Genomic DNA, 56,964 nt, shown 5'->3' with positions numbered 1-56,964 from the left:
TGGCGTCGCCGGTGCCGCCCGCGCTGTCGTTGTACTTGATCGCGATGACGTCGCCCGGCGCCAGGCCGGCGACCGCGGTCTTGGTGGTGAAGTGCGCCGCGCCCGCCTGGAGGCCGTCGTAGTACTGCGCCGCGGTGGGGCTGGGGCTGTCGAACTCGTCGTCCAGGTAGGTGTCGGTCGCCCAGGAGAACGTGTGCTTCAGGGCCTGGGTGAGCAGCGGCGCGCACTTGGACTTGTTCTCGTAGGTGGTGGGGCTGCCCGGCGTGCCCCACACGACGCTCGTGGCCACGTTCGGGTGGCCCTTGGCGCCGGGGTAGAAGTTGTAGGTGTCCTGGCCGGGCCACGCCAGGGAGTTGAGGTTGTCGGCCAGCTCGGCCAGCTCGGCGTGGAGCAGGGCCGACGTGGCCCGCGCGGGGGTGGCCGTCGCCAGGGTGGCGGCGACCACCGCGGCGCAGGCGGCCAGGGTGCGGCGGATGGGCATCGGGACGTCCTCTCGGCGGGGCTGCTGTCGCCTCTACTGAGGAGTGGATCGCGCCCGCCGGCTGCTGATACCCCGCCCGCGCGTGGCCGTCGTCACGGTAACGCCACCGCTCAGCCCTTGGTGGAGCCCAGGGTCAGGCCGCCGATGAACTGGCGCTGGAGGACGAAGAAGACGACCAGGGTCGGGAGGGCGACGAGCAGCGAGCCCGCGGCGATCAGGTTGTTGTCGACGAAGAAGGTCCCCCTCAGGTTCTGCAGGGCCGAGGTGATGGGCATCTTGTCGCCGGTCTGGATCAGCACCAGCGCCCACAGGAAGTCGTTGTAGATCCAGGTGAACTCCAGCGTCGCCAACGCCGCCAGCGCGGGCCGGCACAGCGGCAGGATCACCTGCCAGTACTGCCGGAACACGCCCGCGCCGTCCACCCGCGCCGCCTCGCCCAGCTCCACCGGGATCGTCTTCATGTAGTTGCTCAGCACGAACACGCAGAACCCGGACTGGAACGCCACGTGGATCAGCACCAGCCCGAGCTGCGAGTCCAGCAGCACGCCGCTGTCGCTCACCCACCCCGGCACCGGCGTGAGCAGGTACAGCCGCCACAGCGGCGTCACGATCACCTGCTGCGGCAGCAGGTTGCCCGCCGTGAACAGCATCAGCAGCACCAGGTTGAACCGGAACGAGAACCGCGACACCCCGAACGCCACCATGGAGCTGAGCAGCAGCACGAGCACCAGCGCGGGCACCGCGACGAGCAGCGTGTTCAGGTAGTAGTGCGGCAGGTCCGCCTGCGTCCACGCGGCGCCGAAGTTGTCCAGCGTCAGGCTCTCGGCGATCGAGAAGTACCCGTTGCGCGCCGTGTCGTCGTACGTGCGCAGCGACGCGTAGAGCGCCCACAACAGCGGCGCCAGCGTCACCAGGCACGTCAGGACCAGGAACACGTGCAGCGCGACGCGCGCCGGTCGGAAACCCGCGTTCACCGCTCCTCCTCGCGGAACACCTGGAACAGGTAGGTGACGATGAACCCGAGCGAGATCACCAGCAGCACGACGGCCAGCGCGGAGCCCCAGCCGATCCGGCTCGACTCGCCGATGATGTTGTCGGTCACCAGCACGGACAGCAGCTCCAGCCCGTTGCGCCCCTTGTTGATGACGTACACGATGTCGAACGCCCGCAGGCCCTCGATCACGGTGACCACGAGCACCACCACGTTCACCGGTTTGAGAACCGGGAACGTCACCCGGAAGAACGTCTGCCACGCGTTCGCGCCGTCCAGCGCCGCGGCTTCCTTCAACGCCGGGTCGACCGCCTTCAACCCGGCCAGGTACAGCAGCATGACGTACCCGGTGTGCCGCCACCCGGCCGCCACCAGCACCGCGTACAGGTTGATGTCCGGGTCGCCCAGCCAGTTCACCGGGTCGGTCGACGCGGTGCCGAGCACGTTGTTCAGCAGCCCCTGCTCCGGCTGGTAGATGAGCTGCCAGATGAACCCGACGAGGGCCAGCGACAGCACCATCGGCAGGTACAGCGCGCTCTGGTAGATCCGCCCGAACCGGAGTTGCCGGTCCAGCAGCACGGCCAGCAGCAACCCGGCGACGGTCGGCACGACGAGCAGGAACAGCAGCCAGATGAGGTTGTGCCGCAACGCGGGCCAGAACCGCGGGTAGCGGGTGAAGATGTCGACGTAGTTCTGCACGCCGACCCACTCGATGTCCTCGAACCCGCCGATGCCGTCCCACGAGCTGAACGACAGCGCGACCGACCCGAGCGCGGGCGCCCACACGAGCGCGAGGTGCACGAGCGACGGGATGCCGAGCATCAGGCCGAGCACGAGCTTGTCGCGCGGCGCGAGCGCGGTGGCGCGCCGCCGGGTCCGGGCGGGCGCCGGTGGGGACTCCGATGCGGTCACGCCGTCACTCCGTGAAGATCGTCTTCGCCTGGTCCGCCATGCCCTTGAGGATCGAGCCGATGTCGTCGGGGTTCTGGATGAACGCGTTCAGCCCGTTGGTGGCCGCGTCGCTGGCGAACCGCGGGTCGGTGTCGCGGTCCAGGAACTGGGTGATGTGCGCGGCTTCCTTGATGACCTGCGCGGCCTTCTTCTGCAACGAGTTGTAGCCGGACGTGTCGGCCTTGTTGGACGTGGCGATGACGCCGCTGTCGGCCTTCGTGTACAGCAGCTGCGCGGCGGGTGCGGCCAGGTACTCCAGCAGCTTCGCCGCGCCCTCGGCGTTGCCGGGCTTGGCGGACATCATGTAGCCGTCGATCGGCGCTTCCACGGTGTCCTGGCCGTGCTCCGGGTTGATCTCCGGGTACGGGAAGAAGTCCAGGTCCTCCTCCTCGCCCTTGAACTGCTGGGCGATGAACGAGCCGAGCAGCATCATGCCCGCCTTGCCCTGCTGGAGCGACTGGGCGGCCTCCTGCCAGTCCCGGCCGAGCGCGTTCTCCTGGTGCAGCGGCAGCAGGCGCTTCCAGGTGTCGAACACCTCGCGCACCTTCGTGCCCTGCCAGTCCTCCTTGCCGGCCATCAGGTCGACGTGGAACCGGTAGCCGTTGATCCGGAAGTTCAGCTGGTCGAAGGTGCCCATACCGGGCCAGCCCTGCTTCTGCGCGAACGCGATCGGGTCCAGGCCGTCGCCCCGCATCCTCGTGGACAGCGCGACCAGCTCGTCCAACGTCTTCGGCACCTCGTAGCCGCGCTGCTGCCACACGCTCTTGCGGTAGAACACGCCCCACGGGTACTGGGTGAACGGGATCAGGTACTGCTTGCCGTCCGACGCCGTGGACGCCTCCTTCAGCGCGGGCTCGTAGCCGCCGGAGACCTTCGACCACACGCCGCTCAGGTCGCCGGTCAGGCCCTTCTCGGCGAAGAACCGCATCCGGTAGCCCGCGAACCAGGCCAGCACGTCGTCCGGCCTGCCCTGGAGGTAGTTGTTGATCTGCTCCTGGTACTGCTCGTGCTGCTTGGTGTTGATCGTGACCTTGAGGCCGGACTCGCCCTCGAACGCCTTGAGCGCGGCGGTGATCGCGTCCTTGGGCACCTGGTCGGAGGCGTTGTTGCCGAACGTCACCGCGTCGGTGGCGGCGCCGCCGCCGTCGGAGCCGCACGCGGCCAGGCCGGGCACGGCCGCGACGCCCGCGCCCGCGATCATCGCCCTCAGGAGGGTTCGACGGCCCAATAACGGATGGCTGGCGGAGAACCTGGTCATCGTCGTTCCTCCGGGTGACACTCGGCCGGAACCAAGTGAACAAAGAGTCAACAAGAGGACTCACAATGTGGTGTGAGCCACAGGGAATGTCAAGGTACCCGAGTGTTCCTGTTGGACTGTGTTGACGTTCGGGTCCTGAATCGACCAGTCTGGCCGCCATGACGACTTGGCCAACCGGTGTGCCCGGCCTGGCGTGGGGCGCCGACTACAACCCGGAGCAGTGGCCGGAGGCCGTCTGGGCGGACGACGTCGAGCTGATGCGGCGCGCCGGGGTGAACCTGGTCAGCGTCGGCATCTTCTCCTGGGCGCTGCTGGAGGTCGAGGACGGCCGCCACGAGTTCGGCTGGCTGGACCGCGTGCTCGACCTGCTGCACGACGCCGGCATCCGGGTCGACCTGGCCACCGCGACCGCCGCGCCGCCGCCCTGGCTGACCTCGGCGCACCCCGAGGTGCTGCCGGAGACCGCCGACGGCGTGCGGCTCTCGCCGGGGTCGCGCCAGTCGTACTGCCCCAGTTCGCCGGTCTACCGGACCAGGGCCGTCGCGCTGGCCCGCGCGCTGGCCGAGCGGTACCGCGACCACCCGGCGCTGTCGGCGTGGCACGTCGGCAACGAGTACGGCTGCCACGTGTCGCGCTGCTACTGCGACCGCTGCGCGGTGGCGTTCCGGGACTGGCTCAAGGCCCGCCACGGAGCCCTGGACGAGCTGAACGAGGCGTGGGGCACGGCGTTCTGGAGCCAGCACTACACCTCGTGGGACCAGGTGCTGCCGCCGCGCGCGACGCCGTCGCTGGGCAACCCCGGCCACCTGCTGGACTTCGACCGGTTCTCCTCCGACGCGCTGCTGGAGCTGTACAAGGCCGAGCGCGACGTGCTGCGCGAGGTCACCCCGGGCGTGCCGGTGACCACGAACTTCATGGTGACGTGGGGCTTCCAGGCGCTGGACTACTGGAAGTGGGCGGCCGAGGTCGACTTCGTCGCCAACGACCACTACACCCGCGCCGAGGACCCCGAGCGGCACGTCGACCTGGCGTTCTCCGCCGACCTGGTGCGCGGGCTGGCGGGCGGCCGGCCGTGGCTGCTGATGGAGCACTCCACGTCGGCGGTGAACTGGCAGCCGCGCAACATCGCCAAGCAGCCGGGCGAGCTGCGGCGCAACTCGTACGCGCACCTGGCCCGCGGCGCGGACGGGACGCTGTTCTTCCAGTGGCGGCAGTCGCGCGCGGGCGCGGAGCGCTACCACTCGGCGATGGTGCCGCACGCCGGCCCGGACACGAAGGTGTTCCGCGAGGTCGAGCAGGTCGGCGCGGAGTACGGGCGGATCGCCGAGCTCGTCGGCTCGACCGTGCGGGCGTCGGTGGCGATCGTGCACGACTGGCAGTCGGGGTGGGCGCTCGGTCAGCCCGCGCACCCGACCGCCGACTTCTCCTACCACCGGCACGTCCTCGCGCACTACCGGGCGCTGTGGCGGGCCGGGGTGACGGTCGACTTCGTGCCGCCCGGCGCGGACCTGTCCGGCTACCGGCTGGTCGTGCTGCCCGCGCTCTACCTGGTGGACGACGCGTCGCCGTACGAGCGGCACGTGGAGGCGGGCGGCCACCTGCTGGTCACCTACCTGTCCGGCATCACCGACAGCCGCGGCCACGTGCACCTCGGCGGCTACCCCGGCGCGTTCCGCGACCTGCTCGGCGTGCGGACCGAGGAGTTCCACCCGCTGCGGGAGGGCGAGGAGGTGTCCCTGGACGACGGCTCGTCGGCCACGGTCTGGACCGAGCACCTGCACGCCACCGGTGCGGAGGTGGTCGCCTCCTACGTCGACGGCCCGCTGCCCGGCGTGCCCGCCATCACCCGCAACGGCCGCGGCGACGGCGTCGCCTGGTACGTGGCGTGCGGCCTGACCGGCGACGGGCTGGACCGGCTGACGCGGACCGCGCTGGCGGGCGCGGGGGTGACCGGGACGGGCCACGTGGACGTCGAGGTCGTGCGCCGAGGCGGTGAGGTGGACGGGTCCGCCGTATCGTGGCTGGTCGCGGTGAACCACGGGGACGGCGACGTCGAGCTGCCCGCGACGGGTGTCGAGCTGCTGTCCGGCGAGCGCGTGCCGGGCGGCGTGGTCGTGCCCGCCGGCGGCGTGGTCGTGGTCCGGGAAGAAGAAGAGGTGTGACGTGCTGGCACGCCAGCGACAAGCGGTGATCCTGGAAGAGGTCCGCCGGACCGGCGCGGTGCGGGTGAGCGACCTGGTCGTCCGGCTGGGCGTCTCGGACATGACCGTGCGCCGCGACCTGGACGTGCTGGCCGCCCGCGGCCTGGTCGAGAAGGTGTACGGCGGCGCCACGTCGGTGGTCGGCCGCAGCACCGACGAGCCCGGGTTCGAGGCCAAGTCGGTGCGCCAGCTGCCGGAGAAGGAGGCCATCGCCGCGTTCTCCGCCGGTTTGGTGCGCCCCGGCACCGCGATCGGCCTGTCGGCGGGCACCACCACGTGGACGCTGGCCCGGTTCCTCGACGACATCCCGGACCTGACCGTGGTGACCAACTCGATCCGGGTCGCCGACGTGCTCCAGCAGAGCGGGCGCACCGACCGCACGGTGGTGCTGACCGGCGGCGTGCGCACACCCTCGGACGCGCTGGTCGGGCCGGTGGCGGTGCAGGCGCTGCGGTCGCTGCACCTGGACGTGGTGTTCCTGGGCGTGCACGGCATGGCCGAGCGGTCCGGCTTCACCACCCCGAACCTGAACGAGAGCGAGACCGACCGGGCGCTGGTCGACGCGGCGGGGCGGGTCGTCGTGGTGGCCGACCACACCAAGTGGGGCACCGTCGGGATCTCCACCATCGCCGCGCTGGACGAGGCGGACGTGCTGGTCAGCGACGAGGGATTGGCCGAGCCCGCGCGGGCGGTGCTCGGCGAGCAGGTCGGCGAACTGGTCCTGGCGCACGTGCCGGGACGTGGAGAGGAACTGGCGTGAGGCGCACGGCGGGCGAGCTGGCCGACGGCCGGGAGATCATCTACTTCGACGACACGCCGGACGCGCCGCCGCGCGACGCGGTCGACACCCGCGACCTGCCGCGGACGCAGCCGCTGTCGGAGGTGCGCCGCGACCCGCTGACCGGCGAGTGGGTGGCGATGGCCGCGCACCGGCAGACCCGCACCTACAAGCCGCCGGCCGACCTGTGCCCGCTGTGCCCGTCCACGCCGGGCAAGCCGACCGAGGTCCCCGAGTCGAGCTACGACGTGGTGGTGTTCGAGAACCGGTTCCCGTCGTTCGCCCAGGGCGTGCCGGACCTGCCGTCCACTGTGGACGGGATGCCGATGGTGGCGCGGGCGGCCGGTCGGGGCCGGTGCGAGGTCGTGTGCTTCACCTCCGACCACGACACGTCGTTCGGCTCGCTGCCCCCGTCCCGGGTGCGCACGGTGGTGGACGCGTGGGCGGACCGCACGGCGGCGTTGAACGCGACGCCGGGCGTCGAGCAGGTGTTCCCGTTCGAGAACCGGGGCGAGGAGATCGGCGTCACGCTGTCGCACCCGCACGGGCAGGTCTACGGCTACCCCTTCGTGACCCCGAAGACGGAACGGATGCTGGCCGCCGCGGCGGACTACTGGGCGTCACACGGACGTCCACTGATGGGCGACATCCTGGCCGCCGAACGTGCGGCCGGCACCAGGGTCATCGCGGAGGGCGAGCACTGGACGGCGTTCGTGCCCGCCGCGGCCCGCTGGCCGGTCGAGGTGCACGTGGTGCCGCACCGCCAAGTGCCCGACCTACCTGCGCTGACCGACGCCGAGCGGGACGACTTCGCCTCGCTGTACCTGGCCGTGCTGCACCGCCTGGACGCCCTCTACGACCGCCCGCTGCCCTACATCGCCGCGTGGCACCAGGCGCCCGTCCGCACCGGCCGTGACCTGGCCTGGCTGCACCTAGAGGTGTTCTCGATCCTGCGCACGGCGGACAAGCTCAAGTACCTCGCGGGCTCGGAATCGGGCATGGGCGTCTGGGTGAACGACGCCACGCCGGAGCAGATCGCGGAGCGGCTGCGCGGGACTCACAACTGATGCCCAGTTTCGTTTAAGGCTGCTCTCAGGCGGGCACCGCAGAGTGGTGGACATGACCGAGAACGAGCAGCCGAAGCAGCCACCGCAGTCTCCGCCGCCTCAGCAGCAGAGCCCGTGGGCGCGTGGCGCCGGTCCCGGTCATGACGACACCGGTAGCGGGGGAGCCGTGCAGGGCGGCGCCGACGCACCGGAGTCCGCGGGTGCGCGGGGTGCCTGGCAGGGAGGCCCCGCGCGGTCGGAGGACGCCATCGACGGGTCGGCGGCAGGGGCCGACCGGTCGGACTCCGGGTCGGCCGGTGCTCTGCAGGGGAGCACCGGCCGACCCGCTGACAACGCCCTCTACCCGGACAGCGTCACCACTTCGGACTTCGGCTCGCCGGCCGCTCAGCACGTGAGCGGCCCCGGGCCCCTACCCGGGTCGCCGGCCGCTTGGCGCGCCGGCCACCCGGACGACTTCCGCCCGCCGGTCGCCTCGCAGGGTGCCGCCGGCCAGGTGGGGATCGGTCAGGCGGGCGCCGTGCAGGGCGGCGCCGGCGTGACCGGAGCAGGTGTGGCCGGCGCCGTGCAGGGCGGCGCGGGTCAGACCGGGACCGGTGGGTCCGGCGCCGTGCAGGGCGGCGCCGGACTGCCGGCGACCGGGTCGGAAGCCTGGCAGTCCGGCTTCCAGCGCCCGGAGCACACGGGTCCGCACGGCGTTCCGCAGACCGGCGCCGGACCGGACCACCCCGGCTCGCCGACCTCCACGCCCTCGGGGCAGCCGGGGATGCCCGGCCCCTACTACGCGCCACCCGGCTCGGTCGGCTCGCCGCCGCCGCGCCAGCGGGGTCGCGGAAAGGTCGTCGCGGGCGTGGCGGCGCTGGTGCTCGCCATCGGCGGTGTCGCGGGCGGTGTCGGCGGCTACGTCGGCTACCAGGCCGCGGAAGAGGCCGGGCCGGTCACCAACGCGCTCAACCAGGCCCCGCCCGCGCAGCGGACCGGCGACGCGCCGGCCGGCTCGATCGAGCAGGTGGCCCAGAAGGTGCTGCCGACCGTGGTCCAGGTGCAGGTGAGCGGCGGGGCCGGGTCCGGCTTCACGCTCAGCTCCGACGGGCTGGTGCTGACCAACAACCACGTCGTCGAGAGCGCCGCCAACGGCGGGCCGATCAAGGTCCAGCTGCAGGACGGCCGCTCGTTCGACGCGAAGATCGTCGGCCGCGACCCGACGTCCGACCTGGCCGTGGTGAAGGCCGAGGACGTCTCCGGCCTGCCCACCGCCGAGCTGGGCAACTCGGGCGACCTGCGGATCGGCCAGGAGGTCGTCGCGGTCGGCTCGCCGTTCGACCTGAACGGCACGGTCACGTCCGGCATCGTCAGCTCGTTGAACCGGCCGGTGCGCGCCGGCGGCGAGCAGGGCGGGGCGGACACCGTGCTGAACGCCATCCAGACCGACGCCGCGATCAACCCCGGCAACTCGGGCGGCCCGCTGGTGAACATGCGCGGCCAGGTCGTCGGCATCAACTCGGCCATCTACAGCCCGAACTCCAGCCAGTCCGCGCAGGGCGGCTCGGTCGGCATCGGCTTCGCCATCCCGATCGACCAGGCCCGCCGCACGGCCAAGGAGCTGTCGGAGACCGGCAAGGCCACCCAGACCGTGCTCGGCGTGCAGGTCGGCGACTCGCCCAGGGGCGGCGCCGAGGTCCGCGCGGTGACCGGTGGCGGCGCGGCCGAGGCGTCCGGCGTCAAGACCGGCGACGTGATCACGAAGTTCGGCGACCGGGTGGTGGACAGCTCCGACGCCCTGGTCGCGGCCGTCCGGTCCCGCGCGCCGGGCGAGAAGGTGCAGCTCACCATCGGCGAGGACCGCACGGTCGAGGTCACGCTGGGCAGCCAGCCCGTCGAGGTCCGCTAGCACCGCCACAAGGCCCCGGCTCACGTGCCCCGAGCCGGTTGGAGGCCGCACCCGGCAGGTTCCCCTCACCTGTCGGCGTGCGGCCTCTTGTCGTGCGGTCCCCTGCCGACCAGCAGCCGGGCCGCGAGGACGCCCAACCAGACGACGCCGATCGCGACGAGCAGCCCGGTCGGGTAGTCGCGGTCCACCAGGCCGGGGTTGCGCGGCCCGCCGAACGGCCGCCACAGCAGCGGGACGGCGAGCAGCACGAGCACGCCGGTCAACGTGCCCCCGACCAGCACCGGCGCCCGCCACCTCGGTGGCGCCCACCGCACGACCAGCAGGCCGACGCCGGCGAACAGCGGCGCGAGCAGCACGTCGTGCGCGACCGGTCCGCCGATGAACCACAGCGCGAGGTCGACGTCCAGCAGCGGCAGCAGGAGGTAGGCGCCCCAGCCGGCCATGACGACACCCAGCGCACCGATCAGCCACCTCATCGGACGACCTCCAACCGGGCGACCCACTTGGTCTGCGTCACGCCCGGTCGGCTCGGGGCGATCAGCCGGCACGGGTAGCCGTGGTCCAGCGACAGGGTCTCGCCGTCCACCTTGAGCGCCAGCAACGTCAACGGGTCGCGGGCGTGCGCGGCGGGCAGCGTGCTCGCGCGGTAGAGCCCGTCGCGCTCCGCCGACTCCACCCGGACGTCGCCCGGCTCCTCGCCCGCCAGCGCGAGCAGGTCGCGGACGGGCACGCCGGTCCACGTCGCCGACGCGCTCCAGCCCTCGACGCACGCGATCGGCAGCTCGGCCGTGGTCTGCGGCAGCGCTTCGAGCTCGGCCCGGGAGAACCGCCGCGCGCCGACGGTCAGCCGCCAGTCGTCACCCGCGGCGGGCACGCCGGCCGCGGCGGCGGTGCGGTTCACCGGGAGCGCGGTCGACCGGGCGCCCAGCACCGACACGGTCCGCAGCCACGGCACCGTGCCGCCCGCCGTGGCCAGCACCGCGACCGCCGCCGCGCCGCCCGTGGTGAGCAGGAACCCGCGTCGGCTGAGCGTGCCCCGGCGCACCTCCTCGGCGGGCGTGCGGGTGAGCGGCAGCTTGACCGCGACGTGCACGAGCAGCGCGCCGACCGCCACCCACGCCATCGCGTGGTGCGCGGACGGGAAGAAGAACCGCCACGGGTAGTTCTGGGCGGCGTTGAACAGGCCGGTGACCAGCTCGAAGAAGGACGCGCCGAGCAGCACCAGGACCGAACCGCGCTCCAGCGCGTGCGGCAGGGACCGCACCAGCGGCCGTTCGAACAGCTTCGGGTAGACCGTCCACAGCTTCGCCAGCAGCAGCGGGATCGCGGCCACGCCCGAGGTGACGTGCACGCCCTGCGTCACCCGGTAGAGGTTGACCGGGCGGGTGGGCCAGGTGAACCACCCCGGCGGGTGCTGCGCGTAGTGGCTGAGCAGGCCGGTGGCGAAGCAGAGGCCGAAGGCGACGCCCAGCCACGCGCCGACCCGGGTGGCGGTGTGCGGGCTGGACCCCCGCCGGGGCCTCACGGGCGCACCAGCTCGGCGAACCAGCGGCCGTCGCGCTCGACCGGCCGGCGTGCCGACAGCCCGGCCCGCGCGGCGATCGGCGCGACGGCCCGCGCGTCGACCCTGGCCCACTCGAACCACGCGCCACCGGCCACCCTGGCCCGGTCCCGGCGCAGCCCGCAGCCGGGCGGTTCGACCTCGACCAGCGCGCTCCCGCGCCGGCGCAGCAGCCCGCGGGCCCGGTGGAGCAGCGCGACCGGGTCGCCGCCGATGCCGATGTTGCCGTCGGCGAGCAGCACGTGCGCCCAGCGCCCCGCGCCGGGCAGCCGGCCGAACACGTCCCGGTGCAGCGCCGGGCCGCCCCTGGTGCGGGTGAGCGCGACGGCCAGCGGCGAGTTGTCCACGCCCAGCGCCACCACACCGCGCCGCACCAGCGCCGCCACCAGCCGACCCGGGCCGCAGCCGAGGTCGATGGTGGGGCCGTGGCAGGCGTCGAGGAGGACGCGGTCGGCGGCGTCCGCGTCCTGGTGCCACCGGTCGACCGGCAGCGGCAGCCGGCCGCCGCCGGCCAGCTCCAGCTCGCACTCCGCGCCGGTGAGGCCGACGTCGAAGGCGGTCACCGCAGCGCCCCGAGGCGGGCGAGGGCGGCGGCGAACCGGGTGTGCGGCGCGGTGGCGGCGACCTCGCGCGCGGTGGCCACGTCGTCCACGTCGGACAGCACGGGCAGCACGCCGGTGGCGCGGTCGCCCAGCGCCAGCAGGGTGCGCGCGCCGGTGTCCGGCCGGGACATCGGCACGGCGCGCAGGACGTCGGCCAGGAGCGGGTCGACCAGGCCGAGCGCCCACCACCCGCCGTCGGCCGCCGGGCCGAGCACGGTGTCGTGCCGGGTCAGCCGGTCGACCGACTCGCCCAGCAGGGCCGGGGTGACCTGCGGGGTGTCCATGCCGATCTGGAACACCGGCAGGCGGTGCGCGCGGTGCGCGTCGGCGTGCGCGTTGGCCAGCCGGTCGGCGAACGACGCGCCGCGCTGGGGCAGCACGGTGAAGTGCCGCAGGGCGTCGCGGACCTCCGCCGCGCGACAGGCCAGGTCGAGGTCGCCGGTCATCGCCACGACCGGCCGCACGCGCGGGGTGCGCAGCACGGCGTCGAGGGTGTCCAGGAGCGCGGCGGCGGCGACGTCGGCCGCCTCGTCGGGTGTCGCGGGCGGGCAGAGGCGGGTCTTCGCCAGGCCCGGCACGGGCGCCTTGGCCACCACCAGCAGGCTCGCGGCCGGCGTCACCGCAGCACCGCCGCCATGTCCCGCACCGCGCGGGCGGTGCCGCGCACCGAACCCGACACCTTCGACCTCGTGCCCGCCGCCCGCGGCCCGTAGCGGACGTCCCGCTCGACCACCCGCCACCCGGCCGCCGCCGCGCGCAGCAGCAGCTCCAACGGGTAGCCGAACGCCCGGTCCCGCACCGACAGGTCCAGCAGGTCCCGCCGCCGGAACGCCCGCACCGGCGCGATGTCCCGCACCGGCAGCCCCTTGCGCCGCAGCAACGCCGCCAGCACCGCGTTCCCGGCCCGCGCGTGCCACGGCCAGCTGCCCGCCTCCGGCACCCGCCGCCCCACGGCCAGCTCCGCGCGCGCCAGCAGCGCCACCAGGTCCGGCAGCTCGCGGGGGTCCAGCGAGCCGTCCGCGTCGAGCACGCAGACCACCTCGGAGCGCGCGCGCTCGATGCCCGTGTGCACCGCCGCGCCGTACCCGGGCCTCGGCTCGTGCACCACCTCGGCGCCCAACGACCGGGCGATCTCCGGCGAGCCGTCGCGCGACCCGTTGTCCACCACCAGCGGCCGGTAGCCGGCGGGCATGGCCCGCAGCACGCCCGGCAGCGCCGCCGCCTCGTCCAGGCAGGGGAGCACCACGTCGATTTCGTCCACGTGCCCAGCATCGGTCCGCCGTGGACGCCGGGAAACCGTTGCGCCGCTTACCGAATCATGACGTGCGCGCACTTCTTACGGACCGCTGACGGATGCCGCCGCGACCACGCGCGGAGGGCAGGACCGGGCCTACGGTGGGCTCGTGCTCCGTGTCCTGGCCGCCGCGGCCCTGGTCGCCTCGGCCGCCGCGGTCGGCGCGCTGCTGGGCGCCGAGCGCACGTTCGCGAGCGCGCCGCCGCTGTTCGCCGCCTGGCTGCCGCACGTCGGCGTCGGCACCCCGTTCGCCGTGCTGGTGGCGGTGCTGGTGGTCGTGCACGGCCCCGCGCTGGCCGGTCGGCTCGGGTGGCGCGCCGCGCTGGCCGCCGGGTACGCGACCGCCGTGGCGTGGACCTCCGCGCTGGCCCTGGTCGACGGCTGGCGCCGCGGCTTCGCCGACCGGCTGACCACCGCCGACGAGTACCTGCACGAGGTGCCGGGCGTCACCGACGTGGCCGCGGCGCTGCGCGGGTTCTCGTCCCGCATCCTCGACTTCCAACCCGACTCGTGGACCACGCACGTGTCCGGCCACCCGCCGGGCGCGCTGCTGGTGTTCGTCGGCCTGGACCGGATCGGCCTGTCCGGCGGCGCGTGGGCGTCGGCGCTCGTGGTGCTGGTCGGCGCGCTGACGGCGGTCGCGGTGCCGGTCACCGTGCGGGCGCTCGGGTCCGAGGAGCACGCGCGGTCCGTGCTGCCGTTCGTGGCGCTGTTCCCGGGGGCGGTGTGGATCGGCGTGTCGGCCGACGGGCTGTTCGCGGGCGTCACGGCGTGCGGCATCGCGTTGCTGGCGACCCGGCGCGCCCTGGCCGGCGGTGTGGTGCTGGGGTTCGCCGTGTTCCTGTCGTACGGCCTGGTGCTGATCGGCTTGGTAGCGCTGGCCGTGCTGTGGCCCGACTGGCGGCGGATCGGCGTGGCCGTCGTGGGCGCTCTGGGGGTGGTGGCGGTGTTCGCGGCGCTCGGCTTCTGGTGGCTGGACGGCTACCACCTGGTGGTCGAGCGGTACTACCAGGGCATCGCGTCGTCCCGCTCCTACGGCTACTGGGTGTGGGGCAACCTGGCCGCCGCCGTGCTCGCTTGCGGCTTCGCGCCGTTCGCGGCGCGGTGGCGCGGCCCTGCGGTGAAATTGGCCGCGGCGGCGGCAGCGGCCATCCTGGTGGCCGACGTGTCGGGGTTGAGCAAGGCCGAGGTGGAGCGGATCTGGCTGCCGTTCACCGTGTGGCTGGTCGTGCTCGTGCCGGCGCGGCGGCGGCCGTGGCTGGCCGCGCAAGCGGTGACCGCGCTCGCGGTCAACCACCTCCTGCTGACCAACTGGTGAGGTCGCGACATGGGTGAGACGACCGGGCGGGTCCTCGTCGTGGACGACGACGTGACCGTGCGCGACGTGGTGCGCCGGTACCTGGAACTGGCCGGGCACGAGGTCGAGCTGGTCGGCGACGGCGAGACCGCGCTGCGCCGGTTCGCCGAGCGCGAGCCGGACCTGGTGGTGCTGGACCTGATGCTGCCCGGCGTGGACGGGCTGGAGGTGTGCCGGCGGCTGCGGGCGCGCAGCGCGGTGCCGGTGGTGATGCTGACCGCGCTCGGCGAGGAGGAGGACCGGATCGCCGGGCTCCAGCTCGGCGCGGACGACTACGTGACCAAGCCGTTCAGCCCGCGTGAGCTGGCCCTGCGGGTCACGTCCGTGCTGCGCCGGTCGCGGGTGGCGGCGTCGCGGTCGTCGTCGGTGCTGACCGACGGCGGGCTGCGGGTGGACGTCGGCGCGCGGTGCGCGTGGCTGGACGGGCGCGAGCTGTCGCTGACCACCCGGGAGTTCGACCTGCTGGCGTTCTTCCTCGCCAACCGGGGCGCCGCGTTCGACCGGGCCGAGCTGCTGTCCCGGGTGTGGGGCTGGGAGTTCGGCGACCAGTCGACGGTGACCGTCCACGTGCGACGGTTGCGGGAGAAGGTGGAGGCCGACTCGGCCCGGCCGGTGCGGATCGCCACCGTGTGGGGCGTCGGCTACCGGTACGACGGCGGTGCGTGATGCTGGTCGAGATCTACCACATCCTGCCGTACGCGGTGCTGTTCTCGCTGCCGCTGGCGCTGCTCGGCGCGGTGGTGCTGCGGCGGCTGTCCAGCGGGTCGCTGGCCACCGCGCTGACCGTGCTGGCGATCGTGCCCGTGGTGGCGACCGTCGGCGGCGTGCTGGCGGTGAGCGGGTTCATGTTCACCCCGATCCTCACCACGACCGTGCTGGTGTGCCTGCTGGTGGCGCTGGTGACGGTGCCGACGGCCGTGCTGCTGGGGCGGGCGCTGGCGCGGCGCAGCGTGTGGGAGAGCGAGGCGCGGGCCCGGGAGCGGGCGGCCGAGGCGTCCCGGCGCGAGCTGGTGGCGTGGATCAGCCACGACCTGCGCACGCCGCTGGCCGGGATCAGGGCGATGGCCGAGGCGCTGGCCGACGGGGTGGTGTCGCGGCGGGACGAGGTCACCGACTACGCCGGGCGGATCTCGGGTGAGGCGGAGGCGTTGTCCGGGATGGTGGACGACCTGTTCGAGCTGTCCCGGATCACCGCGGGCGCGCTGCGGCTGACGCTGTCCGAGGTGCCGCTGGCGGACGTGGTCAGCGAGGTGGTGGCGGCGGAGGGCCCGGTGGCGACGCGCAAGGGCGTGCGGCTGCGGGCGGACGCGGCGACGTGGCCGGTGGTGCTCGGCAGCGACCCGGAGCTGGCGCGGGTGGTGCGCAACCTGCTGTCCAACGCCATCCGCCACACCCCGCCGGACGGGACGGTGGCCGTGCGGGTGGGGGTGGACGGCTCGTCGGCGCTGCTGCGGGTGGACGACGGGTGCGGCGGTATCCCGGAGGCCGACCTGCCCAGGGTGTTCGACGTGGCGTTCCGCGGCGCGCCGCACCGGCAGCCGGTCGGCGGCGGGTTGGGGCTGGCGATCGCGCGCGGTCTCGTGGAGGCGCACCAGGGCACCATCAACGCCCGCAACCACGGCCTCGGCTGCCGGTTCGAGGTGCGGCTGCCGCTCAGCGCAGGGGGTCCGCCGCGAACTGCCTGACCCCCGCCGCGAACGGCGTGGCGGCGCGGAAGCCGAGCAGGTCCTGAGCCCTGGCCGGGTCGGCGACGACGTGCCGGACGTCCGCGGGCCGCGCGCCGCCGACGACGCGCGGCTCCGGGCCGCCGCACGCCCGCGCCAGGTGGGTGGCGAGGTCGCCGACGGTGTGCGGCTCGCCGGAGCAGATGTTCAGGGGGGTGAGCGTGCCCGGCTCGCCGGGGCGCTCCACCGCCAGCACGTTGGCCCGCGCGACGTCGGTGACGTGCACGAAGTCGCGGCGCTGCCGGCCGTCTTCGAGCACGGTGGGCGCCTCGCCGCGTTCGAGCGCGCTGCGGAACAGGCTCGCCACGCCCGCGTAAGGGGTGTTCTTGGGCATCCTCGGGCCGTACACGTTGTGGTAGCGCAGCGCCCACACGGTGCCGCCCGTCTGACGGGCCCACGCTGCCGCGTAGTGCTCCTGTGCGAGCTTGCTGGCCGCGTAGGTGCTCCGGGGGTCCAGCGGGGCGTCTTCGGGGACGAGGCGCGGTTCCAGGGGGCTGCCGCAGTGCGGGCAGGGCGGTTCGTAGCGGCCCTGGTCGAGGTCGGACTGCCGGCGGGGCGCGGCCCGGACCACGCCGTGCTCGGCGCACTCGTAGCGGCCCTCGCCGTAGACCACCATCGAGGAGGCCATGACCAGGTGCTCCACGTTCGCGTCGTGCATGGCGGCGAGCAGCACGGCGGTGCCGAGGTCGTTGTTGCGGGCGTACAGCGGCGCGTCGGACGGGTCCAGGCCGTGGCCGACGACGGCGGCCTGGTGGCACACCACGTCGACCCGGTCGAGGAGGGTCCGCACGGTGTCGAGGTCGGTGACGTCGTGCGCTTCCGGCGGACGGGTGCTGTGGGCCTGGGGGAGGTAGGCGTCGAGCACGACGACGTCGTGGTCGGCCGCGGTCAGCTGGTCGGCGACGTGGGAGCCGATGAACCCGGCTCCGCCGGTGAGGAGGACGCGCACGTCACCGAAGCTAGGGGCGGTTCGGCGGGATGTCCCGGTGCGACAGCGTGACGTCACGGAACCGTCAGATCCACGATTGGCTACGGTGGCGCGCATGGAACGCAGCGCGCAGCGCCTGGGACGCGCCCTTGTCGTGATCGTGGACGACCGGGTGGCGCACGGTGAGCACGACGACAGCACAGGACCGCTGGTCACCGAGTTGCTGGAGGAAGCAGGGTTCATCGTCGACGGCACGGTCGCGGTGGAGGGCGAGGTCGTGGGCATCCGCGCCGCGCTGAACACCGCCGTCATCGGTGGCGTCGACCTGGTCGTCACCGTCGGCGGCACCGGCGTGTCGCCGCGCGACGTCACGCCGGACGCCACGCAGGGCGTGCTCGACCGGCCGATCAGCGGTATCGCCGAGGCGCTCCGGGCGTCGGGCTTGGCGGCGGGGGCCGTGGACGCGGGGATCTCGCGGGGGTTGGTCGGCGTGTCCGGCAGCACCCTCGTGGTGAACCTGGCCGGGTCGCGGTCGGCGGTGCGCGACGGGATGGCGACCCTGTCCGCACTGGTGCCGTACGTGATCGAGCAGCTGTCGGGCCTGGACGAAGCGTGACCGACCCCGCCGCCGCCTCCTCCGCCCCGACCGGGGCGGGGGAGGCCGCGCCGGCCGAGCCAGACCCCAAGCCAGACCCAGAGCCCGACCCAGAGCCCGACACTGCGGCAATCACTCCCAAAACCGAACCGCCACCCACCACCAAAGCCACCCCCACCCCCACCCCCACCGAGAAGGCCACCTCCGCCGCCGCAGCCGCCGAGGAAGCAATCGCGGCCACAACCCCCACCACCGCCAGCCCCGCCGCCGGCGCAGCAGCCGCCGCAGCCGCGAGCCCCGACACCAGCCCTACCAGCACCAGGCCCGCTACCACCGACCCAATTCCTAGCAACGCTAGATCCTCTAGCGCCGACCGCCCTGCCGCCGTCGATACCGACACGAGCACCGGCGCCGACATGGGCGCCGACGCCAGCGCCAAGCCCGACTACGATCCCGCCAACCGCACCCCTGCCACCGCTACCACCGCTACCAAATCTAGCGCCGCTAGCCTTCCTAGCGGTGGCCATCCCCTCGATGCCGGCACCGGGGATACCAGCGCTGGAGATGCCAGCGGCAGGGCTGTTGGCACCGATTTCGGAGCGACCGGGACTGGTGCCAGGCGTGCCACTGCTGGGCGTTCCGCTGCCGGGTCCCCTGCAGAGGAGGCGGCGAGGCGACGGCGGCTGGCGGAGGTCTTCGGCGAGGTGTTGCCCGAGACGTCATCGGATGAGCCGCGTTCAGCCGGTCGCGATGACCGCTGGTACGAGGAGAACCGGCCACCGCACCACGGCGGCTGAGGTGGCCGCCGGGCGCGGTGGTGCGGTGACCGCCAGGCGGTGGCGGCTACTGGGCAGGGTGTCGTGCGGTAACTGCCAGGTGTGGTGGCAGCCGCTGTGCACGGTGTCGTGCGGTGGCCGTCGGGTGCACCGGTGCACGAGTGCGGTGGATGCCGTGGGTGATTCGGCGGCGGGGGCGGTCGGGTGGGGTGCTTGATCGTCCGTCCGGTCGGCGCGAGTTCCCGGTGGGGCCGGCGGTCGGGTCAGCCTTGGCGCTGGGCGATGAGCAGGTCGCGGATCTCCTTCAGCAGTTCCACCTCGGTCGGCTCGGCCGGACCGGCTTCCTCGCCGCGCTTGCGACGCTCCTTGATCTTGTTCATCGGCAGCACGAAGATGAAGTAGACGACCGCGGCCACGATCAGGAAGTTGATCACCGCCGTGATGATCGCGCCGAAGTCCAGGACGGTCTTCTCGTTGTCGCCGAGCTGCACGGCCAGCCCGTTGACGTTGCTGCCGCCGAACACCGCGATGATCGGGTTGATCAGGTTCGAGGTGAACGCGGTGACGATGGCGTTGAACGCTGCACCGATGACCACCGCCACAGCGAGGTCGATCACGTTGCCGCGCATCAGGAAGTCCTTGAAGCCCTTGATCACGGTTGGCTCCTCCGTTCGGGGGTGTTGGCGGGCTAGCGGAGGGTAACGGCTCCGGCCCGGACCGATCACGCGGCGCTCGTCTGCACCACCGACACGCCACAACGCGCCGCCGCAGAACCCCGCCACCACAGGGTCCGCCCAGAGCCACTGCCACGGGTCGTCGCAGCCCACCGCCGCACGGTCGGTGCAGGCCACCGCCATGGGCATGGTGCAGGGCCGCCGCCACGGGGTCAGCGCTGGACACCCGCTGCGCGGCCGGTGCACGGCACCCGCACACGGTCAGTGCAGGGTCACTGCCACGGGAGCGGTGCAAGAAGCCCGCTACGCGGTGTGGGGCGCCCGCACGGGGTCGAGGCAGGACCCCGCCACGCGACAGCGCAGACCACCGCTACGCGGTCAGTGGGGCACCCGCGCATGGTCGGTGCAGGTCCACTGCCAACGAGCGTCGCGGGTCGCTGCTACGCGGTTGGCGCAGGGCCGCACTGCTACGGGGGCGGTGCAGGCCACCGCTGCGCGGTCGGTGTGGAGGCCCGCATGCGGCCGGTGCAGGGGCGCTGCCAGGCAGCCGGTGCGGAGTCACTGTTAGGCAGCCGGTGCGGGAGCCCGCGCGGTCGGTGCGGGGTGTTGGTGTGCGAGTGGTCAGCGCAGGACCACCGCCACGGGGCCGGACAGGGTTTCGGTGGCGAGTTGGTGGGCTGTCGTGCGGTCGGTGGAGATCACCACCACCTCGCCCTCCCGCACCGCGACCACCGAGGCGTCCGAGGCCAGCACGCGCGACTCCGCGCCCACGACGTCGACCCGGCTGCCCGGTCGCAGCAGCCCGACCACCCCGGTGTCCGCCAAGCGCACGGCCACCGAGGACACCTCTGGGTCGACCGGGCCCAGGCGGGCGTCGGTCAGCGGTTCTCCCGACCTCGCGGCGCTGACCAGCGACCTGCCTAACACCGCGACCCGGGGCACCCCGCCGGCGGGCGACAGTTCCGGTGGCACGGCGACCACGCGCACGTCGTCCGCACCCAGGGGCACGCCCGGTGGCAGGTCGCGGGCGGCCACCACGACCTCCGTGGAAGGGCCGTCCGGCAGCACGGCCACACCGAGGGCGACCAGGGCCAACAGGGCGGCGAGGATTCTTCTCAGGTGCTGGAGCATGGGTCCGACGTTAGGGACGGACCTCCGGGCGGGACAGCACGAACCCCCGAGCTGTGGACAACTCGGGGGCCTGTGGACAACTACCCGCTCAGGACGCCGCGGCAGCCGGCGCGCTGGAGGAAGACGAGGTGGAAGACGAAGAAGACGAGGACGAAGAAGACGAGGAAGACGCGGAAGACGAAGTCGAGGAAGGAGCGGACTCGCTCTTCGGCGCGGCGGACGACGTCGAACGGCTGTCGGTCCGGTAGAAGCCGCTGCCCTTGAACACGACGCCGACCGCGCCGTACAGCTTGCGCAGCTTGCCGGAGCACTCGGGGCACTCGGTCAGCGCGGAGTCCGAGAAGGACTGCACCGCTTCGAACCGGTGGTCGCACTCGGTGCAGGCGTACTGGTAAGTCGGCACGGTGGGCCCTCCACGAGTCCTGGTTGGCACTCCTCCGTCACGAGTGCCAACACCGATGATGCGCCACCTCGCCCGCGTGGCGCAAACATCACAGGTCAACGTCACAGCGGCAGCCGGACCAGCCCCCGCCCCGGCGTCAGCACCGCGTCCACCCGCACGTCGTGCGGCTCCGCCGGCAGCGAGGGCACGAACTCCTCGTCCCGCACCACCGCCACCACCGGACCTGTGGACAACCCCAACGCCCGGTCGTAGTAACCCCCGCCCTGCCCCAGTCGCACACCCGCGTGGTCGACCGCCAGCGCCGGCGCCAGCACCAACGCCGCCGAGCCGATCGCCGCCGCCCCCAGCAGCGGCCCCGCCGGCTCGCTCAGCCCGAACGGCCCCGGCCGCAGCCGGCCGTCGTGCTCCGCCCAGTCCAGCCCGTCCCCGACGACGACCGGCAGCAGCACCCGCAGCCCGTGCGACCGCAGCGCCTCCACCATCTCCGACGACCCCGGCTCCCACCGTGAAGCGAGATAAGCGCACACGGTCTGACCGGCCGCAACGCCGAAAGCAGCAACGGCGATCAGCACTTCGGTCGACATCGGCGGCACGGCGCCGCTGCGCCGGGCGGCTCGCAGCCGTGCGCGCAGAGTCGTCTTCCGATCACGTTCACCGGACGTCATGGCAGGTCACCCTAGGCCCGCCGTTACGCTCGCAGCTCATGAGCGCCTTCCAGACAGCAATCGTGCCGGCGGCAGGCCTGGGCACGCGCTTCCTCCCGACCACCAAGGCGGTGCCCAAGGAGCTGCTGCCGGTCGTCGACACCCCCGGCATCGAGCTCGTCGCGGCCGAGGCGGCCGAGGCGGGTGCGACGAAGCTGGTCATCGTGACCTCGCCCGGCAAGGACGCGGTCGCCGAGTACTTCCGCCCGCAGCCGGAGCTGGAGGCGACGCTGGAGGAGCGCGGCAAGGCCGACCTGCTCGCCAAGGTCCGCCGCGCGCCCGACCTGCTCGCCGTCGAGACCGCCATCCAGGACAAGGCGCTGGGCCTGGGTCACGCGGTCGCCTGCGCCGAGGGCAACCTGACCGGCGAGGACGAGGCCGTCGCCGTCCTGCTGCCGGACGACCTCGTGCTGCCGACGGGCGCGCTGAAGAAGATGGCCGCCGTCCGCGAGAAGCTGGGCGGCAGCGTGCTGTGCGCGTTCGACATCCCCAAGGAGCAGATCTCCGCCTACGGCGTCTTCGACGTCAGGGACACCGGCGACGACGACGTCAAGCAGGTCGTCGGCATGGTCGAGAAGCCCAAGGCCGAGGACGCGCCGTCCACGTTCGCCGCGGCCGGCCGCTACCTCCTCGACCGGGCGATCTTCGACGCGCTCAAGCGCATCACGCCGGGCGCGGGCGGCGAGCTGCAGCTCACCGACGCCATCGCGCTGCTGATCAACGAGGGTCACCCGGTGCACGTGGTGGTCCACCGGGGTGGGCGACACGACCTGGGCAATCCCGGGGGATTCCTCAAAGCTGCGGTTGACTTCGCACTCGAGCACCCCGACTACGGGCCCGAGCTGGGGGAGTGGTTGCGGGCACGTCTCGCCGACTCCTGAACGAGGTCAACACATGAGGTCAGTGGACGAGCAGCTCGCCAGGGTGGTGGCCGCCGCCGTGCGGCCCGCGCCGGTGCGGGTGGCCATCTCCGAGTCGCAGGGCCTGCTCTGCGCCGAGGAGGTCGTCGCCGAACGCGCCCTGCCGGGGTTCGACCAGGCCGCGGTCGACGGCTACGCCGTGCGCAGCGTCGACGTGCAGGCCGCCAACGAGGAGCCGGTGACGCTCCCGGTGGTCGGCGAGATCCCGGCGGGGTCGCGCCAGCCCAGACGGCTGCAACCCGGCCAGGCGGTGCGGGTCGCGACCGGCGCGCCGCTGCCCACGCTGGCCGACGCCGTGGTGCCCGTCGGCTACACCGACGGGCACGCGGCGAAGGTGACCGTGCGGCAGCCGGTGCCGTCGGCGGCGTTCGTCCGGCGCACCGGCGAGGACGTGCAGACCGGTGACGTCGCGGTGCGCCGCGGCGCGTCCATCGGGGCCGCCCAGGTCGGCCTGCTGGCCGCCGTCGGCCGGAACAAGGTGCTGGTCCACCCCCGGCCGCGGGTGTCGGTGATCTCGCTCGGCGAGGAGCTGGTCGACGTCGACCGCACCCCCGGCCAGGGGCAGGTCTACGACGTCAACTCCTACGCGCTGGCCGCCGCCGCGCGGGACGCGGGCGCCGAGGTCAGCCGGGTCGGCATCCAGTCCGCCGACCCGCGCCGGCTGCGCGAGGTGGTCGAGGGCCGGCTGCTGCTGTCCGAGATCGTGGTCGTCGCGGGTGGCGTCGGGGGCGTCATCGGCGACGAGGTGCGCGCGGCGGTGGCCGACCTCGGCGACGTCGACGTGACCAGGGTGGCCATGCACCCCGGTTCGGTGCAGGGCTTCGGCCGGCTCGGGCCGGACGCGGTGCCGACGTTCCTGCTGCCCGCGAACCCGATGAGCGCGCTGGTCGTCTTCGAGGTGCTGGTGCGCCCGCTGATCCGGGCCGCGCTGGGCAAGCGCAACCCGTACCGCAGGGCGGTCACCGCGCGGCTGCTGTCGCCGTTGACCTCCACGAAGGGGCGGCGCGGCTTCCTGCGCGGCCAGCTGCTGCGCGACGCGGACAACGGCGAGTACCTGGTGCAGCCGCTGGGTACCTCCGGGTCGCACCTGCTGGCGTCGCTGGCCGAGGCGAACTGCCTGGTCATGGTGGACGAGGACGTGACGGACGTGGCGGTCGGCGAAGAGGTCGTGGTCAGCTTCCTGGCCCAAAAGGGGTGAGTGCGGTGGGGCCCGGATGAGTCTCGCGTGGGAGGGCGGTCGGCACCCCGGCTGGCCCGCGCGGCTCGGACCGCTGCGGGTGCCCGCCGGCCTGGTGGCGCTGCGCCCGCCGAAGCTGGTCGACGCCTCGGCCTGGTCCCAGGCGCGCCTGCGCGACCGCGCCCACCTGGAGGACTGGGAGCCGACCGCGGTCGGCGGCTGGCAGGAGCGCAACTCGGCCCTGGCCTGGCCCGCGCAGTGGTCGTCGCTGAAGTCGCTGGCCAGGCGCGGCCAGGCGCTGCCGTTCGTGATCACCGTGGACGGCGCGCTGGCCGGGCAGATCACCGTCGGCAACATCGTGCGCGGCTCGCTGCGCTCGGCGTGGGTCGGCTACTGGGTGGCGGCCGACCGGGCGCGCGGCGGCGTGGCGACGGCGGCGCTGGCGCTGCTGGTGGACCACTGCTTCGGCGAGGGCGGCCTGCACCGGCTGGAGGCGACCGTGCGGCCGGAGAACGCGGCCAGCCTGCGGGTGCTCGCCAAGGCCGGTTTCCGCGAGGAGGGGCTGTTCCTGCGCTACCTCGACGTGGCCGGTGACTGGCGCGACCACCTGTGCTTCGCGATGACGTCCGAAGAGGCGTCCCCGGAGGGATTGGTACGCCGAATGGTCGCGCAGGGGTACGCCCGAACAGCCTGATCCCAGGGCCGAGCGGCTTATTCGGATCACCCGAAAGTGGGTGATACACCACACTTTGGTACGTACGTCGGACGGCGTGGCTCCGACACAGGTGTGACTGTTGTGACTAGCGTGGCACGTGCACCGAGCGCGCCGCGGGGTAGGGGGAGGTGACGGGGATGCCGAGCTCGCTGATCGTCGTGGGCCTGGTCGTGGCCTGGTTGGTCGTCCTCGTCCCGATGGTCGCGCGCAAGCGCGCCGACGCGTCGCGCGGCAGCATGGAGGAGGAGTTCGACGCCATGCCCGAGGTCGACGGCGAGTTCGAGGACTACGAGTACTACGAGGACGTCGACGACTTCGTCGAGCACCGGCGGTTCCGCCCGGGTCGGGGCGGCTACGACCCGGAGACCGCGGCGATCGTCGCGCAGGCCAGGTACGCGTTCCGCCGCCGGGTCGTGGGGACCCTGCTGCTGCTCGCGCTGATCACCGGCGTCGTCGCCGGCTTCGTTCACCCGCTCGTGTGGTGGGGTCACGCGGTGGTGGACGTGACGCTCGTCTCCTACCTCGGCTACCTGCGCCGCCAGGTGCGGATCGAGGAGGAGGTCCGGGCCCGCCGGCAGTCCAGGGCCGCCCAGCCCCGCCGCCGCCCGGGCGCCCGCCCGGCTCCCGAGGCGAAGCCCGCGACCGGGCCCGCCGAGGACACCGGCGCCACCGGCGACCAGCCCGGCCTGCCCCCGCAGCCGCGCTTCCAGCACCAGGTCCGCCCCGGCACCGTCGTGGTCGACCCGGACGACGAGGACCCGCTGTTCGTCGAGCTGGAGGGCCCCGACGCCCTCCCGTACCGACGGGCTTCGGGCGAGTAGAGGGGGGTGGCGAAACCACCCCCCGACTACTGATATGCTTCCTCCCGCACGACAACGGAACACGGGGCTGTAGCGCAGTTGGTAGCGCGACTCGTTCGCATCGAGTAGGTCAGGGGTTCGATTCCCCTCAGCTCCACGGGTAAGTGCGCAAGGGCGGATGCCGGTAATACCGGCTCCGCCCTTTTCGCACGTCCGGGGCGGTTCGGCGCGATCGGGTCGGCTGAAACCGCAATTCCCGGGAGAACACCGCCGCCCGGCTCGCCAGGATTGCCGTGTGAGCGGTGAAGACGAGGTCCCCGACGAACTCCGCCTGATCCCGGTCGAGAACTCGGTCGAAGGCGGCGCGTTCAAGGGCGTCCAGGCCGGCGTGGTGCACGGTGGCATCCACTTCGGCGTCGAGCGCGAGACGAAGCTCGTGGCCCTGCGCGCCACCCGCGCCGAGCTGGACGACGTGCGCCACCACTTCGTGCCGCCGGGTGGGTTCGGTGACGCCGCGCGGATCCTCGCCGCCCACGGCGTGGTCGTGCTGGCCGGGCCGGGCACCGGGCGTTCCTACGCGGCCCGTCGGCTGCTGGTGGACGTCGGGGCGCGGGACGTGGTGGAGATCGGCCGCGAGCGCCCGTTGGGCAGCTTCGAGGACCTGGACGAGGGCACCGGCTACGTGTGGGACGCGCGGGAGACCGCGCACAGCCACTTCGGCGGCCTGGACTTCGAGCAGACCGCCAGGCGCGTGCGGGCGGACGAGTGCCACCTGGTGATCGTGGTCGACACCGACGCGCAGGCGCCCGCCGCGGCTCGCGGCCACCTGGCCCGGCTGACCGCGCCACCCGCCGAGGACGTCGCCCGGGTCGAGATCGACCGGCGGCGGGTCGCGGACCCGGACGGGCCGCTGGTCCTGGTCAAGGGCGAGCTCGCGCTGGAGGACGGCGCGCCGCCGGAGAAGGCGGTGCGCGCGGCGGACCTCGCGATCCGGGTCTGCGCGGGCGACCTGGGGCTGGACGCCGCGCTGGCGGAGCTGAAGGAGGACGTCGAGCAGGCGGTCGAGCGCCACCTCGACGGGTTGTCGGACCTAGGGCTCGCGCTGTCGTTCGCGATCGCGGTGCTGGAGCACCAGCCCTACGACGAGGTGGTGGCCGGCGCCGTCAAGTTGGACGAGGCCCTGCGCAAGACGCACGTGAAGGAGGACGAGTTCCGCGCGCACCCGCCGTTCTCGACGTCGAAGAACGCGCTGCTGGCGGCGGTGTCCGCCACCACGGCGGTGCGCGACCACCCCGTGCACCAGGGGCTGCGGGAGGAGACGGTCCACTTCGCCCGGCAGGGCTGGGCGGGGGTCGTGCTGCGCCGGCTGTCGCGGGAGTACCCGCTGGCGCAGGACGAGCTGTGGCGGTGGATGTGCTCGCCGACCGTGACCCGGCGCTTCCGCGAGGCGGTGCAGCGCGCGCTGATCACGATCGTCACCGAGGTCCCGGCGCACGAGCCGCTGCACCTGCTCGACCGCCTGGCCGGCAGCAGCGCCCTGACCCACCAGACGCTCGCCGCGGCCGTGGCGGCGCGCCTGGACGAGCGGTACGGCGAACTCGTCTCGCAGACCGTCGACGCCTGGGTGGACGGCACCGCCTACCGGCAGGCCACGGCCGCGTGGTTCAGCCTCGCCCTGTCCGCTGCCCGACCGCTGGACGAGGCGCTGCGGCGCTTGGAGCTCATCGCCCGCTCACCCCGCCTGACCCCGCAGAACGCCGTCGTCGCCGTGGTCCTGTCGCTGCTCGACGCGGAGGAGCACCGGGAGGCGGTGCTGGACGCCGTCCTGCGGTGGACGACGGACCGCAAGCTCGCGCGGGTCGCGCTGCCGCTGGCGATGTGGATCACCGGCTACTACCCGTACTTCCGCTCGGAGGAGCTGTTCGCCGCGCACCCGGACCAGCTGACCACGTTGGCCGTGCGCGCGTTGACCGACCCGGAGACCAGCGACCGGGCGTTCGAGTGCCTGGAGGACCTGGTCGGCGAGGCCAGGGTGAAACCGGCGTCGGAGAAGCGGCTGCGGGCGCTGGCGCGGCACCTCGCGCCCAACCCGGCCTGGATCGCCCGGACGCGGGCGGTGCGGGCGCTGGTCGTGCTCCACCCCGGCAAGCGGGCGGCGCTGAACCGCATCCTGCGGCACGCGCACCGGCTCCGGACGACCGGCTAGGCGGGCCGGGCAGCGGGCCGGACAGCAGCCGGGCAGCGGCCGGGCAGCGGACCGGGCTCACCGGAACGGGCGGACCCGGGTGACTACGATCGGCGCGGTGCGCTTCGTGGCCGATCTCCACATCCACTCCAAGTACTCCCGGGCCTGCAGCCGCGACTGCGACCTCGAACACCTCACCTGGTGGGCCCGGCGCAAGGGGATCTCGCTGGTCGGCACCGGCGACTTCACCCACCCCGCCTGGTACGACCACCTGACCGAGAGCCTGGTCGAGGCGTCGCCCGGGTTGTTCCGGCTGCGCGACGACCTGGACCGCGACATCGACCGCCGGCTGCCGCCGTCGCTGGCGGCGAAGCCGGTGCGGTTCATGCTGTCGGTGGAGATCTCCACGATCTACAAGCGCGGTGACCGCACCCGCAAGGTGCACCACCTCGTCTACATGCCGGACCTGGCGTCGGCGGCGCGGTTCAACGCCCGGCTGGGCAAGATCGGCAACCTCGGTTCCGACGGGCGGCCCATCCTCGGGCTCGACTCGCGCGACCTGCTGGAGATCACGCTGGAGTGCGGCGGCTACCTGGTGCCCGCGCACGTGTGGACGCCGTGGTTCGCGGTGCTCGGGTCGAAGTCCGGGTTCGACGCGATCGAGGACTGCTACGTCGACCTCGCTCCGCACGTCTTCGCCGTGGAGACCGGGTTGTCGTCCGACCCGGAGATGAACTGGCGGGTGTCCGGGCTGGACAAGTATCGGCTGGTCAGCAACTCGGACGCGCACTCGCCGCCGGTGCTGGGGCGCGAGGCGACCGTGTTCGACACCGAACTGGACTACTACTCGGTGCGCGCGGCGCTGGAGACCGGCGAGGGGTTCGCCGGGTCGCTGGAGTTCTTCCCCGAGGAGGGCAAGTACCACGTCGACGGGCACCGCAAGTGCGGCGTGCGGATGGAGCCCCGGGAGACGTTGGCGCACAAGGGGATCTGCCCCGAGTGCGGCAAGCCGTTGACGGTCGGGGTGCTCAGCCGGGTGGAGGAGCTGGCGGACCGGCCGCACGGGACGCGACCGGCCGGCGCGGCCGGGTTCACCAGCCTGGTGCCGCTGCCGGAGGTCGTCAGCGAGATCGTCGGCACCGGTCCGAAGAGCAAGAAGGTGCTGTCGGAGATCGACAAGCTGACCGCCGCGCTCGGGCCGGAGCTGGTGATCCTGCAGGACGTGCCGGTGGAGGACATCGCCGCGCACTCGCCGCTGCTGGGCGAGGCGGTGACCCGGCTGCGGCGCGGCGAGGTGGTGCGCGACTCCGGGTACGACGGCGAGTACGGCGTGATCCGGGTGTTCGAGCCGGGTGAGCTGGAGCGGCGGCGGTCCGCGTTCGCCCTGTTCGACTACGCCCCCGCCGCGCCCGCTGCCCGTCCTGCCGCGGAACGCCCGGAGCCCGCGGCCCTCGTCCCGACCGCGTCCGCCGTCCCGGTCGCGCCGGTCGCGCCGCCGGACGGGCTGCTGGCCGGGCTGGACCCCGAGCAGCGGGCGGCGGCGGAGGTGGCCGGCGGGCCGCTGCTGATCATCGCCGGGCCGGGCACGGGCAAGACGCGGACGCTGACGCACCGGATCGCGGACCTGGTGACGTCCCGGGGCGTGCCGGCGACCGAGTGCCTGGCGATCACGTTCACCCGGCGGGCGGCGGAGGAGCTGGCCGAGCGGCTGGCCGCCCTCGCGCCCGACGCCGTCGACTCGTTGACCATCGCCACGTTCCACTCGCTCGGCGTGCTGGTCCTGCGCGAGCACCACGCGGCGGTGGGGCTGTCGGCGTCGTTCGAGGTGGCGGACCCGGACCGGCAGCTGGCGGTGGCGCTGACCGTCGTCGCCGACGAGAAGGAGGCGCGGGCGCTCGTCGCGGGCGCGGACCCCCGGTACAAGAAGGCGCTGCGGGCGCAGGACCTGGTGGACTTCGAGGACCTGATCACGCTGCCGCTGGAGCTGCTGGACTCCGCGCCGGACCTGGTCGACGCCTACCGCGCCCGGTGGCGCTGGGTGTCGGTGGACGAGTACCAGGACGTGGACGAGCAGCAGTACCGGCTGCTGCGGCTGCTCGTGCCGCCGGACGGCAACCTGACCGCGATCGGCGACCCGGACCAGGCGATCTACCGGTTCCGCGGCGCCGACGTCGGGTTCTTCCTGCGGTTCCGGGAGGACTTCGCCGACGCCCGGACCGTGCAGCTGACCAGGAACTACCGGTCGTCCGCCGCGGTGGTGACGGGTGCGCTGGAGGTGATCGCGCCGACGTCCCTCGTGCCGGGGCGCGAGCTGCGGCCCATGGTGGACCACGGCACGGCGGCGATCGGCGTGCACCACGCGTCGTCGGAGGGCGCCGAGGCGGCGTTCGTGGCGCGGACGATCGAGCAGGTGCTGGGCGGGGCGTCGTTCCACGCGCTCGACAGCGGTCGGGTGCACGGCGACGGCACTGACGGCCTGAGCTTCTCCGACTTCGCCGTGCTGTACCGGACCGATCGGCAGTCGCGGGCGCTGGTCGAGGCGCTGACCCGGTCCGGCCTGCCGTTCCAGAAGCGCTCGCACGACCGGCTGCTGGACCGGCCCGGCGTGGCGCGGATCGCGCACGACCTGGGGTTCACCGGCGGGGCGACGGTGCTGGAGCGGGTGCGCGCGGTGGCCGGGGACGACCACACGGCGTACGAGCTGCTGAAGCCGCTGGCGGCCGAGTGCGGGTCGGACTTCGAGCGCTTCCACACGGCGCTGGCGCTGGGCGTGGAGGTCGACACCTGGGACCCGAGGGCGGACCGGATCTCGTTGCTCACGCTGCACGCGTCGAAGGGGCTGGAGTTCCCGGTGGTGTTCGTCGTGGGCTGCGAGGACGGCCTGCTGCCGATGCGCTGGCCGGGTGACGACGACCCCGAGGCGGTGGACGAGGAGCGCCGGCTGCTGTTCGTGGGGATGACCAGGGCGCAGCGGCACCTGTACCTCAGCCACACGACCGGGCGGCCCCGGTCGCCGTTCCTGGCGTCGTTGAAGTCGTTCGAGCAGGTGGGCGACGCCCAGCCGCGGCGCAGGAGCAAGGGCACCCAGCTCAGCCTGCTCTGAACGGCCCGTCCCGAACGGCTCGGCGATTCGCTCGTGCGGTGCTTTCGACACCGTTCGGCGACGGGTGGGGACCGTCCGTCCTGTCGACTGGAAATTCGTCCCACCACGCGGCAAAGTGTCACCCAATTGGATGACGATCGGGTGAATCCACAGCCAGTGGAATTCGATCTTGCGGTGCGAGGGTGGCCGGGCGGGTTTCCCGTCCCACTGGAATTCGGTCAGGGAGTCGGCAGGGCATGACCAACTTCATGGCACAACTGAGCGGTGTCGAACAGGATGAGCTGTACCGGTCGGGCACGAGGATTTCCTACCGGAGTGGCGCGGTGATGATGGCGGAGGGTCAGCGGGGCAACTACGTGCTATTGATCGACTTCGGTGACGTCAAGATCGTGAAGAGCGACGTCGGTGGCAAGGAACGCCTGCTCAACATCTGCGGTCGCGGTGAACTGCTGGGTGAGATCGCCTGCGTCGAGGAAGACGGGCGGCGGTCCGCCTCGGTGATCGCCCGGAGTCCGGTGGTGACCGCGATCAAGATCACCAAAAGCGCTTTCTTCCATTTCCTGCACACCCACCCCCACCTGTGGCCGGGCGTTCTGCGCCGGGTGGTGGTCCTGTTGCGGGAGGCCGAGAGCCAGTCGGCCGAGAGGTCGATTCGCGTGCTGCGCGCCGTCGCCACGCTGGCCGACCGGTACTCCGACGGGTCCCGCGGCGCCGTCATCCCGTACACCCAGCAGGAGATCGCCGCCTATGCGCAGTCGTCACGGGTGACGGTGCAGCGCGTGTGGTTGAAGTTGAAGAAGCGGAACCTGGTGCATTCGGAGTACCGCAAGGTGGTGGTGCCGTGCGTCCGGTGCCTGCGCGCCGTGGCCGATGCGGCCGTGTCAACGCAAATCTACGGAGACGGCATCATTTGTTGTCGTGGAATCGGCGTCTGTCCTCAAGGGTGAGTGGTAACAGCCGCCACTTCGAGACATGACGTCGGAGATGCACGTGGACTCACTCCCCCTACCTCGCAACGTCCTGCGGGTGGACATCGTCCACTCCAGTTCCGGCGCGCCCGACCGGCAGACCTTCCTGGACGCCCAGTTGCAGTTCGTCGTGGACAAGGCGGTCGAGGGCGGGCTCCGCCGGTTGTTCCCCACGGCGGCGGTGCAGGTCCGGCCCGATGGCGACAGCATGACCGTGCTCATCGGGCCCGAAGTGCCGAAGGCGTGGCTCCTGGCCGACTTCCTGCTGCACGAGTTCGTCATCGCCCTGGACGACGTCAACCGCCGTGCCGACGACCGGCACCGGTTGCGGGTGCGGTGTGCGTTGGACCACGGCGAGACCACGGTCAACGGGCCGCACCTGGCCGGTCCGGCGGTGGTGGCCACGGCGAGGCTGGTCGACGCCGAACCGCTGCGCGCGTTCCTCGACCGCGACCCAGCCCACCACCTCGGGCTGATCATTTCCGACCGGTTCTACCAGGACGTCGTGACCAGCGGCGAGCGCGGGCTCGGCCGGGTGGCGTTCGACCGGGTCGACGTCGAGGTGAAGGGCTTCCGGCAGGACGGGTGGATCTTCCGGCCCGACCTGTCGGGGCAGCGGGTCGCGTAGCGGGCACCCGCCCGAGTTCGACCGAGGGCGGGATTGGACTAGACCATAACGCGGCGTTATGACTGGACTGGCATATCCGCCGCGACTCCTCGCCGGCTAGCGTCGGTGGCACGGCCCCGCATCCCGTGTCACCACCCCTGCAAGGAGACAGCGGATGACCCGACGTACCGTCGCCGCGGTCGCCGTGGCGGTCCTGAGCGCTGCCGGACTGGCGGCAGCACTGACCTCCACCGCGACCGCGGGTCCTCCACCGCAGTCCGCCGCCGACGGCGGCATGATCGCCGCCATGGCGCGTGACCTGCACCTCACGCCGGACCAGGCCCGCGACCGCATCCACCGAGAAGCGGCCGCGGCCCGGACGGAGAGCGTCCTCAAGACCGGGCTCGGGCCCGGCTTCGCGGGCGCCTGGCTGAACGCCGACGCCACGAAGCTCGTCGTCGGCGTCACGGCCGCGTCGCAGATCCAGGCCGTCGAAGCGGCGGGCGCCGAGGCGAGGGTGGTCGAGCGCTCGCTCGCCCAGCTCGACTCCCTCAAGGTCAAGCTCGACCGCAACGCGCGCAGCGCGCCGAGGTCCGTGCCCGGCTGGTACGTCGACACCCCGACCAACACCGTCGTCGTGCTCGCCCACGACGTGGCCGCCGCCAAGGCGTTCGCCCTCGCCAGCGGGCTGGCGGAGCGGGACGTCCGGGTCGAGCGGTCCGCCGAGGAGCCGCGCCCGCTGATCGACGTGGTCGGCGGCAACGCGTACTACATCGGCAGCGGCTCGCGGTGCTCGGTCGGGTTCGCGGTCAACGGCGGGTTCGTCACCGCCGGCCACTGCGGCCGCACGGGCGCGACGACCACCCAGCCCAGCGGCACGTTCGCCGGCTCCAGCTTCCCCGGCAACGACTACGCCTGGGTCCGCACGGCCGCCGGCAACCCCGGCCGCGCGCTGGTCAACCGCTACCCCGGCACGGTGCCGGTGGCGGGTTCCACCGAGGCCCCGGTGGGCGCCTCGGTCTGCCGCTCCGGCTCCACGACGGGCTGGCGCTGCGGCACCATCCAGCAGAAGAACACGTCCGTGACCTACCCCGAAGGCACGATCACCGGCCTGACCCGCACGAACGCCTGCGCCGAACCCGGCGACTCCGGCGGCTCGTGGCTGACCGGTGACCAGGCGCAGGGCGTCACCTCCGGTGGCTCCGGGAACTGCACGTCCGGCGGGACGATCTACTTCCAGCCGGTCAACGAGATCCTCCAGGTCTACGGCCTCCAGTTGGTCGTCAGCGGCGGCACGCCAACCAGCACCACCTCGCCGACCACGACGACCACCACGGACCCGGGCCAGACCACCTGGCAGCCAGGCGTCGCGTACGCGATCGGCTCCCTCGTGACGTACGGCGGCGTCGGGTACCGGTGCTTGCAGGGGCACACGTCCCAACCAGGCTGGGATCCGCCGGCGGTGCCCGCCCTGTGGGAGCGCGTGTGACCAGGCGGTAGCGCGCACGCGCGGGGGTCCGGCTCACCGAGCCGGGCCCCCTTTTCCGCTGCCCGTCGTCGCCGGTCAGCGACGGCGCGGCACGAGCCGAACCGCACGACGTTGCCCGGACAGCGCTGTCGACGCGGCCCGCACCCGTACCCTGAGAGGCGACGAGAAGGGGTGGTGCGGGTCGTGGAGCTGGCCGAGTCGCTGCTGGCGTGGCTGCACGGCTGGACCGGTGTGCCGTTCTGCCCCGGTGACTGGGTGTCGACCGTCACCGCGTTCGGCGCGCTGATCGGCGTCCTGCCGACGATCGCCGCCCTGCTGTCGATCACCGTCCGCCGCGTGGTCGGCAACTCCTACGGCCCGATCACCGGCGTGATCTTCGCCGTGCTCGGCGTGCTCAGCACCCTGGTGGTGCCGTGGGTGGCGTTCACGGCCGCGCACAAGCTGCTGAGCAGCTACGCGCTGCCGGAGTCGCAGTCGTTGGACGGCAGCCCGTGCGGCGTGATCTCCCAGCGCGAGTACCTGCTCGGCACCAGCTCGTTCATCGAGGCGGCGACCGGGCGGGCCGGGACGTTCGACCTGGTCCTGGTCGGTGCGGCGGCGTTGCTCGCGCTGCTGTGCCTGCTGTTCGTGATGTTGCAGGCGGGCTCGGCGTTCCGGCTCGGCCCGAGCTGGCCGCGCCGGGTGTTCTGGCCCCCGTTCCTGGTCCTGCTGCTGTCGACGTCCGCGATGCCGGTCGGGTTGGTGGGCCACCTGCTGCTCGGGTTCTTCCCGATCGCGCTGCTGGGCTCCCTCGTGGTGCGGGTTTTCGGGTTGACTACCGCCATGCTGAACCGCCCCGGTCGCGATCGCGGGAACCCGAGCCCGCAACCCGCGGTGTCGAGAACGCCACCGCCGCCGTCCCACCAGCAGCCCCAGGGGCCGCACCGGAACCAGCCGGCGCCCCACAAGCCTGCCCAGCACCAACCTGCCCAGCACCAACCGGCGCAGAGCCAGCCGGTCCAGCACCAACCGCAGAAGCCGCCGCCGTACCAGGTGGAGAAGCCGCCGCCCTACCAGCCCGCGCAGATCCCGCCCTACCAGCCGATCCCGCCCTACCGGCCCACCCCGCCGCAGCGGCACTACCCGCCGACGCGGGTCGCCGACGCGCCCGTCGAGCCGCCGAAGCCGACCCGCGTCGAGCAGCCCGCGCAGCTCGCCGACACGCCCGGCCCGCTGCCGTTCGGCCTGGGCAACAGCGGTCAGGTCAGCTCGCCGACGCCCGTGCCCGACTCCGGCAAGGTGTGGAACCCGGCCGGCGGCCGGTTCCGGCGGATCCGCCAGCTCGGCCGCGGCGGGTTCGGCACGGTGTGGCTGGCGGTGGACGAGCAGCTGGCGCGCACGGTCGCGGTGAAGCTCGCGCACGCGCCGGACAACGACACCGAGCAGCGCATGTTGCGCGAAGCGCGTGCTCTGGCCGCCGTGCGCCACCCGAACTGCGTGCGCGTCTTCGACATCGTGCAGGACCCGGACGGCCTGGCCATCGTCATGGAGTACATCGACGGCCAGCCGCTGTCCGACGTCGTGCTGAAGAACGGCCTGCTCGCCGACACGCTGGCGGCCCGGCTCTGGGTGAACATGGCCGACGCGCTGGTCGCCGCGCACGAGCAGGGCGTGCTGCACCGGGACGTGAAGCCGTCCAACGTCATCGTGGACACCCAGGGCACCGCGCACCTGATCGACTTCGGCATCGCCCGGTCGAAGGGCGACAGCACGCTCACCGCCACCGGGATGATGGTCGGCACGCCCGACTTCCTCGCGCCGGAGACCGCCCGCGGTGACGCCGCGAGCCCCGCCTCGGACGGCTGGCAGCTGGCCGCGACGGTCAGCTACGCGCTCACCGGCCACCCGCCGCGCGGGTCGCGGGAGAACCCGATCTCGTCGCTGATGGCCGCCGCGCAGGGCGAGCCGTGCGTGAAGCTGCCCCAGCACAGCGCGCACCACCGGCTGCTCACCAGCGCCCTGGACGCCGACCCGGCCCGCCGGCCGTCGCTGGCCGCGATCCGGGCCGAGCTGGGCACGTGGCTGTCGCAGGCCGGGGTGAGCAAGGAAGGTCCGGTCACGAAGATGATGGACCGGCCGGAACCACCGACCCGCCCCGCCCGCTGACCGGGCCGCGGGCACGCCGGGCCCCGGGGTTCGACGGCGGCGGTCGGAACCGCCGCCGTCACCGCGACGGGTTTCACGCCACCAGGGACGTCCTCGCCGAACCGCCGGGCTGGTCGACGCCCGGCGCGGGCTGCGGCGAACGGGTGAACGCGATGTCGCCGGGTAACGGATTCCCCATCGACGCCGAATTACGCGGTGATCCGGTCACGCGAAACAGTCGGCGAGGTGGCTTGTGTCGTCCGAGGAGAACTGGCACGCGGCACGGTTGATTCCCACCTCGGGGATCAACGGCGCGGATGAGCAAGAGCGACGGGCGACTTCCGCATTGTTGGCGGTGATGTCGGCGGTCCGCGAATTCGGGCGGACGCTGACCCAGCCGCTGGGTGCGCCGGCCGCCGCCGTGCACACGTTCATCGAGGTGCCGTTCGAGCTGGACGGTCGCAAGGTGATCCCCGACGGGCTGATCCGGGTGGTGCGCGGGCAGCGGTCGTGGACCGCGCTGGTCGAGGTCAAGACCGGCGCGAACGAGCTGCAGGCCGAGCAGCTCGGGAACTACCTCGACGTCGCGCGGGACCGCGGCTTCGACGCGGTGGTCACGATCTCGAACGAGATCCCTGCGCTGCCCGGGCAGCACCCGACCGCGGTCGACCGGCGCAAGCTCAAGAAGGTCGCCCTGCACCACCTGTCGTGGACCGAGGTGCTGTGCGAGGCGGTGATGCAGAAGGAGCACCGCGGCGTCGCGGACGCCGACCAGGCGTGGATCCTCGGCGAGCTGATCCGGTACCTGGAGCACCCGCGGTCCGGCGCGATGGCCTTCGAGGACATGGGCCCCGCCTGGGTGCCGCTGCGCGAGTCCGTCCAGGCCGGGACCCTGCGCGCGGCCGACCGGACCGCGCCCGAGATCGCGCTGCGCTTCGACGCGCTGGTGCGGTTCGCGTGCCTGCAGCTCGGTCGCCGGCTCGGCACCGAGGTCACCCCGGCGTTGACCCGCAAGGAGCTGGCCGAGCCGCAGACGCGGGTCGCCAAGCAGGTCGACCGGCTCGTCGCCGAGGGGCGGCTGACCGCCGGCGTCCACATCCCGGGCACGGTCGGCACGCTCCAGGTGACGGCGGACCTGCGCGCGTCCCGGGTCAGCTGCCACGTGGACCTCGACGGGCCCCGGGAGGGCCGCCCGACCACGCGGGTGAACTGGTTGGTCCGGCAGTTGAAGGACGCGCCCGACAACGTCCGGCTCGAAGCCTTCGCACTGCACGGCCGGGGCGCGGGCGCGTCGGAACTGCTGAAGACGGTGAAAGCGGATCCGGCGGTTCTGGTGGTCGACCCGGCGAAGGAGATCCGCGGTTTCCGGATCGAGTTCTCGGCGCCTCTGGGGAGCAAGCGCGGCACCGGCCGGAATTCATTCATCGATTCCGTGCTCGGCGCCGTCACCGGTTTCTACGAGGACGTCGTGCAGAACCTCAAGCCGTGGGCCGCCACGCCGCCGCGCATCCGGCCGGAGGAAGCGTTCGCGCCGCCCGTCGACGTCCCCCCGGCCCTCGTCTCCACCGCGCCGTCCTCGCAGGACGGCCCCGAGATCAGTTCCAGGACGGAAGCCACTTCTGGGCGTCCCACAGCTCCGGCGTGATCGGGACGCCGTTCAGGATCGGCCACAGCCAGACGAAGTTCGCCACCACCAGGCCCACGTACAGCGCCACCGCCAGCAGACCGGTGCCCCGGCGCTCGCTGCCGTCCGTCCGCTTGCCCAGCACCTCGCCCAGCGCCAGTGCGATGCCCAGCACCAGGAACGGCGCCATCGGCAGCGCGTAGAAGTAGTACATCTGCCGGTCCACGTTGATGAACCACGGCAGGAAGCCCGCGCCGTAGCCGACCAGCACCGCCGCGTACCGCCAGTCGAGCTTGGCGATCGACTGCCACAGCGCCCACGCCAGCATCGGGAACGCCAGCCACCACAGGGCGGGCGTGCCGATCAGCATGATCGCACCGACGCAGCTCGGGCCGCCGCAGCCCTGCACGGCGCCCTCGAAGTAGTACAGCATCGGCCGCAGCCCCATCGGCCACGACCACGGCTTCGACTCCCACGGGTGCCGGTTCGTCTCCGACGTCACCAGCTTGGTGTGGAACTCCAGCACGTTGCTGCTGTAGTACCAGAGCGCGCGCAGCGGCGCGGGGATCCAGCCGTCCTCCGGGATCTTCACGCCCGCGACGTGCCGGTCGATGGCCGTCTCCGACGCGAACCACGCCCACCACGTCGCCAGGTACGCCAGCAGCGGCACCAGCAGGAGCGCGAACAGCGACGGCGCCAGGTCCTTGGCGAACGAGCCCAGCCACGGCCGCTCCACGCCCGCCGCCCGCCGCGCCAGCGCGCTCCAGACCACCGACAGCACGCCGAAGAACGCGATGTACCAGAGGCCGGACCACTTCACGCCGCACGCCAGGCCGAGCGAGATCCCGGCGGCGAACCGCCACCAGCGGAACCCGAGCCACGGGCCGAGCGGCGAGTCGTTCACCCAGCCCTCGCGCACCGCCACGGCCATCCGCGCCCGCACCTGGTCGCGGTCCACCACCAGGCACGCGAACGCCGCCACGACGAAGAACGTCAGGAACGCGTCCAGCATCCCCATCCGGGTCTGCACGTGGCTCATGCCGTCCGCGACCAGCAGCACGCCCGCGATGGCGGCGATCAGGTCCGACCTGGTCAGCCGCCGCGCGATCCGCACCACCAGCAGGATCGTCAGCGTGCCCGCGACCGCCGACGCGAACCGCCAGCCGACGCCGTCGTAGCCGAACAGCCACTCGCCGACGGCGATGAGCTGCTTGCCGAGCGGCGGGTGGACGATCAGCTCGTAGCCGGCGTTGTCCTCGTAACCGCCGTTGCGCAGCACCTGCGCGCCCTGCGGCACGTAGTGCTTCTCGTCGAAGATCGGCGTGCCCTTGTCGGTCGGGAACCCGAGGTTCCAGAACCGCACCACGCCGCCGATCAGCGCCACGGACAGGGTGATGAGCCAGCCCCGGAGGGCATCGCTCATCGGGCCGCCTTCGAGCTGGCGGGCCCGCTGTTCGCGGTCGTTGCCCGGTGGCGGGCTCGCCGGCGGTACCTCGCCGGCCTCGACCACGTCGTCTGCGGACTGCGGTGCGATCAGGCTCACGGCCCCGATCGTAGGGTGAGCGGCGTGAGACCTGTATCTGGATCAGGCCGTCTGGTGCTGGCCGCTACTCCGCTCGGCGACGTCCGGGACGCCTCGGCGCGCCTGGTGGAGGCGCTGGGCACGGCCGACGTGGTCGCCGCCGAGGACACCAGGAGGCTTCGGTCCCTCGCCGCCGCCCTCGACGTGACGCCGTCCGGGCGGGTCGTCAGCTTCTACGACCAGGTCGAGACGGCCCGGCTGCCCGGCCTGCTGGAGGCGTTGCGGGAAGGTCGGACGGTGGTGCTGGTGACCGACGCGGGCATGCCGAGCGTGTCCGACCCCGGCTACCGGCTGGTGGCGGCGTGCGTGGCGGAGGACATCCCGGTCACCTGCCTGCCCGGCCCGTCCGCGGTGACCACGGCGCTGGCCGTGTCCGGGCTGCCGTCGGACCGGTTCTGCTTCGACGGCTTCCCGCCGCGCAAGCAGGGTGAGCGGCAGCGGTGGTTCGCCGGACTGCTGGACGAGCCCCGGACCTGCGTCTTCTTCGAGTCGCCGCACCGGCTGGCCGACACCCTCGCCGACGCCGCCCACGTCCTGGGCGCCGACCGCCGCGCCGCCGTGTGCCGGGAGCTGACCAAGACCTACGAGGAGGTCAAGCGGGGCGGGCTCGGCGAGCTGGCCGAGTGGGCGGCCGGGGGCGTGCGCGGTGAGGTCACGGTCGTCCTGGCGCCCGCCGAGGCCCGCGAGGCGCCGCCGATCGAGGCGCTGGTCGCCGAGGTGAAGCAGCGGGTGGCCGCGGGGGAGCGGACGAAGACGGCGGCGGCGGAGGTCGCCGAGGCGGCGGGGGTGAGCAAGAAGGCCCTGTACGACGCGGTGATCAGCGGGCGGTGACCCGCACCAGCCGCACCCGGACGTCCGGCAGCTCGCCGAACCGGGCGCGCTCGTCGGTGGTCACCAGCGTGCGGTTCGTCGCGCGCGCGGTGGCGGCGATGATCACGTCGTGCGCCCCGCGCGGCGCACCGGAGCGCCTGACGTGCGCCATGAGCTCGGCGTGGTGCTCCGCGACGGTCGGCGTGTAGTCCTCGACCGGCACGGTGGCGAGCACGTCGTCCAGGAACGCGCGCTGCGCCGCGCCCCGCGACTGGTCGCCGTCGAGGAGTACCCCGGTCAGGTACTCGGCCACCGCGACGGCGGGCACGGCCACGTCGTCCTCGTCGGAGATGGCGGCGGGGTCGAGCACGCCGCGGGCGCCGGCGACCAGCACGCCGGTGTCCAGGATCAGTCGCGCCACGGGTCCTCGTCCAATTCGCCGGAGACCGCCTCGCGCGCCGCGGTGACGTTGGCCTCGAACTCCTCGTCCACCGCGGCGTGCCCGTGCCAACGGCGCAGGACCCCGAGCAGCGCCCTGCCGTTCGCCCTGGGGGCGGGGGTGATCAGGGCCACCCGGCGGCCGTTGCGGGTGACCACGATCGTTTCGCCCTGCTCGGCCTCGTCCAGCACGGCGGAGAAGTTGCGCGACGCCTCGGACGCCGCCATTTCCTTCATGAGTTCAGACTATCAGAATCAGATTCTCAGAACAGAGTCGACCCGCGCAAATCCGCTGGAACCACCTCCGTAGGCTTGGCCCATGAGTGCCTCCGTGCTGACCGCGGTGGCGTGGCCCTACGCCAACGGCCCCCGCCACATCGGTCACGTCTCCGGTTTCGGTGTCCCCTCCGACGTGTTCTCCCGCTACATGCGCATGTCGGGCAACCGGGTGCTGATGGTCTCCGGCTCGGACGAGCACGGCACGCCGATCTCGGTGCAGGCCGAGAAGGAGGGCCTGACCACCCGCGAGCTGGTGGACAAGTACCACCGCGTGATCGCGAACGACCTGCACGGCCTCGGCCTGTCCTACGACCTGTTCACCCGCACCACCACCGGCAACCACTACCAGGTGGTCCAGGAGCTGTTCCTCGCCCTCTGGCGCAACGGCTACGTCATCCCCAAGACCGAGATGGGGGCGATCAGCCCGTCCACCGGCCGCACGCTCCCCGACCGCTACATCGAGGGCACCTGCCCGATCTGCGGCTACGACGGCGCGCGCGGCGACCAGTGCGACAACTGCGGCAACCAGCTCGACCCGGTCGACCTGAAGAACCCGCGCTCGCGGATCAACGGCGAGGTGCCGAAGTTCGTCGAGACCGAGCACCTGTTCCTCGACCTGCCGCAGTTCATCGACGCCCTCGGCGGCTGGTTGCAGACCCGTTCCGAGTGGCGCCCCAACGTGCTCAAGTTCAGCCAGAACCTGATCGGCGACCTGCGGCCGCGGGCCATCACCCGCGACCTGGACTGGGGCATCCCGATCCCGCTCGACGGCTGGCGCGACCAGCCCATGAAGCGCTTCTACGTGTGGTTCGACGCGGTGATCGGCTACTTCAGCGCGAGCGTCGAGTGGGCCCGCCGCACCGGCGACCCGGACGCCTGGCGGGAGTTCTGGACCGGTGACGCCCAGGGCTACTACTTCATGGGCAAGGACAACATCGTCTTCCACTCGCTGATCTGGCCGTCGCTGCTGCTCGGCCAGAACGGCCAGGGCGCGAAGGGCGGCGAGCCCGGCTCGTTCGGCTCGCTGAACCTGCCGACCGAGGTCGTCAGCTCCGAGTTCCTGACGATGAGCGGTTCGAAGTTCTCCACGTCGCGCGGCACCGTGATCTACGTGACCGACTTCCTCGAGCAGTTCGGTCCGGACGCGCTGCGCTACTTCATCTCGGTCGCCGGGCCGGAGAACCAGGACACCGACTTCACCTGGGAGGAGTTCGTCCGGCGGACGAACTTCGAGCTGGCCAACGAGTGGGGCAACCTGGTCAACCGGTCGATCTCGATGGCGCACAAGAACGTGGGCGCCGTGCCGAGGCCGACCAGCCCGACCCAGGCCGACCACGAGCTGCTGGAGCTGAGCCGCAAGGCGTTCGACGTGGTGGGCGCGCACCTGCGCCGCTCCCGGTTCAAGCAGGCGTCCTCCGAGGCGATGAAGGTGGTCGGCGCGGCCAACCGCTACCTGTCCGACCAGGAGCCGTGGAAGCTCAAGGACGACCCGGAGCGCCGCGACACCGTGCTGCACACCGCGCTGCAGGTCGTGCAGGACGCCAACGCCCTGCTGACGCCGTTCCTGCCGCACTCGGCGCAGAAGGTGCACGAGGCGCTGGGCGGAACCGGCGTGTGGGCCGCCCAGCCGGAGCTGACCGAGGTCGCCGACCTCGACGTGCCCGACCGCGAGTACCCGGTGCTGACCGGCGACTACGCGGCCGAGCGGGCCACGTGGGCGTCCACGCCGATCGAGGTGGGCAGGCCGCTGGCCAAGCCCGCGCCGCTGTTCGCGAAGCTGGACCCCGAGCTCGGCGAGACCGGCCCCGAGTGGGCCCCGATCGTCAGGTGAGCAAGCGTCGCGGCGAGCGGCCACCGGCGCCGGAGACCCTTCCGGCGCCGGTGGTCGACGCCCACACCCACCTGGACGCCTGCGGCGCGCGGACGCCCGAGCAGGTCCGCGAGGTCCTGGACCGGGCCGGGCGGGCGGGCGTCGACCGGGTGATCACGGTGGCCGACGACCTGGCGGCGGCCCGGTGGGCCGCCGAAGCGGCCACCTGGGACGAGCGGGTGTTCGCCGCCGTCGCCCTGCACCCCACCCGCACGTCCGCGTTCGGCGCGGCGGAGCAGGACGAGCTGGCCCGGCTCGCCGAGCAGCCCCGGGTCGTCGCGATCGGCGAGACCGGCCTGGACTACTACTGGGACTACGCGCCGAAGTCCGCGCAGCACGAGGCGTTCCGGTGGCACATCGACCTGGCCAAGCGGGTCGGCAAGCCGCTGATGATCCACGACCGGGACGCGCACGACGACATCCTCAAGGTGCTCGACTCCGAGGGCGCGCCGTCCGCGGTGGTGTTCCACTGCTTCTCCGGCGACCTCTCCTTCGCGCGCGCGTGCGTGGAGCGCGGGTTCGTGCTGTCGTTCGCGGGCACCGTCACGTTCCGGAACGCGCACGCCCTGCGGGAAGCCGCGCGGTGGGCGCCCGAGGACCACGTGCTGGTGGAGACGGACGCGCCGTTCCTCACGCCCCACCCGTACCGGGGTCGCCCGAACGAGCCTTATTGCGCCAACTACACACTCCGCGACATCGCGACGTTGCGTGAGGTCGACCTGGCCGATCTTGGCACGAAGATCACCCGAAACGCCGAACGGATCTTCGGACTTCGTGACGCGGCGAAGTCGTAATCCTCCTTACGACGAATGGCGGACAGACTTGCTCCCCTAACGGAGTGACTGAACTCACAAGGGTTGTCGGGGTGTTGGCACAACCCCCGCCCACCCGTTACGGTCCCGTGACCGTGCCCTGAGACTTGTTCGGGGCGCACCCGCGTCGGGGCGGGTCACGTTGACACCAGAAGCGACGAAGCCGAACACGCACAGGAGTTGCCGGAGATCACTAGCTGACCACCGACACCGAACGTGCGCGCAGCCGGTCTTCGCGCCTTCAGGAGGTATGGCACCCCGTGAACTCGTTCAACGAGGACACCGACTGGTTCACCCCCGTGCAGCCGACGTCCGCGACCGCAGTCGACGTGCTGGACAGACCCGGGCCGCCGTCCGAGTGGGACACCGCGGTGTTCACCATCACCCCGGACGACGTCCTGGACGTGCTGGGCCCGGACGCGGACGAACTGCTGGCGTCCGCGAACGTCGACGTCGACGAGCTGATCCGGCTCATCAACGCCGAGACCACGCTCCTGCCCCCCATCATCATCCCCGACGAGGTCTCCCAGGACCGGGTCGCGAGCAGCCTGGCCGCCGAGCAGCCGAGCGCCCCGCCCGCCGCCCTGGTCGAAGCCGCGGGGAAGTGGAAGCGGCGCTTCCTGAAGGCCGCGGTCGCCACCGTGCTGGTGACCATCTCCGGTGGCGGCGCCACCGCGATCGCGATGGACAAGTCCGTCACGGTCGACGTCGACGGCGAGACCAAGACCGTCCACACCTACGAGTCCACCGTCGGCGAGATCCTGGCCGACGAGGGCATCGTGATCGGCGAGCACGACGCGCTCAGCCCGTCACCCCAGGCGAAGGTCGGCGACGGCGGCAAGATCTCGCTGGACCGCGGCCGGCTGGTGAAGATGACGGTCGACGGCGAGCAGCGCGAGGGCTGGGTCCGCTCGGTCACCGTGGACGAGGCCCTGGACCAGCTCCAGGTCGACGACGACGGCGCGTGGCTCTCCCACGACCGCGGCATGGACGTCCCGCTGCACGGCATCTCGCTGGAGGTCAAGAGCCTCAAGACCGTCACGGTCTACGACGGCGGCAACGAGCCGCGTCAGATCCGGACGACGGCGGTGACCGTCGAGGAGCTGATGCGGAACGAGAACCTGACCCTCGGTCCCGAGGACAAGCTCGAAACGGCGGTGGACCTGCGCGTCACGAACGGCGCCGAGGTCCACATCACGCGCACCGGCGTGTCGGTGATCAACGCGACGGAGGCCGTCCAGCCGCCCGTCGAGGAGGTCAAGGACGACACGATGATGAAGGGCCAGAAAGAGGTCCTGGAGCCCGGTGAGGCCGGCGAGCAGATCGTCACCTACCGCGTCACGGTGAAGAACGGCCAGGAGATCGGCCGGGAGAAGCTGGGCGCGAAGGTCACCAAGGAGCCGAAGGCCAAGAAGGTCAAGGTCGGCACCAAGCTCCCGCCCGACGGCGAGGTCTGGGACCGGCTGGCGCAGTGCGAGGCGACCGGCAACTGGGCCATCAACACCGGCAACGGCTACTACGGCGGCCTGCAGTTCAACAAGGGCACGTGGGACGCCTACGGCGGCTCCCAGTACGCCGCCTACCCGCACCAGGCGACCCGCGAGCAGCAGATCGCCGTGGCGACCAAGCTGCGCGACGCCCGCGGCGGCTACTCCGCCTGGCCCCACTGCCGATCCAAGCTGGGGCTGCCGTAACAATTGCGCCGCCTTCGGCGGCGCGGCTCGGTCGCTGGGAAGTCGGTCGTTCGCGCCCGGTTTTCCGGCGATCGGAAGGGCGTGATCGCCGGAAAACCGGGCGCGAACGACCGACGCGACCTCGCGTGGTGGTTCAGGGGAGTGGTGCGTGAGCACTCCTCTGCGGCTGGTGGTGGAGAATGAGCGGGTGACTGGAGACTCGACGTCGGCGGGGGTGGGGAGCGGGCTCCTCGGGCCGGCCGACGTCCGCAGGCTGGCCGCCGAGCTGGACGTCCGCCCCACCAAGAAGCTCGGGCAGAACTTCGTGCACGACCCGAACACGGTGCGGCGCATCGTGGCGGCGGCCGACCTGCGCGCCGACGACGTGGTGCTGGAGGTCGGCCCCGGCCTCGGGTCGCTGACGCTGGCCCTGCTGCCGTCCTGCCGCGCGCTGGTGGCCGTGGAGATCGACGGCGTGCTGGCCGGGCGCCTGCCCGTCACGGTGGCCGAGCGCGCGCCCGAGCTGGCCGACCGGCTGTCCGTGGTGCACGAGGACGCCATGCGCGTCACGCCCGACCAGCTGCCGGTCGCGCCGACCGCCCTGGTCGCCAACCTGCCCTACAACGTCGCCGTGCCCGTGGTGCTGCACCTGCTGGCCGTGCTGCCGTCGTTGCGCACCGGCCTGGTGATGGTGCAGTCCGAGGTCGCCGACCGGATGGCCGCCGGTCCCGGCAGCAAGGTCTACGGCGTGCCCAGCGTGAAGCTCGCCTGGTACGCCGACGCCCGCCGGGCGGGCCCGGTGCCGCGCTCGGTGTTCTGGCCGGTGCCCAACGTGGACTCGGCGCTGGTCGCGTTCGAACGCCACGAACCGCTGTCCACTGTGGACCCCAAGCGGCTGTTCTCGTTGGTGGACGCGGCTTTCGCGCAGCGGCGCAAGATGCTGCGCGGCGCGCTGTCCGGTTGGGCCGGTTCGGCCGCCGAGGCGCAGCGGCTGCTCGTCGCCGCGGGCGTGGACCCGGCGGTGCGCGGCGAACAACTGGGCGTCGGCGACTTCATCCGGATAGCCGAAGCCGCGTCGCCTCGCTAGTCGTTGATCTTTCGGCCGAAAGTGTGATTTGCCGGACGATCCCGCTTCGGGCTTGCGTCCGCCCCGTCCGGTCAGGTCTACTCGTGGTGCCATCCCGAGCGGCCGAGAGACCTGGCTCCCTGACGCCGCAGCAACCACCCCTCCATGGGGGCAGGTGCTTCAGCCAGGATCGATGGAGGATCACGTGCCCAGGATGCGAATGCTCACCCGTCGGCGGGTCGTCGACCACGGCCGTCGCACGTCCTCGGCCTGTCGCAGCTGCTGAGCAGCAGCAAGCGCTTCGAATCCTCGCGTCCTTCTGCGGGACACCTTTCTGAGCTGAGCCGTCGGCCACGCACGCCCCGGGCGTGCGCTGCCGCATGCAGTCGTGGAGCGAAAACGTGATCACTGTCGAGAACCTGACCAAGACCTTCCCCGGCAGTACCGGGCAGGTTCGCGCGCTGGACGGCGTGAACCTGGACGTCGCCGCGGGCACCGTCCTCGGCGTCGTCGGCCCCAGCGGCGCCGGCAAGTCCACCCTGGCCCGGTGCGTCGCGCTGCTGGAGCGCCCGGACAGCGGCGCGATCCGGGTCGACGGCACCGACCTCGTCTCCCTCGACGGCACCGCCCTGCGCGCCGCCCGCCGGCAGATCGGCGTCGTGCCGCAGGGCGACTCCCTGCTGCGCCAGCGCACCGCCGCGGGCAACGTCGCGCTGCCGCTGGAGGCCGCGGGCGTCGCCGGTCCGCAGCGCCGCAGCCGCGTCGCCGAACTCCTCGACCTGGTCGGCCTGACCGACAAGGCCGGCTCGTACCCCGACCAGCTCTCCGGCGGCCAGCGCCAGCGGATCGCGGTCGCCCGGGCGCTCGCCGCGTCGCCGTCCGTGCTGCTGGCCGACGAGCCGACGTCCGCGCTCGACCCCGACACCACCGGCTCGGTGCTCACCGTGCTGGACCGGGCGCGCGCCGAGCTGGGCGTGACGGTCCTCGTGGTCACCCACGACATGGGCGTCGTCCGCCGGATCTGCGACGACGTCGCGGTGCTGGAGGACGGCCGCGTGGTGGAGCACGGCAAGGTGCTCGACCTGGTGTCCGACGCCGCCAGCCGCACGGCCGCGTCGCTGCTGCCCGCCGTGGACCAGAACCCGGCTGCGGAGAGCGCGTTCGACCGGGTCGCGGACGTCGTGCTGATCGGCTTCGCCGCCGTCGGCGCGCTGCTGCCCGAGGCCACCAGCCGGTTCGGCGTCGAGCTGAACCTGCTCGGCGGCGGCCTCACCAGGCTGGGCGAGACCCCGGTGGCGCGGTTCCGCGTCGGCCTGAAGGGCGAGCGCGCGGACTCGGCGCTGGAGTGGATCTCGGAGGCCGGCGGCTCGGTGCGCCGGACCCTCTCGGGTCCCCAGGGAGTAGCTGCGTGAGGTCCGCAACACCCTGGTCCATCGTGTTCGACGACGTGCTGGTCGCCACCGGCGAGACGTTGTACATGGTGGTCGTCTCCACCCTGATCGCTGTTCTGCTCGGCGCGCCGGTCGGCATCTGGCTCCAGCTCACCGCTCCCGGTGGGCTGAAGCCCCGGCCGGTGCTCCACAAGGTGCTCGGGTTCGTGGTCGACCTGGGCCGCTCGATGCCGTTCCTCGTCCTGCTGGTCGTGCTGACCTCGCTGACCAGGCTGCTGCTCGGCAGCACCATCGGCCCGACGGCGGCCATCGTGCCGCTCGCCGTGGGCGCGATCCCGTTCGTCGGCAGGCTGGTGCAGAACGTGCTGGCCGAGGTGCACGTGTCGGTGGTCGAGGCCGCCGTGACCACCGGGTCGTCCACGCTGCGGATCGTGCGCAGCGTGCTGCTGCGGGAGTCGCTGCCCGCGCTGGTCAACGCCATCGGCGTGACCGCGATCGCGCTGCTCGGCTACTCGGCGATGGCCGGCGTGGTCGGCGGCGGCGGGCTCGGCGACCTCGCCGTGCGCATGGGCTACCAGCGGTTCAACGACCGCTACCTGTGGAGCACGGTCGTCGTGCTGGCGATCATCGCGACCGCGATCCAGTTCGCCACCAACAGGGTCGCGCGCGGCGTGGACCGCCGCCGCACCACCTCCGTCTGATCCTCCTCCCCACTCCCAAAAGGAACGAAATGCGTATTCGTGCTGCCCTGCTCGCCGTGCTGCTGACCGCAGTGGGCTGCGGTAGTGGCGACACCGGCGCCGCCTCCGACCCGAACGCGGCCCTCAAGATCGGCGTGAGCCCCGTCCCGCACGCCCAGGTGCTGCGGTACGTGGCGGACAACCTGGCCGCGAGCAAGGGGCTCAAGGTCGAGGTCGTCGAGTTCACCGACTACGTGCAGCCGAACACGGCGCTGGTCGACGGGTCGCTGGACGCGAACTACTTCCAGACCGTGCCGTACCTGGACACGTTCAAGGCGGAGAGCGGCGCGACCCTGGAGTGGATCGGGCCGGTGCACCTCGAACCGCTCGGCGTGTACTCGAAGAAGCACAAGTCGCTGGCCGACCTGCCGCCCGGCGCGAAGGTGGCCGTCGCCAACGACGCCACCAACGAGGCGCGCGGCCTGCAGCTGCTCCAGGCCAACGGGCTGATCAAGGTCAGGCCGGGCACCGAGCGGACCGCGACGATCCGGGACATCGCGGAGAACCCGCGCGGGCTGGAGTTCGTCGAGCTGGAGGCCGCGCAGCTGCCCCGGTCGCTGGACGACACCGACGCGTCCGTGGTGAACGGCAACTACGCCATCGACGCCGGTCTCAAGCCCGCGTCCGACGCCCTGGCGCTGGAGGCGACCGAGGGCAACCCGAACGCGAACGGCCTGGTCACCCGGGCCGAGCTGAAGGACGACCAGCGGATCGAGGACCTGCTCGCGCTGCTCCAGTCGCAGGAGGTCAAGGACTACATCACGGACACCTTCGCGGGCTCCGTCCTCCCCGTCTGACCCGAGAGCCCAACCCCCAACCCGCGAGAGTCCAACACCCGGCCCGCGAGAGTCCAACGCTCAGGGCGCCTGAGTTCAACGCTCGGGCCGGGTGCTCCGGGAGTGTGCTGCGTCGCAGGTCAGCGGTCGGTAGGAGCGGACTACCCGGAAACGCCCGTACGCTGCAAGGCGTGCTCGCTGTCGTCCCGCCCCCCATCACCGTCCGCGTACCGGCCAAGGTGAACCTGCACCTCGGCGTCGGCGACCTGCGCGCGGACGGGTACCACGACCTGGTGACGATCTTCCAAGCCCTGTCGCTCACCGACGAGGTGACCGTCGCCATCGCCGACGACCCCGGGGTCGAGGTGCGCGGCGAGGGCGCCGACTCGGTGCCGACCGGCCCGTCCAACCTGGCCTGGCGGGCGGTCCGGGCGCTGGCCGAGCACGTCGGCCGCGACCCCGACGACCCGAAGGTCCGGGTGGTGATCCGCAAGGCCATCCCGGTCGCCGGCGGCATGGCGGGCGGCAGCGCGGACGCGGCGGCCACCCTGGTCGGGCTGGCGTCGCTGTGGCGGCTGGAGATCAGCCGGGACGAGCTGGCGGGCATCGCGGCCAAGATCGGCGCGGACGTCCCGTTCGCGATCTACGGCGGCACGGCGCTCGGCACCGACCGGGGTGACCGGATCGTGCCCGTGCTGTCCCGGCACACGTTCCACTGGGTGCTCGCGTTCGACCGGCGCGGCCTGTCCACGCCCGAGGTGTTCGACGAGCTGGACCGGCTGCGCGTCGACGGCGACCCGCCCCGCGTCGGCGAGGCGGAGGCCGTCCTCGAAGGGCTGTCCTCCGGCGACCCGCGCCAGCTCGCGCTGCTGCTGGGCAACGACCTGCAGGCCGCCGCCGTGTCGCTGCGCCCCAACCTCCGCCGCACGCTGCGCGCGGGCGTGGACGCGGGCGCGCTGGCCGGCATGGTGTCCGGCTCCGGGCCGACCTGCGCGTTCCTCTGCACGGACGGCGACTCGGCGGTGCGCGTCGCGGCCGAGCTGGCGGGCGCGGGCGTGTGCCGCACGGTGCGCGTGGCGCAGGGGCCGGTGCACGGCGCGCGCGTCATCGGCACCGAGGAAGCGCCGCGCCCGGTGCCGCCCGAAGTGCACGCGTGACCTGATCCTCCTCGGCGCCCGGCTGCCATCGGTCCGATGGCTAGGCTGGTGTGCCGCGTTGTCGCACAACCTCGATGAAGGTGCTGGTAGATGGCCAACCTGGTCAATCTGGAAAACGTCTCGAAGTCGTTCGGCGTCCGACCGCTGCTCGACGGCGTGTCCCTCGGCGTCGGCGAGGGCGACCGGATCGGGGTCGTCGGCCTCAACGGCGGCGGCAAGACGACGCTGCTGGAGGTGCTGGCCGGGCTCGCCGAACCGGACGAGGGGCGGGTCAGCCAGAACCGCGGGCTGCGGATGGCCGTCGTCACCCAGCGCACCGAGCTGCCGGAGGGTTCGACGGTCCGCAACGCCGTGATCGACCCGCTCGGCTTCGAGTCCGAGCACGAGTGGGCCGCCGACGCGCGGGTGCGGTCCATCCTCGACGGGCTCGGCATCACCGGGTTCGGGTTGGACTCGCCGGTCGGCACGATGTCCGGTGGCGAGCGGCGGCGGGTGGCGCTGGCGGCGGCGCTCGTGCAGGACCTGGACCTGGTCGTGCTGGACGAGCCGACCAACCACCTCGACGTCGAGGGCGTGCGCTGGCTGGCCGAGCACCTGCTGGCCCGCCGCACGGCACTCGTCGTGGTGACACACGACCGGTGGTTCCTGGACACGGTGTGCAGCCGCACGTGGGAGGTCGTCGGCGGTCGCGTCGAGCAGTACGAGGGCGGTTACGCGGACTGGATCTTCGCCCGCGCCGAGCGCGCCCGGCTGGCCGACACGATCGAGGAGAAGCGCCGCAACCTGGCCCGCAAGGAGCTGGCGTGGTTGCGCCGCGGCGCGCCCGCCCGCACGTCCAAGCCGCGGTACCGCATCGACGCCGCCGAGGCGCTGATCTCCGACGTGCCGCCGCCGCGCGACTCGGTCGAGCTGCTGGCGTTCGCCAAGCGGCGGCTCGGGCGCACCGTGCTGGAGCTGGAGGACGCGACGCTGACCGTGCCCGACCGGGTGCTGGTGCGCGACCTGACGTGGCGGATCGGGCCGGGCGACCGGATCGGGATCGTCGGCGTGAACGGGTCGGGCAAGACGACGCTGCTCCGGGCGCTGGCCGGTGAGCGGGAGCTGGAGACCGGCAAGCGCGTCCAGGGGCAGACGGTGAAGCTCGCGCACCTCAGCCAGGAGCTGCACGACCTGGACGGGTCGATGCGGGTGCTGGAGGCCGTCGAGGAGGTCGCGCGGCGGGTGGTGCTCGGCAAGCAGGAGCTGTCGGCGTCGCAGCTGGCCGAGCGGTTCGGGTTCTCGTCGCAGAAGCAGTGGACGCCGGTCGGCGACCTGTCCGGCGGCGAGCGGCGGCGGTTGCAGCTGTGCCGGTTGCTGATGGCCGAGCCGAACGTGCTGCTGCTGGACGAGCCGACCAACGACCTGGACATCGACACGTTGCAGCAGCTGGAGGACCTGCTCGACTCGTGGCCGGGGACGCTGGTCGTGATCTCGCACGACCGGTACCTGGTGGAGCGGGTGTGCGACAAGGTGGTCGCGCTGTTCGGCGAGGGCGGGCTGACCGACCTGCCCGGCGGCATCGAGGAGTACCTGAAGCGCCGGGACCGGCAGAAGGAGGCGGCTGCCGCGCCGGTCGCGAAGCCGACCGCCGCGCCGTCGTCGGCGGCCGACCAGCGCGCCGCGCGCAAGGAGCTGGCCCGGCTGGAACGCCGGCTGGAGACGTTGCAGAAGAAGGAAGCCGAGCTGCACGCGGCGCTGGCCGAGGCCGCCACCGACCCGGAACGCCTGCTGGCCCTCGACGCCGAGCTGAAGTCCGTCCTGGCCGAAGCCGAGACCGTCGAGTCCCAGTGGCTGACCGCCGCCGAAACCGCCGACCCCTGACCCCCGCGAGTCGAACCCTCGCGTCCCGCGAGTCGAACCTCCACGACCCCCGAGTTCCACATTCGCGTCAGCCGGCAGGAACGCGAATGTGGAACTCGGGGGTCGTGAGCGTTCGACACGCGGGACGTGGAGGTTCGACTCGCGCGGGGGTTAGAGGTTGCGGCGGCGGAGTTCGGAGAGGAGGAGGGGCATCAGCTCGTCGACGAACGCGCAGTCGTAGCCCTGGCCGGCGACCAGCGACAGGGTGAACTTGGTCTTGGCCACCTCCGCCGACGACGCGCCGATCATGCCGTCGAGGGCGATGCCGACCTCCTCCAGCACCCGATCCACCTGGGACGTCCGGTACCCGCGCTGCGCCGGCCCGGCCGGCGGGATCTTGATCAGGCGCAGCTGCTTCCACGACGTGATCGGCGGCAGCGCGCCCGGCCGCGGCGGACCGTCGCCCAACTGCTTCTCCACCCGCGCCAGGAACGCGTCCACCTCGGTCTCGTCGTACCCGCGCCGGCCGAACATGGGCCGGCTGAAGCGCACCTCGCGCACCTCCCGCGCGGTCAGGTCGTCCTGCCCGAGCAGCGTGTTCTCGATCCGGTCCAGGAACTTGTCGACCTGCGACTCCTGGTAACCGCGCCGACCTCGCGGCGGCTTGCCGAAGGCGGCGGTGCGGACGTCACGCGCGGTCAACGGGCGGGTGCCGGGGCCCGGACGCGGACGGGCCGGCACAACCGGCACGGCGGGAGCAGCGGCGGAGGCGACAGCGGGGGTGGAGGGGGCGACGGGCGGGACGGGTCGGGGGGCGAGCGGGGCGGGCATCCGCTCCAACGTCACCACGACCAGGTCGAGGAACGTGTCCACGTCGTCCTCGTCGTACCCGATCCGACCGGGCGGGGCGTAGCTGAACTCGAAGTCCTGCACCTCGCGCGCGGTCAGGTCGTCCCGACCGGCCAGGGTGTTCTCGATCCGGTCGAGGAACGCGTCGATCTCGCCCTCGTGGTAACCGCGGTTGCCCGGCCGGGGCTTGTGGAACCGCACGCCGCGCACGTCCTGCGGCGTCAGCCGGGCCGCGGGCCGCATCCCGGTCGACGTGGCGTGCGCGCCCTGCGCGGGCGCGGTGGCCTGGCGCCGCTGCGGCGTGGAGCCGAGCGTCTGGGCGACGAGGTCCATGAACGCGTCGACCTCGGCCGCGTAGTAGCCGGGTCTCGCCGGTCTGAACCGCACCCGTCGCACGTCCGGCTCGGTCACGTCGTCCCGGCCGAGCAGGGTCGCCTCGATGCGGTCGAGGAAGGAGTCCACCTCACCCTCGTCGTACCCCGGCTGACCGGGCGGCGGACGGTGGAAGGCGACCTGCCGCAGATCCTGCGCGCCCAACAGCGGCGCCGGATGTGCCGGCATGTGCGGGCGAGCGTCGAACCCGGCCACCCAATTACCCCCTTCGTGTGGTGTACCGGGGAGTATCGCCGGATGGTGCTTCGGTTGTTTCGCCCTATCGGCTCAATGCGCCGGAAGATCGCTCTACCCTGACGGGCATGAGCCGGTTCGTGGACACGATGGTGGCAACCGCTGCGGGCGCCGGGGGCGCGACCCGGGGCATGACCACGGGGGAGCCGAACACCCCGACCCACAGGTCGTGGGCCGAGGTGCACCGGCAGGCGACCAGGATCGCCGGCGCGCTGGTGGCCGGCGGGGTGGCCAGGGGCGCGTCGATCGCGATCCTCGCGGGCGACCCCGCCGAGATCGCGCCGGCCGTGCAGGCGGTGTGGCTGGCGGGCGGCAGCACGACCATGCTGCACCAGCCCACGGCCCGCACCGACCTCGGCGAGTGGGCCGAGGACACCCTGCGGGTGCTGACCATGATCGGCGCGAAGCTGGTGCTGCTCGGGGCCCCGTTCGACGCGCTGTCGGCCGTGCTGGACGAGCACGGCGTCGCCCACCGCAAGCTGGCGGAGCTGGACGGCGAGCCGCTGGCCGCGCCCGTCGAGGTGGACGAGGACATGCCGGCGCTGCTCCAGCTCACCAGCGGGTCCACCGCCGACCCGAAGGCCGTCCGCATCACGCACGGAAACCTGTGGTCCAACGCCAAGGCCATGGAGGTCGCCGCCCGGCTCGACCCGGAGACCGACCGGATGGTCTCCTGGCTGCCGCTGTTCCACGACATGGGGATGGTCGGCTTCCTGACCGTGCCGATGCTGTTCGGCATCGACCTGGTCAAGGTCACCCCGGTCGACTTCCTCGGCCGGCCGACCCTGTGGCCGGACCTGATCAGCCGCTACCAGGGCACGATCACCGCCGCGCCGAACTTCGCCTACGCCATCGCCGCCCGCCGCATGCGGGGCGTGGACGACGGCGCGTTCGACCTGTCGAAGCTGCGGATCGCGCTGAACGGCGCCGAGCCCATCGACCCGGCCGCCGTGCGGCTGTTCAACGACGAGGGCGCGCGGTTCGGGCTGCGACCCGAGTCCGTGCTCTGCGCGTACGGCATGGCGGAGACGGCGCTGGGCGTGGCGTTCGCACCGGTGTTCACCGGCCTCGCGGTCGACGTGGTCGACCCGGAGGAGCTGGAGGCGGGCCACCGCGCCGTGCCGGTGCCGCCGGACAGCCCGAACGCGCGGACGTTCCCGCTGCTCGGGCCGCCGCTGCCGGGGCTGGAGGTGCAGGTCGTCGGCGAGTCGGGCGCGGTGCTGGGCGAGCGCGAGGTGGGGCAGCTGCGGGTGCGCGGCGAGGCGGTGACGCCCGGCTACCTGACGGTGAACGGCCCGGTGGCCACCCGGGACGCCGAGGGCTGGCTCGACACCGGCGACGAGGGCTACCTGGTGGACGGCCAGGTCGTCGTGTGCGGGCGGCGCAAGGACGTGATCATCATGGGTGGGCGCAACATCTACCCGACGGACATCGAGCGCGCGGCGACGTCGGTGGAGGGCGTGCGCGCGGGCAACGCGATGGCGGTGCGGCTGGACGCGGGGACGCGGCGGGAGCGGTTCGCCGTGGTGGTCGAGTCGAAGCTGGCCGGCGAGGAGGATGCGGTGCGCGCGCTGACCAAGGAGATCAGCGCCCGGGTCGTGGACGCGGTCGGCCTGCGGCCGTTCTCGGTGGTGGTGCTCAAGCCGGGCAGCCTGCCGAAGACCCCGTCCGGCAAGCTCCGCCGCTCCGCCGCCGCGTCCCTGGTGCCGGTCAAGTGAGGCGCGGCCGGCGCGGTTGAGGGCTCAGTGGAACTCGTTCTCAGTGGAACTTGTTCTGGGCGGCTTCCAGGCCCAGTTCCAGCAGCGCCTCGACCGCGTCGGCCGTCCGGTCCAGTTCCAGCGCCAGCTCCTTGCGCTCGACCAGCGAGAAGTCGCGCAGCACGTAGTCCGCCGGGTCCATCCGGCCCGGCGGGCGGTCCACCCCGAACCGCACCCGGTGGTAGTCCTTCGTGCCCAGCGACTTCGTGATCGACCGCAGCCCGTTGTGCCCGTTCTCCCCGCCGCCGAGCTTTAGCCGCACCGTCCCGAACGGCAGGTCCAGCTCGTCGTGCACGACGATCACCGACGCAGGCGGCGCCTTGTAGAACTTCGCCGTGCCCGCCACCGGTCCGCCGGAGGTGTTCATGTACCCGCGCGGCTTCGCCAGGACGACCCGGCGGCCGGCCAGCCTGCCCTCCACCACCTCGGCGCCGCCCTTGTGCGCCTTGAACCGTCCGCCGACCCGCGCGGCCAGCTCGTCCAGCACCAGGAACCCGACGTTGTGCCGGTTGCCCTCGTACTTGGGCCCGGAGTTGCCCAGCCCGACGACCAGGGCGACGTCATCGACCACGGAACCGCAACTCCTGCTCAAGCTCGTCCAACAGGGCGTCCACCGCGCGCGCCTGGTACCCCCGCCGCAACCCGGACGTGGTGCTGAACCTGGTGTGGCGGACCTCGCTCGACGTCATCCGCCCGCGGCCGTCCAGCGCCGCGGCGGCCCGCCCCAGGAACGCGTCGACTTCGCCGCGATCGTAGCCGTTCGGGGCCCGCGGCAGCTTCACCGCCAGCACCGCGTCGCCGGTCTGCAACGTCGTCGGCGGCACGTGGCCGGAGCGCAGCTGGTGCTCGCACGCGGCCAGGAAGTCGTCCACGGCCCGCTGGTCGTACCCGCCGGCGATCTCGGTGAACGCGATCGTCCGCACCTGGTCGGGGTGCAGCCGGGTGCGCCCGGCCAGCGCGTCGGCGATCCGCAGCGCGAACGCGTCCACCTGCGCCGGGTCGTAGCCCTTGCCCTTCCTGCGCGGGAACCGGGTGGCCCGCACCTGCGCCGGGCTCAGGAACGGGAACGGCACGCCACCCCAGCCGTGCGGCGGGGGTGGCGTGCCGTTCGAGTTGCCCGACGTGATGGGCTCAGCCTTCTTCGGTGGCCTCGGCGTCGGTGGCCTCGCCGCTGTCGCCGTCCATCTCGGCGGCGGTCGGCGCGGCGTTCACCGCGAGGACCATGGCCTCGCCGTCGGTCACCAGGCTGGTGCCGGCGGGGAGCACCAGGTCGGACGCGTGCACCTGGGTGCCCGCGGCCAGACCGGCGATCGAGTACTCGACCTGCTCGGGGATGTTCAGCGCGTCGGCCTCCACCTGGAGGGTGGTGAGGTCCTGCGTGAGCAGGGTCGCCGGGGCGACCTCGCCGGTGAGGACGATCGGCACCTCGACGGTGACCTTCTCGCCCCGCTGCACCAGCAGCAGGTCGACGTGCTCGATGTAGTTCTTGATGGGGTGCGTGGTGACGGTCTTGGTCAGCGCCAGCTCGGAGGAGGACTCGATGTCCAGCGTGAGAACTGCGTTGTGACCGTGCTCGCGGACAACACGGGCGAACTCGAGCGCCGGCAGAGCCAGGTGCTTCGGGTCGGAACCGTGGCCGTAGAGCACCGCGGGGATCTTGCCGGCGCGGCGGGTGCGGCGGGCGGCGCCCTTGCCGAACTCGGTGCGCTGCTCTGCGGCGAGACGGACCTCGGACACGGTGGGGCTCTCCTAACGGTCTGGCCTGGTACAAGTCGGCGGGTGCGTCGGGCGGGGCGAAGCGGGGGTTGGCCTGCGGCGGCGGGCGGCGCGGAGGGTGAACACGCGCGGCATCACAACCGCCGCGTCGATCACGCCGAGCGTGATGCTCGCCCTCGCCGAGGCAACCCGAGCAGTGTAGGCCGACCAGCGGGACATGGCCTAATCGGGGGTTCGTTCCCCTCTCCGGGATCCTTGAAACGCCCGGCTGGTCCGCTCCTCGACAACGGCCAGTTCCCGCATGACGGCCTCCAGCGCGGCTGGGCTCAACCGAGCCAGCACCCCGGCACGCCGGTGCCAAGCCTCACCGCCCAGCCCACGCGCCGCCGCACGCCGTGCCGTGTCGGGCTTGAGGTCAGGGATGAGTCGGGTGGCGCTGGACGGGAGGTCGGAACCGGCGATCGAATCGGCGACGGTGTTCGCCCGATCGTGGTCGCCCACGCGCA

General features: G+C 72.7%; 52 protein-coding genes, 1 tRNA gene and 1 riboswitch (2 of these 54 cut by a window edge). Of the genes, 31 read left to right on the top strand and 22 right to left on the bottom strand.

Annotation, left to right across the window (positions count from 1 at the left end; all coding sequences use genetic code 11):
- The 4 genes from AB0F89_RS03880 to AB0F89_RS03865 all read right to left on the bottom strand — a co-directional run.
- Positions 1 to 481, bottom strand: partial view of a hypothetical protein gene (locus AB0F89_RS03880; protein ID WP_367132598.1) — the 5' portion only. Its footprint begins 329 nt before the window's first position; only the first 481 of its 810 coding nucleotides appear in the window; the start codon lies at positions 479 to 481; its stop codon lies beyond the left edge, outside the window.
- 110 nt (positions 482 to 591) lie between these two features.
- The gene (locus AB0F89_RS03875) at positions 592 to 1,455 is read right to left on the bottom strand and encodes a carbohydrate ABC transporter permease (protein WP_367132596.1); all 864 of its coding nucleotides are present in this window, start codon (positions 1,453 to 1,455) and stop codon (positions 592 to 594) included.
- The gene (locus AB0F89_RS03870; RefSeq protein ID WP_367132594.1) at positions 1,452 to 2,384 is read right to left on the bottom strand and encodes a carbohydrate ABC transporter permease; all 933 of its coding nucleotides are present in this window, start codon (positions 2,382 to 2,384) and stop codon (positions 1,452 to 1,454) included. Before AB0F89_RS03870 ends, AB0F89_RS03875 begins: the two co-directional genes overlap by 4 nt.
- A 4-nt stretch (positions 2,385 to 2,388) precedes the next feature.
- Positions 2,389 to 3,624: an ABC transporter substrate-binding protein gene (locus tag AB0F89_RS03865; RefSeq protein WP_367132592.1), complete on the bottom strand. Its 1,236-nt coding sequence runs from the start codon at positions 3,622 to 3,624 to the stop codon at positions 2,389 to 2,391.
- Between the two features lie 215 nt (positions 3,625 to 3,839).
- Here AB0F89_RS03865 and AB0F89_RS03860 point away from each other — a divergent pair, with 215 nt between their 5' ends.
- The 4 genes from AB0F89_RS03860 to AB0F89_RS03845 all read left to right on the top strand — a co-directional run bounded on the left by AB0F89_RS03860 (position 3,840) and on the right by AB0F89_RS03845 (position 9,615).
- Entirely contained in the window at positions 3,840 to 5,843 is a 2,004-nt protein-coding gene (locus AB0F89_RS03860) for a beta-galactosidase (protein WP_367132590.1), read from the top strand.
- A 1-nt stretch (position 5,844) separates the two neighbouring features.
- Complete coding sequence (locus tag AB0F89_RS03855; protein WP_367132588.1) at positions 5,845 to 6,642, top strand: DeoR/GlpR family DNA-binding transcription regulator; 798 nt, start codon at positions 5,845 to 5,847, stop codon at positions 6,640 to 6,642.
- Positions 6,639 to 7,727 carry a galactose-1-phosphate uridylyltransferase gene (gene galT, locus AB0F89_RS03850; protein WP_367132586.1) on the top strand — a complete coding sequence of 363 codons (1,089 nt, stop codon included), beginning with the start codon at positions 6,639 to 6,641 and terminating at the stop codon, positions 7,725 to 7,727. The genes AB0F89_RS03855 and galT overlap by 4 nt, the downstream gene beginning before the upstream one ends.
- A 493-nt stretch (positions 7,728 to 8,220) precedes the next feature.
- Positions 8,221 to 9,615, top strand: coding sequence for a S1C family serine protease (locus AB0F89_RS03845; protein WP_367132584.1), 1,395 nt, complete (start codon positions 8,221 to 8,223; stop codon positions 9,613 to 9,615).
- Between the two features lie 65 nt (positions 9,616 to 9,680).
- Here the strand turns inward: AB0F89_RS03845 and AB0F89_RS03840 are convergent, their stop codons facing one another.
- From AB0F89_RS03840 to AB0F89_RS03820, 5 genes are read right to left on the bottom strand one after another with little or no spacing between them, the layout of a single operon-like run.
- Positions 9,681 to 10,091, bottom strand: coding sequence for a hypothetical protein (locus tag AB0F89_RS03840; RefSeq protein ID WP_367132582.1), 411 nt, complete (start codon positions 10,089 to 10,091; stop codon positions 9,681 to 9,683).
- Positions 10,088 to 11,140, bottom strand: a complete 1,053-nt coding sequence (locus AB0F89_RS03835; RefSeq protein WP_367132581.1) for a molybdopterin-dependent oxidoreductase — start codon at positions 11,138 to 11,140, stop codon at positions 10,088 to 10,090. Before AB0F89_RS03835 ends, AB0F89_RS03840 begins: the two co-directional genes overlap by 4 nt.
- Positions 11,137 to 11,739, bottom strand: a complete 603-nt coding sequence (locus tag AB0F89_RS03830) for an SAM-dependent methyltransferase (RefSeq protein ID WP_367132579.1) — start codon at positions 11,737 to 11,739, stop codon at positions 11,137 to 11,139. The genes AB0F89_RS03835 and AB0F89_RS03830 overlap by 4 nt, the downstream gene beginning before the upstream one ends.
- On the bottom strand, positions 11,736 to 12,398 hold the full coding sequence (locus AB0F89_RS03825) for a DUF2064 domain-containing protein (RefSeq protein WP_367132577.1): 663 nt from the start codon (positions 12,396 to 12,398) through the stop codon (positions 11,736 to 11,738). The genes AB0F89_RS03830 and AB0F89_RS03825 overlap by 4 nt, the downstream gene beginning before the upstream one ends.
- Positions 12,395 to 13,030, bottom strand: coding sequence for a glycosyltransferase family 2 protein (locus AB0F89_RS03820; RefSeq protein ID WP_367138693.1), 636 nt, complete (start codon positions 13,028 to 13,030; stop codon positions 12,395 to 12,397). Before AB0F89_RS03820 ends, AB0F89_RS03825 begins: the two co-directional genes overlap by 4 nt.
- A 178-nt stretch (positions 13,031 to 13,208) precedes the next feature.
- Here AB0F89_RS03820 and AB0F89_RS03815 point away from each other — a divergent pair, with 178 nt between their 5' ends.
- From AB0F89_RS03815 to AB0F89_RS03805, 3 genes are read left to right on the top strand one after another with little or no spacing between them, the layout of a single operon-like run.
- The gene (locus AB0F89_RS03815) at positions 13,209 to 14,390 is read left to right on the top strand and encodes a hypothetical protein (RefSeq protein WP_367138691.1); all 1,182 of its coding nucleotides are present in this window, start codon (positions 13,209 to 13,211) and stop codon (positions 14,388 to 14,390) included.
- Between the two features lie 9 nt (positions 14,391 to 14,399).
- Positions 14,400 to 15,095: a response regulator transcription factor gene (locus AB0F89_RS03810; RefSeq protein WP_367132575.1), complete on the top strand. Its 696-nt coding sequence runs from the start codon at positions 14,400 to 14,402 to the stop codon at positions 15,093 to 15,095.
- The gene (locus tag AB0F89_RS03805) at positions 15,095 to 16,114 is read left to right on the top strand and encodes a sensor histidine kinase (protein WP_367132573.1); all 1,020 of its coding nucleotides are present in this window, start codon (positions 15,095 to 15,097) and stop codon (positions 16,112 to 16,114) included. The genes AB0F89_RS03810 and AB0F89_RS03805 overlap by 1 nt, the downstream gene beginning before the upstream one ends.
- Here AB0F89_RS03805 and AB0F89_RS03800 read toward each other — a convergent pair.
- Positions 16,083 to 17,102 (bottom strand): NAD-dependent epimerase/dehydratase family protein, encoded by a 1,020-nt coding sequence (locus tag AB0F89_RS03800; RefSeq protein ID WP_367132571.1) that lies wholly within the window; start codon positions 17,100 to 17,102, stop codon positions 16,083 to 16,085. The genes AB0F89_RS03805 and AB0F89_RS03800 overlap by 32 nt on opposite strands.
- 94 nt (positions 17,103 to 17,196) lie before the next feature.
- Between AB0F89_RS03800 and AB0F89_RS03795 the strand changes: the two genes are divergently transcribed.
- Positions 17,197 to 17,697, top strand: coding sequence for a molybdenum cofactor biosynthesis protein B (locus AB0F89_RS03795; protein ID WP_123748144.1), 501 nt, complete (start codon positions 17,197 to 17,199; stop codon positions 17,695 to 17,697).
- A 1,018-nt stretch (positions 17,698 to 18,715) separates the two neighbouring features.
- On the opposite strand, the gene mscL is transcribed toward AB0F89_RS03795, so the two are convergent.
- The 4 genes from mscL to AB0F89_RS03775 all read right to left on the bottom strand — a co-directional run bounded on the left by mscL (position 18,716) and on the right by AB0F89_RS03775 (position 21,325).
- Complete coding sequence (gene mscL, locus AB0F89_RS03790; protein ID WP_367138689.1) at positions 18,716 to 19,108, bottom strand: large conductance mechanosensitive channel protein MscL; 393 nt, start codon at positions 19,106 to 19,108, stop codon at positions 18,716 to 18,718.
- A gap of 639 nt (positions 19,109 to 19,747) precedes the next feature.
- Positions 19,748 to 20,257 (bottom strand): SAF domain-containing protein, encoded by a 510-nt coding sequence (locus AB0F89_RS03785; protein WP_367132569.1) that lies wholly within the window; start codon positions 20,255 to 20,257, stop codon positions 19,748 to 19,750.
- Positions 20,258 to 20,345: 88 nt separating this feature from the next.
- Positions 20,346 to 20,660, bottom strand: coding sequence for an FmdB family zinc ribbon protein (locus tag AB0F89_RS03780; protein WP_367132567.1), 315 nt, complete (start codon positions 20,658 to 20,660; stop codon positions 20,346 to 20,348).
- Positions 20,661 to 20,761: 101 nt separating this feature from the next.
- Positions 20,762 to 21,325 carry a 5-formyltetrahydrofolate cyclo-ligase gene (locus AB0F89_RS03775; protein ID WP_367132564.1) on the bottom strand — a complete coding sequence of 188 codons (564 nt, stop codon included), beginning with the start codon at positions 21,323 to 21,325 and terminating at the stop codon, positions 20,762 to 20,764.
- 38 nt (positions 21,326 to 21,363) lie between these two features.
- Between AB0F89_RS03775 and AB0F89_RS03770 the strand changes: the two genes are divergently transcribed.
- The 12 genes from AB0F89_RS03770 to AB0F89_RS03715 all read left to right on the top strand — a co-directional run bounded on the left by AB0F89_RS03770 (position 21,364) and on the right by AB0F89_RS03715 (position 37,097).
- Entirely contained in the window at positions 21,364 to 22,245 is an 882-nt protein-coding gene (locus tag AB0F89_RS03770) for a UTP--glucose-1-phosphate uridylyltransferase (protein ID WP_367132562.1), read from the top strand.
- Positions 22,246 to 22,258: 13 nt separating this feature from the next.
- Positions 22,259 to 23,482, top strand: coding sequence for a gephyrin-like molybdotransferase Glp (gene glp, locus AB0F89_RS03765; protein WP_367132560.1), 1,224 nt, complete (start codon positions 22,259 to 22,261; stop codon positions 23,480 to 23,482).
- 16 nt (positions 23,483 to 23,498) lie between these two features.
- A complete protein-coding gene (locus tag AB0F89_RS03760; protein WP_367132558.1) occupies positions 23,499 to 24,155 on the top strand; it encodes a GNAT family N-acetyltransferase in 657 nt (218 codons plus the stop codon).
- A gap of 158 nt (positions 24,156 to 24,313) precedes the next feature.
- Positions 24,314 to 24,997, top strand: coding sequence for a gephyrin-like molybdotransferase receptor GlpR (gene glpR, locus AB0F89_RS03755; RefSeq protein ID WP_367132555.1), 684 nt, complete (start codon positions 24,314 to 24,316; stop codon positions 24,995 to 24,997).
- Positions 24,998 to 25,060: 63 nt separating this feature from the next.
- A tRNA-Ala gene (locus AB0F89_RS03750) sits at positions 25,061 to 25,133 on the top strand.
- Between the two features lie 138 nt (positions 25,134 to 25,271).
- Positions 25,272 to 27,182: a hypothetical protein gene (locus AB0F89_RS03745; protein WP_367132553.1), complete on the top strand. Its 1,911-nt coding sequence runs from the start codon at positions 25,272 to 25,274 to the stop codon at positions 27,180 to 27,182.
- A 97-nt stretch (positions 27,183 to 27,279) separates the two neighbouring features.
- Positions 27,280 to 30,264 carry a UvrD-helicase domain-containing protein gene (locus AB0F89_RS03740; protein ID WP_367132551.1) on the top strand — a complete coding sequence of 995 codons (2,985 nt, stop codon included), beginning with the start codon at positions 27,280 to 27,282 and terminating at the stop codon, positions 30,262 to 30,264.
- 236 nt (positions 30,265 to 30,500) lie between these two features.
- The gene (locus AB0F89_RS03735) at positions 30,501 to 31,211 is read left to right on the top strand and encodes a Crp/Fnr family transcriptional regulator (RefSeq protein ID WP_367132549.1); all 711 of its coding nucleotides are present in this window, start codon (positions 30,501 to 30,503) and stop codon (positions 31,209 to 31,211) included.
- Positions 31,212 to 31,236: 25 nt separating this feature from the next.
- Positions 31,237 to 31,860 (top strand): hypothetical protein, encoded by a 624-nt coding sequence (locus AB0F89_RS03730; protein WP_367132547.1) that lies wholly within the window; start codon positions 31,237 to 31,239, stop codon positions 31,858 to 31,860.
- A gap of 154 nt (positions 31,861 to 32,014) precedes the next feature.
- Positions 32,015 to 33,328, top strand: a complete 1,314-nt coding sequence (locus AB0F89_RS03725; protein WP_367132545.1) for an alpha-lytic protease prodomain-containing protein — start codon at positions 32,015 to 32,017, stop codon at positions 33,326 to 33,328.
- Positions 33,329 to 33,499: 171 nt separating this feature from the next.
- Entirely contained in the window at positions 33,500 to 35,473 is a 1,974-nt protein-coding gene (locus AB0F89_RS03720; protein WP_367132543.1) for a protein kinase, read from the top strand.
- A gap of 337 nt (positions 35,474 to 35,810) precedes the next feature.
- On the top strand, positions 35,811 to 37,097 hold the full coding sequence (locus AB0F89_RS03715; RefSeq protein WP_367132541.1) for a hypothetical protein: 1,287 nt from the start codon (positions 35,811 to 35,813) through the stop codon (positions 37,095 to 37,097).
- Here AB0F89_RS03715 and AB0F89_RS03710 read toward each other — a convergent pair.
- A complete protein-coding gene (locus tag AB0F89_RS03710) occupies positions 37,048 to 38,610 on the bottom strand; it encodes a dolichyl-phosphate-mannose--protein mannosyltransferase (protein ID WP_367138687.1) in 1,563 nt (520 codons plus the stop codon). The two genes, AB0F89_RS03715 and AB0F89_RS03710, sit on opposite strands and share 50 nt — an antisense overlap.
- A 33-nt stretch (positions 38,611 to 38,643) precedes the next feature.
- Here AB0F89_RS03710 and rsmI point away from each other — a divergent pair, with 33 nt between their 5' ends.
- Positions 38,644 to 39,489: a 16S rRNA (cytidine(1402)-2'-O)-methyltransferase gene (gene rsmI / locus AB0F89_RS03705; RefSeq protein ID WP_367132540.1), complete on the top strand. Its 846-nt coding sequence runs from the start codon at positions 38,644 to 38,646 to the stop codon at positions 39,487 to 39,489.
- On the opposite strand, the gene AB0F89_RS03700 is transcribed toward rsmI, so the two are convergent.
- Together AB0F89_RS03700 and AB0F89_RS03695 are read right to left on the bottom strand one after the other, a co-directional pair.
- Positions 39,476 to 39,889, bottom strand: a complete 414-nt coding sequence (locus AB0F89_RS03700) for a PIN domain-containing protein (protein WP_367132538.1) — start codon at positions 39,887 to 39,889, stop codon at positions 39,476 to 39,478. The genes rsmI and AB0F89_RS03700 overlap by 14 nt on opposite strands.
- Positions 39,877 to 40,143 (bottom strand): type II toxin-antitoxin system Phd/YefM family antitoxin, encoded by a 267-nt coding sequence (locus tag AB0F89_RS03695; RefSeq protein WP_367132536.1) that lies wholly within the window; start codon positions 40,141 to 40,143, stop codon positions 39,877 to 39,879. Before AB0F89_RS03695 ends, AB0F89_RS03700 begins: the two co-directional genes overlap by 13 nt.
- A gap of 82 nt (positions 40,144 to 40,225) precedes the next feature.
- Here AB0F89_RS03695 and metG point away from each other — a divergent pair, with 82 nt between their 5' ends.
- From metG to AB0F89_RS03650, 9 genes are all read left to right on the top strand, one after another.
- A complete protein-coding gene (metG, locus tag AB0F89_RS03690) occupies positions 40,226 to 42,016 on the top strand; it encodes a methionine--tRNA ligase (protein WP_367132534.1) in 1,791 nt (596 codons plus the stop codon).
- Positions 42,013 to 42,849 carry a TatD family hydrolase gene (locus AB0F89_RS03685; RefSeq protein ID WP_367132533.1) on the top strand — a complete coding sequence of 279 codons (837 nt, stop codon included), beginning with the start codon at positions 42,013 to 42,015 and terminating at the stop codon, positions 42,847 to 42,849. Before metG ends, AB0F89_RS03685 begins: the two co-directional genes overlap by 4 nt.
- Positions 42,850 to 43,127: 278 nt before the next feature.
- Positions 43,128 to 44,561 carry a transglycosylase family protein gene (locus AB0F89_RS03680; protein ID WP_367132531.1) on the top strand — a complete coding sequence of 478 codons (1,434 nt, stop codon included), beginning with the start codon at positions 43,128 to 43,130 and terminating at the stop codon, positions 44,559 to 44,561.
- A 187-nt stretch (positions 44,562 to 44,748) separates the two neighbouring features.
- Positions 44,749 to 45,627 (top strand): 16S rRNA (adenine(1518)-N(6)/adenine(1519)-N(6))-dimethyltransferase RsmA, encoded by an 879-nt coding sequence (gene rsmA / locus AB0F89_RS03675; protein WP_367138686.1) that lies wholly within the window; start codon positions 44,749 to 44,751, stop codon positions 45,625 to 45,627.
- Positions 45,628 to 45,713: 86 nt separating this feature from the next.
- A riboswitch (SAM riboswitch) is annotated at positions 45,714 to 45,806 on the top strand.
- Positions 45,807 to 46,007: 201 nt separating this feature from the next.
- Positions 46,008 to 47,018 carry a methionine ABC transporter ATP-binding protein gene (locus tag AB0F89_RS03670; protein ID WP_367132529.1) on the top strand — a complete coding sequence of 337 codons (1,011 nt, stop codon included), beginning with the start codon at positions 46,008 to 46,010 and terminating at the stop codon, positions 47,016 to 47,018.
- Complete coding sequence (locus AB0F89_RS03665) at positions 47,015 to 47,698, top strand: methionine ABC transporter permease (protein ID WP_367132527.1); 684 nt, start codon at positions 47,015 to 47,017, stop codon at positions 47,696 to 47,698. Before AB0F89_RS03670 ends, AB0F89_RS03665 begins: the two co-directional genes overlap by 4 nt.
- A 29-nt stretch (positions 47,699 to 47,727) precedes the next feature.
- Positions 47,728 to 48,534: a MetQ/NlpA family ABC transporter substrate-binding protein gene (locus AB0F89_RS03660; RefSeq protein WP_367132525.1), complete on the top strand. Its 807-nt coding sequence runs from the start codon at positions 47,728 to 47,730 to the stop codon at positions 48,532 to 48,534.
- A gap of 170 nt (positions 48,535 to 48,704) precedes the next feature.
- Entirely contained in the window at positions 48,705 to 49,670 is a 966-nt protein-coding gene (locus AB0F89_RS03655; RefSeq protein ID WP_367132523.1) for a 4-(cytidine 5'-diphospho)-2-C-methyl-D-erythritol kinase, read from the top strand.
- 90 nt (positions 49,671 to 49,760) lie between these two features.
- Positions 49,761 to 51,530: an ABC-F family ATP-binding cassette domain-containing protein gene (locus AB0F89_RS03650; RefSeq protein WP_367132521.1), complete on the top strand. Its 1,770-nt coding sequence runs from the start codon at positions 49,761 to 49,763 to the stop codon at positions 51,528 to 51,530.
- A 150-nt stretch (positions 51,531 to 51,680) separates the two neighbouring features.
- On the opposite strand, the gene AB0F89_RS03645 is transcribed toward AB0F89_RS03650, so the two are convergent.
- The gene (locus AB0F89_RS03645) at positions 51,681 to 52,895 is read right to left on the bottom strand and encodes a DivIVA domain-containing protein (protein WP_367132519.1); all 1,215 of its coding nucleotides are present in this window, start codon (positions 52,893 to 52,895) and stop codon (positions 51,681 to 51,683) included.
- A 158-nt stretch (positions 52,896 to 53,053) separates the two neighbouring features.
- Here AB0F89_RS03645 and AB0F89_RS03640 point away from each other — a divergent pair, with 158 nt between their 5' ends.
- Positions 53,054 to 54,703, top strand: a complete 1,650-nt coding sequence (locus AB0F89_RS03640) for a fatty acyl-AMP ligase (RefSeq protein ID WP_367132518.1) — start codon at positions 53,054 to 53,056, stop codon at positions 54,701 to 54,703.
- Between the two features lie 40 nt (positions 54,704 to 54,743).
- On the opposite strand, the gene pth is transcribed toward AB0F89_RS03640, so the two are convergent.
- From pth to AB0F89_RS03620, 4 genes are all read right to left on the bottom strand, one after another.
- Positions 54,744 to 55,313, bottom strand: a complete 570-nt coding sequence (gene pth / locus AB0F89_RS03635; RefSeq protein ID WP_367132516.1) for an aminoacyl-tRNA hydrolase — start codon at positions 55,311 to 55,313, stop codon at positions 54,744 to 54,746.
- Positions 55,303 to 55,815: a DivIVA domain-containing protein gene (locus AB0F89_RS03630; RefSeq protein ID WP_367132514.1), complete on the bottom strand. Its 513-nt coding sequence runs from the start codon at positions 55,813 to 55,815 to the stop codon at positions 55,303 to 55,305. The genes pth and AB0F89_RS03630 overlap by 11 nt, the downstream gene beginning before the upstream one ends.
- 58 nt (positions 55,816 to 55,873) lie before the next feature.
- Entirely contained in the window at positions 55,874 to 56,479 is a 606-nt protein-coding gene (locus AB0F89_RS03625; protein WP_367132512.1) for a 50S ribosomal protein L25/general stress protein Ctc, read from the bottom strand.
- Positions 56,480 to 56,680: 201 nt separating this feature from the next.
- Positions 56,681 to 56,964, bottom strand: the end of a protein-coding gene (locus AB0F89_RS03620; RefSeq protein ID WP_367132510.1) for a hypothetical protein. It continues 3,178 nt past the right edge of the window; 284 of the gene's 3,462 nt are visible here — the last part of the coding sequence; its start codon lies beyond the right edge, outside the window; its stop codon occupies positions 56,681 to 56,683.

It is taken from the genome of Saccharothrix sp. HUAS TT1, assembly GCF_040744945.1.
In the GTDB taxonomy this organism is placed as follows: Bacteria; Actinomycetota; Actinomycetes; order Mycobacteriales; family Pseudonocardiaceae; genus Actinosynnema.
Note: the sequence above shows the minus strand (reverse complement) of the source record. Positions and strands in the feature narration are given on the sequence as shown.

What these genes read in the sequence shown, in the direction of transcription:
- AB0F89_RS03785 (WP_367132569.1), bottom strand. Translation starts at nt 20,257, where the DNA reads ATGCTCCAGCACCTGAGAAGAATCCTCGCCGCCCTGTTGGCCCTGGTC.
- AB0F89_RS03760 (WP_367132558.1), top strand. Translation starts at nt 23,499, where the DNA reads ATGAGTCTCGCGTGGGAGGGCGGTCGGCACCCCGGCTGGCCCGCGCGG.
- AB0F89_RS03860 (WP_367132590.1), top strand. Translation starts at nt 3,840, where the DNA reads ATGACGACTTGGCCAACCGGTGTGCCCGGCCTGGCGTGGGGCGCCGAC.
- metG (WP_367132534.1), top strand. Translation starts at nt 40,226, where the DNA reads ATGAGTGCCTCCGTGCTGACCGCGGTGGCGTGGCCCTACGCCAACGGC.
- AB0F89_RS03805 (WP_367132573.1), top strand. Translation starts at nt 15,095, where the DNA reads ATGCTGGTCGAGATCTACCACATCCTGCCGTACGCGGTGCTGTTCTCG.
- AB0F89_RS03775 (WP_367132564.1), bottom strand. Translation starts at nt 21,325, where the DNA reads ATGACGTCCGGTGAACGTGATCGGAAGACGACTCTGCGCGCACGGCTG.
- AB0F89_RS03730 (WP_367132547.1), top strand. Translation starts at nt 31,237, where the DNA reads ATGACGTCGGAGATGCACGTGGACTCACTCCCCCTACCTCGCAACGTC.
- AB0F89_RS03640 (WP_367132518.1), top strand. Translation starts at nt 53,054, where the DNA reads ATGAGCCGGTTCGTGGACACGATGGTGGCAACCGCTGCGGGCGCCGGG.
- AB0F89_RS03660 (WP_367132525.1), top strand. Translation starts at nt 47,728, where the DNA reads ATGCGTATTCGTGCTGCCCTGCTCGCCGTGCTGCTGACCGCAGTGGGC.
- AB0F89_RS03770 (WP_367132562.1), top strand. Translation starts at nt 21,364, where the DNA reads ATGAGCGCCTTCCAGACAGCAATCGTGCCGGCGGCAGGCCTGGGCACG.
- AB0F89_RS03795 (WP_123748144.1), top strand. Translation starts at nt 17,197, where the DNA reads ATGGAACGCAGCGCGCAGCGCCTGGGACGCGCCCTTGTCGTGATCGTG.
- AB0F89_RS03725 (WP_367132545.1), top strand. Translation starts at nt 32,015, where the DNA reads ATGACCCGACGTACCGTCGCCGCGGTCGCCGTGGCGGTCCTGAGCGCT.
- glpR (WP_367132555.1), top strand. Translation starts at nt 24,314, where the DNA reads ATGCCGAGCTCGCTGATCGTCGTGGGCCTGGTCGTGGCCTGGTTGGTC.
- AB0F89_RS03695 (WP_367132536.1), bottom strand. Translation starts at nt 40,143, where the DNA reads ATGAAGGAAATGGCGGCGTCCGAGGCGTCGCGCAACTTCTCCGCCGTG.
- AB0F89_RS03650 (WP_367132521.1), top strand. Translation starts at nt 49,761, where the DNA reads ATGGCCAACCTGGTCAATCTGGAAAACGTCTCGAAGTCGTTCGGCGTC.
- AB0F89_RS03735 (WP_367132549.1), top strand. Translation starts at nt 30,501, where the DNA reads ATGACCAACTTCATGGCACAACTGAGCGGTGTCGAACAGGATGAGCTG.
- AB0F89_RS03715 (WP_367132541.1), top strand. Translation starts at nt 35,811, where the DNA reads ATGTCGGCGGTCCGCGAATTCGGGCGGACGCTGACCCAGCCGCTGGGT.
- glp (WP_367132560.1), top strand. Translation starts at nt 22,259, where the DNA reads ATGAGGTCAGTGGACGAGCAGCTCGCCAGGGTGGTGGCCGCCGCCGTG.
- AB0F89_RS03865 (WP_367132592.1), bottom strand. Translation starts at nt 3,624, where the DNA reads ATGATCGCGGGCGCGGGCGTCGCGGCCGTGCCCGGCCTGGCCGCGTGC.
- AB0F89_RS03810 (WP_367132575.1), top strand. Translation starts at nt 14,400, where the DNA reads ATGGGTGAGACGACCGGGCGGGTCCTCGTCGTGGACGACGACGTGACC.
- AB0F89_RS03840 (WP_367132582.1), bottom strand. Translation starts at nt 10,091, where the DNA reads ATGAGGTGGCTGATCGGTGCGCTGGGTGTCGTCATGGCCGGCTGGGGC.